This is a genomic window from Saccharopolyspora rhizosphaerae, from assembly GCF_003931915.1.
Classification (GTDB): Bacteria; Actinomycetota; Actinomycetes; order Mycobacteriales; family Pseudonocardiaceae; genus Saccharopolyspora; species Saccharopolyspora rhizosphaerae.
In genome coordinates, this window is sequence record NZ_RSAA01000006.1 from 168,746 (window position 1) to 226,285 (window position 57,540).

The 57,540-nt window shown below is 71.3% G+C and carries 50 protein-coding genes (2 of these 50 only partly in view); 16 read left to right on the top strand and 34 right to left on the bottom strand.

What is annotated here, in order from left to right:
- A protein-coding gene (locus EIL87_RS06355; protein WP_125089229.1) for an SAM-dependent methyltransferase crosses the window boundary here: on the bottom strand, positions 1-617 show its 5' portion. Its footprint begins 277 nt before the window's first position; 617 of the gene's 894 nt are visible here — the first part of the coding sequence; its start codon is at positions 615-617; its stop codon lies beyond the left edge, outside the window.
- 103 nt (positions 618-720) lie between these two features.
- A complete protein-coding gene (locus EIL87_RS06360; RefSeq protein WP_125089293.1) occupies positions 721-2,826 on the bottom strand; it encodes an MMPL family transporter in 2,106 nt (701 codons plus the stop codon).
- Between the two features lie 120 nt (positions 2,827-2,946).
- Here EIL87_RS06360 and EIL87_RS06365 point away from each other — a divergent pair, with 120 nt between their 5' ends.
- Together EIL87_RS06365 and EIL87_RS06370 are read left to right on the top strand one after the other, a co-directional pair.
- Positions 2,947-3,468, top strand: a complete 522-nt coding sequence (locus tag EIL87_RS06365; RefSeq protein ID WP_125089230.1) for a MarR family winged helix-turn-helix transcriptional regulator — start codon at positions 2,947-2,949, stop codon at positions 3,466-3,468.
- Positions 3,469-3,662: 194 nt separating this feature from the next.
- Positions 3,663-5,171, top strand: coding sequence for a UxaA family hydrolase (locus EIL87_RS06370; RefSeq protein WP_233576066.1), 1,509 nt, complete (start codon positions 3,663-3,665; stop codon positions 5,169-5,171).
- An 88-nt stretch (positions 5,172-5,259) separates the two neighbouring features.
- Here the strand turns inward: EIL87_RS06370 and EIL87_RS06375 are convergent, their stop codons facing one another.
- On the bottom strand, positions 5,260-6,585 hold the full coding sequence (locus EIL87_RS06375; RefSeq protein ID WP_125089232.1) for an MFS transporter: 1,326 nt from the start codon (positions 6,583-6,585) through the stop codon (positions 5,260-5,262).
- Positions 6,586-6,839: 254 nt separating this feature from the next.
- Between EIL87_RS06375 and EIL87_RS06380 the strand changes: the two genes are divergently transcribed.
- A complete protein-coding gene (locus tag EIL87_RS06380) occupies positions 6,840-8,942 on the top strand; it encodes an acetate--CoA ligase family protein (RefSeq protein WP_125089233.1) in 2,103 nt (700 codons plus the stop codon).
- A gap of 222 nt (positions 8,943-9,164) precedes the next feature.
- On the opposite strand, the gene EIL87_RS06385 is transcribed toward EIL87_RS06380, so the two are convergent.
- On the bottom strand, positions 9,165-10,307 hold the full coding sequence (locus tag EIL87_RS06385; RefSeq protein WP_125089234.1) for a CaiB/BaiF CoA transferase family protein: 1,143 nt from the start codon (positions 10,305-10,307) through the stop codon (positions 9,165-9,167).
- Between the two features lie 133 nt (positions 10,308-10,440).
- Between EIL87_RS06385 and EIL87_RS06390 the strand changes: the two genes are divergently transcribed.
- The 4 genes from EIL87_RS06390 (at position 10,441) to EIL87_RS06405 (ending at position 14,992) form a co-directional block, all read left to right on the top strand.
- On the top strand, positions 10,441-11,163 hold the full coding sequence (locus EIL87_RS06390; protein ID WP_125089235.1) for a GntR family transcriptional regulator: 723 nt from the start codon (positions 10,441-10,443) through the stop codon (positions 11,161-11,163).
- A gap of 83 nt (positions 11,164-11,246) precedes the next feature.
- Positions 11,247-12,374 (top strand): N-methyl-L-tryptophan oxidase, encoded by a 1,128-nt coding sequence (gene solA, locus EIL87_RS06395; protein WP_267898830.1) that lies wholly within the window; start codon positions 11,247-11,249, stop codon positions 12,372-12,374.
- An 18-nt stretch (positions 12,375-12,392) separates the two neighbouring features.
- Positions 12,393-13,826 carry a sodium:solute symporter family protein gene (locus EIL87_RS06400; RefSeq protein WP_125089236.1) on the top strand — a complete coding sequence of 478 codons (1,434 nt, stop codon included), beginning with the start codon at positions 12,393-12,395 and terminating at the stop codon, positions 13,824-13,826.
- Complete coding sequence (locus EIL87_RS06405) at positions 13,823-14,992, top strand: NAD(P)/FAD-dependent oxidoreductase (protein WP_125089237.1); 1,170 nt, start codon at positions 13,823-13,825, stop codon at positions 14,990-14,992. Before EIL87_RS06400 ends, EIL87_RS06405 begins: the two co-directional genes overlap by 4 nt.
- A gap of 57 nt (positions 14,993-15,049) precedes the next feature.
- Here EIL87_RS06405 and EIL87_RS06410 read toward each other — a convergent pair whose 3' ends face one another.
- From EIL87_RS06410 to EIL87_RS06430, 6 genes are all read right to left on the bottom strand, one after another.
- The gene (locus EIL87_RS06410; RefSeq protein WP_125089238.1) at positions 15,050-15,733 is read right to left on the bottom strand and encodes a dienelactone hydrolase family protein; all 684 of its coding nucleotides are present in this window, start codon (positions 15,731-15,733) and stop codon (positions 15,050-15,052) included.
- A gap of 86 nt (positions 15,734-15,819) precedes the next feature.
- On the bottom strand, positions 15,820-16,212 hold the full coding sequence (locus tag EIL87_RS06415) for a VOC family protein (protein ID WP_125089239.1): 393 nt from the start codon (positions 16,210-16,212) through the stop codon (positions 15,820-15,822).
- Positions 16,213-16,230: 18 nt separating this feature from the next.
- Positions 16,231-16,635: a DoxX family protein gene (locus EIL87_RS06420; RefSeq protein WP_125089240.1), complete on the bottom strand. Its 405-nt coding sequence runs from the start codon at positions 16,633-16,635 to the stop codon at positions 16,231-16,233.
- 96 nt (positions 16,636-16,731) lie between these two features.
- Positions 16,732-17,832: a J domain-containing protein gene (locus EIL87_RS06425; protein WP_125089241.1), complete on the bottom strand. Its 1,101-nt coding sequence runs from the start codon at positions 17,830-17,832 to the stop codon at positions 16,732-16,734.
- A 190-nt stretch (positions 17,833-18,022) separates the two neighbouring features.
- Positions 18,023-18,154 carry a putative transporter small subunit gene (locus EIL87_RS27360; protein WP_233576067.1) on the bottom strand — a complete coding sequence of 44 codons (132 nt, stop codon included), beginning with the start codon at positions 18,152-18,154 and terminating at the stop codon, positions 18,023-18,025.
- Positions 18,155-18,186: 32 nt separating this feature from the next.
- Positions 18,187-19,779: a sodium:solute symporter family protein gene (locus EIL87_RS06430; RefSeq protein WP_233576068.1), complete on the bottom strand. Its 1,593-nt coding sequence runs from the start codon at positions 19,777-19,779 to the stop codon at positions 18,187-18,189.
- A 969-nt stretch (positions 19,780-20,748) separates the two neighbouring features.
- On the opposite strand from EIL87_RS06430, the gene EIL87_RS06435 reads away from it, so the two are divergent.
- The gene (locus tag EIL87_RS06435; protein ID WP_125089243.1) at positions 20,749-21,645 is read left to right on the top strand and encodes a dihydrodipicolinate synthase family protein; all 897 of its coding nucleotides are present in this window, start codon (positions 20,749-20,751) and stop codon (positions 21,643-21,645) included.
- Positions 21,645-22,418 (top strand): SDR family oxidoreductase, encoded by a 774-nt coding sequence (locus EIL87_RS06440; RefSeq protein WP_125089244.1) that lies wholly within the window; start codon positions 21,645-21,647, stop codon positions 22,416-22,418. The genes EIL87_RS06435 and EIL87_RS06440 overlap by 1 nt, the downstream gene beginning before the upstream one ends.
- A gap of 94 nt (positions 22,419-22,512) precedes the next feature.
- Here the strand turns inward: EIL87_RS06440 and EIL87_RS06445 are convergent, their stop codons facing one another.
- Positions 22,513-23,334, bottom strand: coding sequence for an SGNH/GDSL hydrolase family protein (locus tag EIL87_RS06445; RefSeq protein WP_125089245.1), 822 nt, complete (start codon positions 23,332-23,334; stop codon positions 22,513-22,515).
- A 320-nt stretch (positions 23,335-23,654) separates the two neighbouring features.
- Here EIL87_RS06445 and EIL87_RS06450 point away from each other — a divergent pair, with 320 nt between their 5' ends.
- Complete coding sequence (locus EIL87_RS06450; protein WP_125089246.1) at positions 23,655-25,214, top strand: aldehyde dehydrogenase family protein; 1,560 nt, start codon at positions 23,655-23,657, stop codon at positions 25,212-25,214.
- 57 nt (positions 25,215-25,271) lie between these two features.
- Here EIL87_RS06450 and EIL87_RS06455 read toward each other — a convergent pair whose 3' ends face one another.
- Together EIL87_RS06455 and EIL87_RS06460 are read right to left on the bottom strand one after the other, a co-directional pair.
- Positions 25,272-25,811 carry a GNAT family N-acetyltransferase gene (locus EIL87_RS06455; RefSeq protein WP_125089247.1) on the bottom strand — a complete coding sequence of 180 codons (540 nt, stop codon included), beginning with the start codon at positions 25,809-25,811 and terminating at the stop codon, positions 25,272-25,274.
- 355 nt (positions 25,812-26,166) lie between these two features.
- On the bottom strand, positions 26,167-27,156 hold the full coding sequence (locus EIL87_RS06460) for a M28 family metallopeptidase (protein ID WP_125089248.1): 990 nt from the start codon (positions 27,154-27,156) through the stop codon (positions 26,167-26,169).
- A 348-nt stretch (positions 27,157-27,504) separates the two neighbouring features.
- On the opposite strand from EIL87_RS06460, the gene idi reads away from it, so the two are divergent.
- Positions 27,505-28,083, top strand: coding sequence for an isopentenyl-diphosphate Delta-isomerase (gene idi / locus EIL87_RS06465; protein WP_125089249.1), 579 nt, complete (start codon positions 27,505-27,507; stop codon positions 28,081-28,083).
- A gap of 42 nt (positions 28,084-28,125) precedes the next feature.
- Here idi and EIL87_RS06470 read toward each other — a convergent pair whose 3' ends face one another.
- The 7 genes from EIL87_RS06470 to EIL87_RS06500 all read right to left on the bottom strand — a co-directional run bounded on the left by EIL87_RS06470 (position 28,126) and on the right by EIL87_RS06500 (position 35,989).
- Entirely contained in the window at positions 28,126-29,436 is a 1,311-nt protein-coding gene (locus EIL87_RS06470) for a GNAT family N-acetyltransferase (RefSeq protein WP_125089250.1), read from the bottom strand.
- A gap of 450 nt (positions 29,437-29,886) precedes the next feature.
- Positions 29,887-30,534, bottom strand: coding sequence for a class II aldolase/adducin family protein (locus EIL87_RS06475; protein ID WP_125089251.1), 648 nt, complete (start codon positions 30,532-30,534; stop codon positions 29,887-29,889).
- Between the two features lie 10 nt (positions 30,535-30,544).
- A complete protein-coding gene (locus EIL87_RS06480) occupies positions 30,545-31,021 on the bottom strand; it encodes a ribose-5-phosphate isomerase (protein WP_125089252.1) in 477 nt (158 codons plus the stop codon).
- Complete coding sequence (locus EIL87_RS06485; protein WP_125089253.1) at positions 31,018-32,748, bottom strand: dihydroxyacetone kinase family protein; 1,731 nt, start codon at positions 32,746-32,748, stop codon at positions 31,018-31,020. Before EIL87_RS06485 ends, EIL87_RS06480 begins: the two co-directional genes overlap by 4 nt.
- A gap of 1 nt (position 32,749) precedes the next feature.
- Positions 32,750-34,210: an FGGY-family carbohydrate kinase gene (locus tag EIL87_RS06490; protein WP_125089254.1), complete on the bottom strand. Its 1,461-nt coding sequence runs from the start codon at positions 34,208-34,210 to the stop codon at positions 32,750-32,752.
- Positions 34,207-35,262 (bottom strand): 2-hydroxyacid dehydrogenase, encoded by a 1,056-nt coding sequence (locus EIL87_RS06495; RefSeq protein WP_125089255.1) that lies wholly within the window; start codon positions 35,260-35,262, stop codon positions 34,207-34,209. The genes EIL87_RS06490 and EIL87_RS06495 overlap by 4 nt, the downstream gene beginning before the upstream one ends.
- Before the next feature lie 34 nt (positions 35,263-35,296).
- Positions 35,297-35,989, bottom strand: a complete 693-nt coding sequence (locus EIL87_RS06500; protein ID WP_125089256.1) for an HAD family hydrolase — start codon at positions 35,987-35,989, stop codon at positions 35,297-35,299.
- Positions 35,990-36,111: 122 nt separating this feature from the next.
- On the opposite strand from EIL87_RS06500, the gene EIL87_RS06505 reads away from it, so the two are divergent.
- The gene (locus EIL87_RS06505; RefSeq protein WP_125089257.1) at positions 36,112-36,900 is read left to right on the top strand and encodes a DeoR/GlpR family DNA-binding transcription regulator; all 789 of its coding nucleotides are present in this window, start codon (positions 36,112-36,114) and stop codon (positions 36,898-36,900) included.
- 244 nt (positions 36,901-37,144) lie between these two features.
- The gene (locus EIL87_RS06510) at positions 37,145-38,497 is read left to right on the top strand and encodes an MFS transporter (RefSeq protein WP_125089258.1); all 1,353 of its coding nucleotides are present in this window, start codon (positions 37,145-37,147) and stop codon (positions 38,495-38,497) included.
- On the opposite strand, the gene EIL87_RS06515 is transcribed toward EIL87_RS06510, so the two are convergent.
- The 3 genes from EIL87_RS06515 to EIL87_RS06525 are packed head-to-tail and all read right to left on the bottom strand — an operon-like array spanning position 38,494 to position 43,519.
- Complete coding sequence (locus EIL87_RS06515) at positions 38,494-40,152, bottom strand: PIG-L family deacetylase (RefSeq protein WP_125089259.1); 1,659 nt, start codon at positions 40,150-40,152, stop codon at positions 38,494-38,496. The two genes, EIL87_RS06510 and EIL87_RS06515, sit on opposite strands and share 4 nt — an antisense overlap.
- Positions 40,149-42,578, bottom strand: coding sequence for a GtrA family protein (locus EIL87_RS06520; protein WP_125089295.1), 2,430 nt, complete (start codon positions 42,576-42,578; stop codon positions 40,149-40,151). The genes EIL87_RS06515 and EIL87_RS06520 overlap by 4 nt, the downstream gene beginning before the upstream one ends.
- A complete protein-coding gene (locus tag EIL87_RS06525; protein WP_125089260.1) occupies positions 42,578-43,519 on the bottom strand; it encodes a glycosyltransferase family 2 protein in 942 nt (313 codons plus the stop codon). Before EIL87_RS06525 ends, EIL87_RS06520 begins: the two co-directional genes overlap by 1 nt.
- 294 nt (positions 43,520-43,813) lie before the next feature.
- Between EIL87_RS06525 and EIL87_RS06530 the strand changes: the two genes are divergently transcribed.
- Positions 43,814-45,892 (top strand): S9 family peptidase, encoded by a 2,079-nt coding sequence (locus EIL87_RS06530; RefSeq protein ID WP_125089261.1) that lies wholly within the window; start codon positions 43,814-43,816, stop codon positions 45,890-45,892.
- Between the two features lie 325 nt (positions 45,893-46,217).
- On the opposite strand, the gene EIL87_RS06535 is transcribed toward EIL87_RS06530, so the two are convergent.
- The 5 genes from EIL87_RS06535 to cmk all read right to left on the bottom strand — a co-directional run bounded on the left by EIL87_RS06535 (position 46,218) and on the right by cmk (position 50,849).
- A complete protein-coding gene (locus tag EIL87_RS06535) occupies positions 46,218-47,303 on the bottom strand; it encodes a sensor histidine kinase (protein WP_125089262.1) in 1,086 nt (361 codons plus the stop codon).
- Entirely contained in the window at positions 47,300-47,977 is a 678-nt protein-coding gene (locus EIL87_RS06540) for a response regulator (RefSeq protein ID WP_125089263.1), read from the bottom strand. The genes EIL87_RS06535 and EIL87_RS06540 overlap by 4 nt, the downstream gene beginning before the upstream one ends.
- Before the next feature lie 90 nt (positions 47,978-48,067).
- Complete coding sequence (der, locus tag EIL87_RS06545) at positions 48,068-49,480, bottom strand: ribosome biogenesis GTPase Der (protein WP_199740290.1); 1,413 nt, start codon at positions 49,478-49,480, stop codon at positions 48,068-48,070.
- An 11-nt stretch (positions 49,481-49,491) separates the two neighbouring features.
- Positions 49,492-50,163: a lysophospholipid acyltransferase family protein gene (locus EIL87_RS06550; protein WP_125089265.1), complete on the bottom strand. Its 672-nt coding sequence runs from the start codon at positions 50,161-50,163 to the stop codon at positions 49,492-49,494.
- Entirely contained in the window at positions 50,160-50,849 is a 690-nt protein-coding gene (gene cmk, locus EIL87_RS06555) for a (d)CMP kinase (RefSeq protein ID WP_199740284.1), read from the bottom strand. Before cmk ends, EIL87_RS06550 begins: the two co-directional genes overlap by 4 nt.
- 207 nt (positions 50,850-51,056) lie before the next feature.
- On the opposite strand from cmk, the gene EIL87_RS06560 reads away from it, so the two are divergent.
- Together EIL87_RS06560 and EIL87_RS06565 are read left to right on the top strand one after the other, a co-directional pair.
- Entirely contained in the window at positions 51,057-51,539 is a 483-nt protein-coding gene (locus EIL87_RS06560) for a cation:proton antiporter regulatory subunit (protein WP_125089267.1), read from the top strand.
- A gap of 86 nt (positions 51,540-51,625) precedes the next feature.
- Positions 51,626-52,801, top strand: coding sequence for a cation:proton antiporter (locus tag EIL87_RS06565; protein WP_125089268.1), 1,176 nt, complete (start codon positions 51,626-51,628; stop codon positions 52,799-52,801).
- Between the two features lie 383 nt (positions 52,802-53,184).
- On the opposite strand, the gene EIL87_RS06570 is transcribed toward EIL87_RS06565, so the two are convergent.
- From EIL87_RS06570 to xerD, 6 genes are all read right to left on the bottom strand, one after another.
- Positions 53,185-53,958: a pseudouridine synthase gene (locus EIL87_RS06570; RefSeq protein WP_125089269.1), complete on the bottom strand. Its 774-nt coding sequence runs from the start codon at positions 53,956-53,958 to the stop codon at positions 53,185-53,187.
- Complete coding sequence (gene scpB, locus EIL87_RS27920) at positions 53,948-54,934, bottom strand: SMC-Scp complex subunit ScpB (RefSeq protein WP_407690517.1); 987 nt, start codon at positions 54,932-54,934, stop codon at positions 53,948-53,950. The genes EIL87_RS06570 and scpB overlap by 11 nt, the downstream gene beginning before the upstream one ends.
- On the bottom strand, positions 54,934-55,839 hold the full coding sequence (locus EIL87_RS06580; RefSeq protein ID WP_233576069.1) for a segregation and condensation protein A: 906 nt from the start codon (positions 55,837-55,839) through the stop codon (positions 54,934-54,936). Before EIL87_RS06580 ends, scpB begins: the two co-directional genes overlap by 1 nt.
- Positions 55,836-56,192: a hypothetical protein gene (locus EIL87_RS27925; RefSeq protein WP_125089271.1), complete on the bottom strand. Its 357-nt coding sequence runs from the start codon at positions 56,190-56,192 to the stop codon at positions 55,836-55,838. The genes EIL87_RS06580 and EIL87_RS27925 overlap by 4 nt, the downstream gene beginning before the upstream one ends.
- The gene (locus tag EIL87_RS06590; protein ID WP_125089272.1) at positions 56,189-57,130 is read right to left on the bottom strand and encodes a ParA family protein; all 942 of its coding nucleotides are present in this window, start codon (positions 57,128-57,130) and stop codon (positions 56,189-56,191) included. The genes EIL87_RS27925 and EIL87_RS06590 overlap by 4 nt, the downstream gene beginning before the upstream one ends.
- Positions 57,131-57,304: 174 nt before the next feature.
- On the bottom strand, positions 57,305-57,540 hold the 3' portion of the coding sequence (gene xerD, locus EIL87_RS06595; RefSeq protein WP_125089273.1) for a site-specific tyrosine recombinase XerD. 712 nt of this gene lie beyond the right edge of the window; only the last 236 of its 948 coding nucleotides appear in the window; the start codon falls outside the window, past its right edge; it ends in the stop codon at positions 57,305-57,307.

Sequence of the window (57,540 nt, forward strand, 5' to 3'; positions counted from 1 at the left end):
CTCCCGGGCGCCGAGAGCCGGGTGATGACCTGGAAGAGCTCCTCCTCGGCCTCCGCTGGCAGGTACGGCAGGAGACCTTCGACCAGCCACGCGGTCGGCTTCTGCGGGTCGAAACCCGCCGCGAGCAGGGCCGACGCCCAGTCGTCGCGCAGGTCGGCCCGGACGGCGACGTGCTCGCAGCGCAGGTGGGCACCTTCCCCGGCGAGCGCGCGGCGCTTGAAGTCGAGGACCTCGGGCTGGTCGATCTCGAAGAGCGTGAAGTCCTGCGGCCACTCCAGCCGCCAGGCCCGGGAATCCAGCCCGGCGGCCAGGATCACGGCTTGCTCCACCTCACCGCTGCTGGTCGCGGTGCGGAAGTACTCGTCGAAGAACCGCGTGCGGATCCCCAGGTGCAGGGCCATCACCTGCCAGAGCTGGCGGGTGGTCTCGTCCTCGGGTTGGGCGTCGAGCACCGACGTGAGCGCACCCGTCGGCTGCGCGGCGCGGGCGAGCACCTCGGCGTGCGGGTCGTCGATGAGCCCGGACTCGGAGCGCGTCTCCAGAGCGCGGGCCACGGCCACCCACAAGGCCGTCCGCCCGACTCCCGAGACCACGTCCCACTTCTCGTGCTCTGCCATCGTTCCTCCTGTTCTCGCGGTGCGGTGCTCCGCCGGTGGGGCACCGCACGGACTGACACCGGGCCCGCCGCGGGGACGGGCCCGGTGCGCGCGGCCCACCGGCTCAGCGACGCCCCAGCCGAGCGGGCCACCACAGGGACCGCCCGAGTTCCAGGGACAACGCCGGGACCAGCAACGAACGCACGATCAGCGTGTCCAGCAGCACTCCGAACGCCACGATGAAGGCCAGCTGGACCAGGAAGAGGATCGGCAGCACCGCGAGCGCGGCGAACGTCGCCGCGAGGACGACGCCGGCGGAGGTGATCACGCCGCCGGTGACCGTCAGGCCCCGCAGCACGCCGTCCCGGTTGCCCCGGTGCGTGGCTTCCTCCCGCACCCGGGTCATCAAGAAGATGTTGTAGTCGATGCCGAGCGCGACCAGGAACACGAATCCGTACAGCGGCACGACGGGGTCCGCTCCCGGCATGTCGAAGACGTGGTTGAACACGAGCGCCGACACGCCCATCGTCGCGGCGAAGGAGAGCACCACGGTCGCGATCAGCATGAGCGGCGCCACCAGGGAACGCAGCAGCAGGACCAGGACCGCGAAGACGACCGCGAGCACGATCGGGATGATCACCGAGCGGTCGTGCTCGGCGGCCAGCTGGGTGTCGAGCTGGGTCGCCGTCGGGCCGCCGACCAGGGCGTCGGCTCCCTCGACGCCGCGCACCGAGTCGCGGATCCGCTGCACGGAGGCGATGGCCTCCTCCGAGTCGGCGGGCTCGCTGAGCACGGCCTCGATCTGGACGCGGCCGTTGACCACCCGGGGCCCGCCCGGTCCTGCCTGGGCGGGAGCGACGTTCGCGACACCGTCCACCTGGGACGCTCGCACGACCTCGTCGGCGTGGTCGGCGTTGGCGATGATCGTGGTCGGCGTGCCCGATCCCGCCGGGAAGTGCCGGGTGAGCAACTCCTGCCCCGCCACGGACTCGACCGGGTTGATGAACACCTCGGACTGCGCGGTGCCGCTCGCCTTGAGCTGCGGCAGGCCGAGCGCGCCGAGGACGAGGACCAGCGTGGTCACCACCCAGATCGTGCGTGGCGCCCTGGCGACCCAGGAGCTGATCCGCTCCCACAGCCCGGCACGGCCGGATCCCTGCTGCTCCGAGCCCCCCGGGACCACCGCGGGCGCGAAGGGCCAGAAGGCCGCGCGGCCGAGAAGCGCCAAGACCGCTGGCAGGAAGGTCAGCGAGGCGACCAGCGCGGCCACGATGCCGATGGCCGCGACGGGGCCGAGGCTCTTGTTCGAGTTCAGGTCGCTGAACAGCAGGCAGAGAACGCCGAGGGTCACGGTCCCGGCGGAGGCGACGATCGGTTCCCACGTCGAGCGCACGGAGCGGCGGATCGCGAGGAACCTGTCGCGCGTCGAGCGCAGCTCCTCGCGGAACCGGGCCACGAACAGCAAGGCGTAGTCCGTGGCGGCGCCGATCACGAGGATCGACAGGATGCCTTGGCTCTGCCCGTTGAGCACCAGGACGTCGGCGTCGGCCAGGAAGTACACGGCCACCGCGGCCGCCCCGAGCGCGAACGAGGCCGACAGCAGCACCAGGACCGGCAGCACCGGGCTGCGGTAGACCGCGACGAGGATCAGGAACACCACCGCCCCGGTGACGAGCAACAGCATGCCGTCGACGCCGCTGAACGCCTCGCGCAGATCGGCTGCTTGGGCGGCGGGTCCGCTGACCAGGGCCTCGAGCCCGGCAGGCGACTGGTCCAGAACGGCTCGCACCGCCGCCACGGTCTCCGAGGGGTCGTCGTTGGCGTCGATGGCCACGACCACGTGCGCGGCCGAGCCGTCCTGGGACGGGATCGGAGGCGAGACCTGGTCCACTCCGCGGACTTCCCGGATCCGCTGGGCGGAGTCGTCCAGGTACTGGCGATCGGCTGCGGTGATCCCATCAGGGCGCTCCGCCACGACGAACGCCGGGATCGCGCGACCGTCGGTGAACTCCCGCTGCAGCTCGCCGACCTTGGTGGCCTCGGCCGATGCGGGCAGGAACGTCGAGCTGTCGTTCGTGGAGACCTCGCCCAGCTTCCCGGTGAAGGGTCCGCCCACGCCGCCCAGGGCCAACCAGGCGATCACCACGAGCGCCGGTAACACCCACCGCCAGCGGCGACGTGCCCCTTCCGGACGCGCTTCGACAGAGGTGGGTGGGGATGTCAGGACCATCGAGCGGGCTTCTTCCTCGTGGAGCTCCTCGGCGGTTGCCGAGGCCACAGTACGACGGCAGTATATTTCGATTATCGAAGTATATGGCAGGCCGAGGGGCCGCGCACGACGGGTGACGCGATGAGCGATGCTGGTGAGGTGGACAACCAGGGAGGAAGTGACCAGTCCGGCGGCGCGCCCGCGGCGACCGGTGACGTGGCGCTGGGCGAGCTGCTGCGGGCGCTCAACGTCGAGCTCGACCGCTTCAGCGTCCTGTTCGGCAACGCCCACGGGCTGTACCGGACCGACCTCAACGCCATCGTGGCGATCCTCGACGCCGCCAACCGCGGTGACCCGATGACGCCGAGCCGGCTGGCCGCGGCCCTCGACCTGAGCGCGTCGGCGACCACGACCCTCCTGGAGCGCCTGGAGTCGCTCGGTCACCTCACGCGGGAGCACAGCAAGACCGACCGGCGCCGGGTCGACCTGGACATCCACGACACCGCCCGGCAGATCGGCAACGAGTTCCACCAACCGCTGATGCGCGAGCTCGGCCAGGTCTGGGAGCGCTTCAGCGAGGACCAGCGGCGGACCATCAGCGAGTTCCTCACCGCGACGATCGAGGCCACCGCCCGCGCGCGGGAGACGATCGAACCGCGGTGACCGGCCCCTCGGCCGAGGTGGCCGGCGACCCGCTCGGACCTGTCATCGGCCTGTTCGGGGCGTGACAATCACCTCGACGCGTCCAGCGGTGACACCGGGCGTTCGCACGTTTAGCATCCGGGTTCACCACGACGAAGTGACTTCACATCCCTGAAGCGAGGTTGATCCGGTTGTCGTCCCCGAGCTTGGACCAGTTGGGCTTTCGCCTGCACCCCGAGGACTCCGTCCTCATCGCCCGGCAGGACATCGAGCCCGGCACCTACTCCGGTCTCACGATCACGAACACGGTCCCGCGCGGGCACAAGGTCGCCACGGCCGACATCGCCGAAGGCACGGCGGTGCGCAAGTACGGGCAGATCATCGGCTTCGCCTCCCGCGACATCGCAGCCGGCGAGCACGTGCACACCCACAACGTCACGTACCAGGAGTTCCAGCGGGAACACGCCTTCGGCGCCGACGCCACGCCCACCGACTTCGTGCCCGAGGACCAGCGCGCCACCTTCCAGGGCTTCGTGCGGCCGGACGGCCGGGTCGGCACTCGCAACTACCTCGCGGTCTTGACCTCGGTGAACTGCTCGGCGACGGCGGCCAAGATGATCGCCCGGCGGGTCGAGGCCTCCGGCATCCTCGACGACTACCCCAACGTCGACGGCATCTGCCCGCTGACCCACACCCTCGGCTGCGGCCACAGCGGCAGCGGCAACGAGGGCTTCGAGGTGCTGCGCCGGTCGCTGCAGGGCTACGCCGGCCACCCCAACATCGCCGGCCTGCTGGTCCTGGGGCTGGGCTGCGAGGTCAACCAGGTCAAGTCGCTGACCGAGGACCTCAAGCTCCCGGAGGGAACTCCGGTGCACGCCATGACGATCCAGGAGTTCGGCGGCACCAAGAAGACCGTGGCCGAAGGCGTCCGCCGCATCGAGGAGATGCTCCCGCAGGCCAACGCCCACGAGCGGCAGACCGTCGGCGCGGACAAGCTGGTGCTCGCCATGGAGTGCGGTGGCTCCGACGCCTACTCCGGCATCACGGCCAACCCGGCCCTGGGCGCGGCGGCCGACCTGCTGATCCGCCACGGCGGCACGGCGGTGTTCGGCGAGACCACCGAGATCTACGGCGCCGAGCACCTGCTCACCCGCCGCGCGGTCAGCCGCGAGGTCGGCGAGAAGCTCGTCGACCGGATCGCCTGGTGGGAGAAGCACGTCCAGGCCGACGGGAGCTCGATCAACAACAACCCCTCGCCTGGCAACAAGGCGGGCGGCCTGACCACGATCCTGGAGAAGTCGCTGGGCGCCGCGGCCAAGGGCGGCACCACCAACCTCGTGGACGTGCTGCAGTACGCCGAGCCGATCACCGACCGCGGGCTGATGTTCATGGACACGCCCGGTTACGACCCGGTCAACGCGACCGGCCTGATCGCGGGCGGAGCGCAGCTGCTGTGCTTCACCACGGGACGGGGTTCGGCCTTCGGCTGCAAGCCCGCGCCGAGCATCAAGCTGGCCACGAACACGCCGCTGTACGAGCGGATGACCGACGACATGGACATCAACTGCGGTGTCATCGCCGACGGCGAGATGACGGTCGCCGAGATGGGCGAGCAGATCTTCCAGCACATCCTGCGCGTGGCCTCCGGCGAGGAGACCAAGAGCGAGGAGCTCGGCTACGGGGAGGAGGAGTTCGTCCCGTGGCACCTGTCCACCGTGCTGTGAGCCGGACGCGAGCGGCTCGCTGAGGAAGCGCGTGGAGGGCGGTGCCGCCGGCCCCAGGCCAGCGAACCGCCCTCCTGCTCCCCCTCGATCAGGCTGCGACGGGCTCGCGGCGCGGGGCCTCGAGGTCCCAGCGGTGGCGGTGCAGCAGCACCGGCACCTGCTCACCCCGCTGCGCGGCGGCGAAGACCTCCGCGCGGGCGCGGCGCCACCACACCCAGGTGCGCGAGGCACCGAAGAGCAGCATCGCGACCAGCGCCAGCATGGCCACCCGGTACTCCGAACCGCCGGGCATCCACTCGACGAGGTCGAGCACCACGCCCACGCCCAGCACGCCCAGCGCGGTGGCCGAGTGGCCGCCCGCGTTGGCCACCCCGGTGGCGGTGCCGACCTGGCGCAGCGAGTTGTAGTCGCGCACCAGGGCGAAGGCCACCGAGGACACCGGACCGCCGAAGGCGAAGACCAGGAACGCCACGGCGATCACCGCGAGCGGCGGACGACCCTGCGGCCAGGTCAGCAGCGCCACCCACGACAGCGCGTTCAGGCCCAGGTAACCCATGACGAGCCACATCCGGCACTCCGGGCGCTTGCCGATCAGCGCGCCCACGACCGGACCACCCACGACCTGGCCGATGATCAGCAGGCTCAGCACGACGCTCGCGGTGGAGGCGGCCACGCCCAGCCCATGGACCAGGTACGGGAAGCCCCACAGCAGGGTCAGCGCACCGGAGACGAACATCGTGCAGAAGTGCGTCCAGAACGCCAGCCGCGTTCCCGGCACCGACCACGCCGCGCGCACCTGCGCCAGGACCGCACCACCGCTCTGGGGCGAGGACGCCTTCGGGGTGGTGTCGCGCACCACCGAGACCGTCATCGCCGCGTAGACCATCGTCAACCCGCCGACCAGCAGGAACGTCCCCGTCCAGCCGATCGTGCGGAGCGCCGCGGCCAGCGGGAACGTGGCCGCGACACCACCCAGCGCCCCCAGCGCGCTGGAAACGGTGGCCACCAGCGCGTAGCGGCGGGCGGAGAAGTACGCCGCCACCAGTCGCAGGATGCTCACCCACATCAACGCATCGCCCAGGCCCAGCACGCCGCGCGCGGCCAGCCCCATCGCGTACGTGTCGGCAAGCGCGAACAGCACCTGGCCCGTCCCCAGCAACAACACCGCCGTGGTGATCACCCGGCGTGCGCCGTAGCGGTCCACCAGCAAACCGGTGGGAACCTGCATGCCCGCGTAGATGCCGACCTGCAACACCGTGAACGCGCTGAGCGCGGCTGGTCCGACGTCGAACCGCTCCAGCGCTTGCGTTCCGGCAACCCCCAAGCTGCCCCTGTGAAACACCGCGGCGAGGTAGGCGACCACCGCCACGCTCCAGATCCACCACGCCCGACGCTCCGGTCGGTCGGCAGCCACGAATACCCTCCCAAGTCCTCTGAGTCAACAACACCCGGCTCACACTTGCTCAACTGTTAGTTCGCTCCGCGAAGCGATCGGGTTAGCCGATCTGCGAGTGGACTGCACCACATGCTCCACTGTGGACATCCGCAGAACCGAGTCTTGGCCCCAGCGCGACGCTCGCTTAGCCTCAACCCGGCGCCCGCAACGCGGTGGGCGTCGACGCACCGAAAACACCCTCGTGCCAAGGCACCAGGTGGGGATGGAGCGCGATGGACGGCAACACGGCCCCGCATCCGGCGATCCACCGCATGCTGCACCCGAGGTCGATCGCCGTCCTCGGTGCCTCGAACAACCCGGTCAAGCTCTCCGGCCGCGCGATCGCGCTGATGAAGCGCTTCGGCTACGTCGGCAGGCTGCTGCCGATCAACCCCGTGCGCGCGCAGGTCCAGGGCCTGCCCGCCTACCCGTCGCTGGCCCACGTCGAGGGCGACATCGACCTCGCGATGGTCATGCTGCCCGCCGACCAGGTCGTCGACGCGGTCCGCGACTGCGCCGAACGGGGGATCCCGGCCGCGATCGTGGGCGCGGCCGGCTTCGCCGAGCTCGACGAGGAAGGCGCGCGGCTGCAGCAGCAGCTCCGCGACGTCGTCGCCGACACCGGGATCCGACTGCTCGGACCGAACTGCCTGGGCATGTTCAGCCTCAAGGACCGGGCCATGCCCACCTTCACCTCGGCGATGGACGGTGACTTCCAGCCGCGCGAGGGCGCGCTGGCGTTCGTCAGCCAGAGCGGCGCGTTCGGCACCTTCATCTTCTCGGCCGCGCAGCACGCCGGGATCGGCATCTCGCACTTCCTCAACACCGGCAACGAGGCGGACCTGTCGGTCGGTGAGCTGCTGGGCGGATTGGTCGAGCTCGACGAGGTCCGGGTGCTCATGGCCTACTTGGAAGGCGTGCACGACGGCGGTGAGCTGCTGACCGTCGCCCGCAAGGCCCACGAGCTGGACAAGCCGGTCCTGGCGGTCAAGGTCGGCCGTTCGGCGGCGGGTGCCCGCGCCGCGGCCTCGCACACCGCGTCGCTGGCCGGCGAAGACGCGGTCTTCGACGGGGTCGTCGGGCAGTTCGGCGTCGTCCGGGTCGACGGGATGGAGGAGCTGCTCGACGCCGCGGTGATCTTCGCCGACGGACGGCGGGCCCGGGGCAGGAAGCTGACCACGCTGTCGCTGTCCGGCGGCGCGGGCGTCCTGATGGCCGACGCCGCCGCCCGCCACGGTCTCGACGTCGCCCCGTGGGAACCCGAGTGGCAGAGCCGGATGGCCGAGGTCCTCCCCGCGTTCGGCTCCCCGCGCAACCCGGTGGACCTCACCGCCAACCTGATCAGCGACCCGGCGATGCTGCGACGCGCGCTGGAGATCGCGGTCGAGCACCCGGGGTCGGACATGATCGCGGTCCTGCTCGGCAACGCCGACCACGCGGCGGAGGAGCTCATCGGCGCTGTCGAGCACGCCTACCGCTCCACCGACCGTCCGCTCGTGGTGGTGTGGACCGGCGGCAGCGGCCGTCCCCGGGAGCGGCTGCGGGAGCTGGGGATCCCGTGCTTCACCGATCCCGGGCGCGCGGCCGCCGCGCTGGGCGCGCTGGCCGGCTACAGCCTGCGCCCGTCCCCGCCGGCCCCGCAGCGGCCGGGCGACATCGATCTGCGGGCGGTGCGCGCGATCCTGTGCGAAGCCCGCGACCACGGGCGCACGCAGCTCGACGAGCACGAGTCGAGCAGGCTCATCGCCGCCTACGGAGTTCCCTGCGCGGGCGCTTTCCCGGCCAAGGACCCGCAGGGAGCGGTCGCCGCCGCGCACGAGCTGGGCACACCGGTGGCGGTGAAGCTCCTCTCCCGGACCGTCGGGCACAAGTCCGACATCGGCGGGGTGCGGCTGAACCTCTCCACCGACGCCGAGGTGCAGGAGGCCGCCGAAGAACTGCTGCGCCTGGACCCGGCGGCGAAGCTGCTGGTGCAGCGCATGTCCTCCGGCACCGAGCTGATCGTGGGCATCAAACGGGACCCCGCGTTCGGTCCGGTCGTGGTGGTCGGGCTCGGCGGCGTGCTGGTCGAGGTCCTCGCCGACAGCCAGGTCGGCACCGCTCCCCTGGACACCGCCTCGGCGAAGCGGCTCCTGCTCTCCCTGCGCGCGAGTCGGATCTTCGCGGGCGTCCGAGGACAGCCGGCCCGAGACCTCGACGCGGCGGCGGACGCGATCGCCCGCTTGTCGTGGCTTGCGCACGACCTCGCCGACGACGTCGCAGAGCTCGACGTCAACCCCCTGCTCGTCGACGAGAACGGCGCGGTAGCAGTCGACTGCCTAGCGCTGCTGACGTAGGAGCGGGCGCGCGATCAGCCCCGCTCAGCCGCACCGGGCAGCGAAACCTGACCGGCTCCGGGACTCCGCGCGCCCCTCCTGGTGCACACCCGAGTCACCCGAACGGGCGGTGGGCTGGCATTTCGCACTAAATGTCAGCCCACCGCCCGTTCGGGTGAGGAGCGGCGGTGCGGGCTGGCGCTCCCACCTGGGAGAACGGCTCTGGCGTGTTCCTGGGGCGCCTCAGTCGCGTGGGGGTTCGTCGAGTTCTTCGAGGATCTTGTTGGTGTGGCTGCCGACTTCCGGGATCGGGTCCATGCGGGGTTCGCGGCCGGCGACCGTGATCGGAGGCAGCAGGGCGCGCAGCGGGCCGGCCGGCGAATCGACCTCGCGCCAGCGGTCCCTCGCCGCGAGCTGCGGGTGGTCGGCGAACTCGGCCACCGTGCGCATGCGCGCGTTGGCGATGCCGACCTCCTCCAAGCGCTGTTCGATGTCCTCGGCGCTCATGACGGCGAAGACCGACTCGATGACCTCCTGCAGTGCGGCGAGGTTCTCGACGCGCGTGGGGTTGTCGCCGAAGCGCGGGTCGGTGGCCAGCTCGGGACGTTGCAGGACCTGTTCGCAGAACGTGACCCACTCGCGCTCGTTCTGCACCCCCAGGAAGACCTGCGTCCCGTCGCCGGCGGCGAACGGCCCGTACGGGGCGATGGCGGCGTGGCGGGCGCCCGAGCGGCGCGGTGGCCGCCCACCGTAGTGGGCGTAGTAGTACGGGAAACCCATCCACTCGCCGAGCGCGTCGAACAGCGACACCTCGAAAGCGCTGCCCTCGCCGGTGCGTTCGCGTTCGTAGAGCGCGCTGAGCACGCCGCTGAAGGCGTACATGCCGCCGGCGATGTCGGCCGTGGAGATCCCGGTCTTGGCCGGTTCCTCACCCCCGGTGATCGACACCAGCCCGGTCTCGCACTGCACGAGCAGGTCGTAGGCCTTCTTGTTGCGGTAGGGGCCGGAACTGCCGTAGCCGGACAGGTCGCAGACGATCAGACGCGGGTCCCGCTCCCGCAGCCGCTCGGCACCGAGGCCCAGCCGGGCGGCAGCGCCCGGGGCGAGGTTCTGCACGAACACGTCGGCCTTGGCCAGCAGCTTGTCCATCACGCGCCGGTCGGCCTCGGCCTTGAGGTCCAGCGCGATGCTCTCCTTGCTGCGGTTGATCCACACGAAGTGGCTCGACAACCCGTTCACAGCGGTGTCGTAACCGCGCGCGAAGTCACCCGCGGGGCGCTCGACCTTGATCACCCGCGCACCGAGGTCGGCGAGCTGCCGCGTCGCGAACGGGGCTGCGACGGCCTGCTCCAACGACACGACGGTCACGCCTTCCAACGGCAGCATGCGCCCACCTTCATCTCGCCCGGCCACAGCCGTAGGCTCACCGCTCGGCCAACCCCTGTCAACGCGAAGTCGCTGCTTTTCACCGTGCGAATCATCTATTGACCGGTCAATTGCGCAAGGCTAGATTTCGTGCATGGCAACACCGGCGTACCTGCGCATCCGCACCGAACTGGAGCAGCGGATCCGCTCGGGTGCGCTGCCGCCCGGCAGCAAGCTGCCGACCGAGGCGGAGCTGCGCGAGCAGCACTCGGTCAGCCGTGCCACCGCGCAGCGGGTGCTGACCGAACTGGCCCACGCCGGGCTGGTGGAGCGACACCGGCGCCGCGGCACGTTCGTCGCCGGAGGCGCGCGGCAGGAGAACCTGCTGCGACTGGTCAACCCCGCGCTGCGCGGTCCGGAGATCCCCGGTCGGCACGCGGTGGACTCCGCAGCGGTCATCCCGGCGCGCGACGCCGACGTCGAGATGCCCGGGGTGGACGACGACGCGCCCGTCACGCAGTTGCGCCGGCTCAAGTTCGACATCGACGACAACCCCATCGCCGTCGAACTCTCCGCGGTCCCGTTCTTGCTGGCACCACGACTGCTCGACGAGGACCTGGCCCACCTGACCGTCCACGACTACTTCGCCCGCAATGACGTCCCCGCTGCCACCTCCCGCGTTTACATCGACCCGGTGTCGCTCGACGACGACACCGCTGCCCGGCTCCGGCTCACCACCGGACAGGCAGTGCTTCGGCTGCGCCGCCTGACCTGGTTGACCGACGGCAAGCTCGCCGAAGCGATGTGGCACATCATCCGGCCCGACCTCGTCGAGCTCTTCATCGAGCAGAGCGTTCTGTCCGCTCCGGACAGCTGACCAGTTCCTCCCCTGCAGCGAACGGTTCCGTGGTGGAACCGAGAGTTCGTCCTGCCCGGAAAACCCTCTTGGAGGAGTTCGCATTGACTCGCGTCGCGGTGATCGGCACCGGTGTCATCGGTGCCATGACGACCTGGCGGCTCGCGCTCCGCGGAGCCGACGTGCTGGCCTTCGACACCCACGGCCCCGGCCACGACCGGGGCTCCTCGGCCGGTGAATCCCGAATCTTCCGCACCGCCTACAAGGAAGGAGCCGGCTACGTCCCGCTCCTGCAGCGCGCCGGGGCGCTGTGGCGCGAGCTGGAAGACCGCTCCGGCTCGACCCTGCTGACGATGTGCGGCGGGCTGACCATCGGCGCACCGGACCACCCCGACATCCTCGCCGTGCGGCGCTGCGCCGAGGAGGCCGGGCTCGACCACGAAGTCCTGAGCACCGACCAGGCGCGGAAGCGGTTCCCGCAGCACGAGATCGACGATGGCGAAGTCATGGTGCTCGACCCGGGCGCCGGTGTGCTGCGACCCGAGCCGTGCGTGCAGGCCGCGCTGCGCTGCGCCGAGAACTCCGGAGCGCGGTTGCTGCCCCACCACCCGGTCACCGACGTCACCGAAACCGACACAGGATGGCGGATCACCAGCAACGGCACCGAGTTCGACGCCGACCACGTGGTCTTCGCACCCGGCCCGTGGGCACGGCAGCTGGCACCGCTGCGTGATCTGCCGGTGGCAGCCCGCCTGATCACCGCCTACTGGTTCGCCGCTCGCGACGTCGCCGCGCACTCGCCGCAAGCCTTGCCCATCGCCATTCGCAGGCACCCCGAAGCCGGGTTCTCCTGCTTCCCCGCCCTCGACGGGGTGGCGATCAAGATCGTGCCGCACCACCTCGGGTGGCCCGACCTCGACGGACCCGACGACCTCCCACGCAGCTCACCTCCCGACCACGCCCGCGCCGCTTCGGCCGCCGCAGCCCGACTGCTCCCCGGGGTGGTGCCGCACCCCATTCGCATCGGCACCTTCGCCGAAGGGTTCACCCCCGACGACCACGCCCTGCTCGGGCCGCTCCCCGGACACCACCGGGCCACGGTCATGACCGGGTTCTCCGGCCACGGCTTCAAGCTCGCCCCCGCCTTCGGCGAGATCGGCGCGGACCTCGCGCTCGACGGCGGAACGTCCCACGACATCGCACCGCTCGACCCGAACCGCTTACTGCCGTGAGCCCACTGGAGGCCAACCATGCTCACCGGTTCCACCGGCCAGATCGCCGGAATCATCATCGCAAGCTTGCTGGTCATCGGCTTCGGCATCGGCATGTCAGTCTACTTCGGACGCAGGGCGAAGAGCTCCGCGGACTGGCTGTCCGCGGGTGAGTCGCTGCCACTGGTCGTCGTCATCGTCACCCAGTTCGCCACCGCCACGGGCGGCGGTGTGCTCATCGCGCACGTCGGCATCGGCTACCGCTCCGGCTGGTCGGTGTTCCTCTACGAGGGGTGCGTGCTGGCCGGTTTCCTCGTCCTGATGTTGATCGCGAAGTGGCTGCGCGAGCAGCGTTTCACCACCGTCCCCGACATCATCACCACGCTGTTCGGCCGCAACCGGCTGGCCATCGCCATCGCCGCGCTGGCCGCGCTGGTCGTGCCCTTCGGCTGGCTGGCGACCCAGTTCGTCGCGTTCGCCCAGCTCTTCGGGCAGCTCACGGGCGTGTCACCGACCGTGCTGATCCTGGTGATCATGGTTGCCTCGTTGCTGTTCGTGCTGCCCGGCGGCTTGACCTCGGTGGCCTGGACAGACTTCGTGTTCGGCCTGTTCATGATCGCCATGTCGCTCGGGGTGGCCGGCTACGCCGTCCACCTCGCGGGCGGCTGGGAGCGCATCACCACCACGGTTCCGCAGCAGCTGTGGGGCTGGGAGGGCCTGACAGCGGCCGGCTGGGACCAGATCTGGCTGTGGATCGCGGCGATCTTGCCGGGCACGCTCACCAACCAGCTCTACTACCAGCGTGTGTTCGCGACCAAGAAGGTTTCCGACGCTCGCCGCGGGCTGGGCCTGTCGGGGTTGATGATGCTCTTAGGTGGCGTCTACGCGGGGTGCATCGGCCTCGCGGTGCATTCGATGAACCCGGGCCTGACCAACGAGGAGGACGCCGCAGGGTGGCTGCTCACGCAGCTTCCGGGCTGGCTGGTGATCGTCTTCGGCGCGTTCCTGGTCTCCACGATCATCTCCACCACCGGCGCGGCGCTGCAGTCCGTGGTCGCCAACCTGACCCGCGACGTCTACCAGAACATCGCGGGCAAGCAGGCCGGTGACCGGCAGACCGTCACGTTGTCGCGCTTGATCACCGTCGGCGTCTCCGCCCTCGCCGCCGTGCTGGCGATCCTCTTCCCGAAGGCGTTGACCTGGCTGGTCGCCACCTACGCCTACTCCGCGGCAGCGCTGGCCGCGCCGATCTTCCTCGGCTACCTGCTGCACCGGCGCCGTCGGCTCACCCCGACCGCTGCGATCACGGGCATGGTCGCCGGCATCCTCGGCTGCGCCATCGCACAACTGCTCGACACCACTGTGCCCTACGCCGTCTACGGCATCGCGGTTTCAGTCGTGGCAGTGTTGGCCACCGCCGTGTTCACCCCCACCCGTCCCATCGTCGAGAGCGGAACGGAAGTCGAAGCATGAAGATCGCAGTGATCGGACTGGGCGTGCTGGGCGCGGCGACCGCGCGTTCCCTGGCGCTGGCGGGAGCGCACGTCACCGTCTTCGAGCGGACCGCTCCGCTGGCGGGGACCACGAGCACCTCGTTCGCCTGGGTGAACTCGCACGCCAAGAACCCGCTCCCCTACCACGAGCTCAACGTGGCGGGCATGGACGAGCACAGGGCTCTGGCGTCCACGCCGAGTCCGTGCGCGCCGTGGCTGACGCTCGGCGGGAACTTCGAGTGGGCCGAGGACGCGGCCGGCGCCGAACGGCTGGCCGCGGCGGTGCGCGAGCTGGAGGCCCGGGACTACCCGGTGCGGTGGATCAGCGCCTCCCGCGCGCGGGAGCTGGTGCCCGACCTGCTCCTCCCCCAGGGCCTCCGGGACATCGCGCACTACCCCACCGAAGGGCACCTGGTCCCGGCGTTGCTGGTGGCACGTCTGTGGGGCGAGGCGCGGGAGAACGGTGCTCGGCTGCGCTGCCCGGTCGAGGTGGTGTCGGTGTCGGAAACGGCCGCCGGAGTGCGGATCTCCTCCTCGGACGGGGAGGTCGTGACCGCCGACGCGGTCGTGTTCGCGACCGGCCGGTGGACCGAGGCGCTGACCGCGACCACCGGCCACAGGGTGGCGATGGCCGACCCGGAGGTGGCGGGATCGGCGACCGTGGGCCTGCTGGGCTGGACGGCCGCGTTGCCCACCCGGCTGAACTCGGTGCTGACCACGCCCTCGCTGAACGTGCGGCCCGACGGCGGCGGACGGTTCGTGCTGCAGGGTCTGGACCTCGACGCGGACGCCGACCCAGCCAACCCTCCCGCGGTGGACGGGGTCCACGCCCGCGAGCTGTGCCGGCGGCTGGAAGCCCTGCTGGCGGGGACCTCGGGCGCGGTGCTGGAGTCGATGCGGGTGGGCCAGCGGTCCATGCCCGGCGACGGCCTGACGGTGGCCGGGTTCCTCGGCGGGAGCGAGCGGATGTACGTGCTGGCCACGCACAGCGGCATCACCCTGGGACCGCTGCTGGGCAGGCTCGCCGCCGACGAGGTCGTCCACGGCCGGGACGCCTCGCCCTTGCGGGACTTCCGCCCGGACCGGTTGGTCGGACGGGACTCGTTGCCCCCTCTGAAGAAGGCGCGACTCGCCGGACAGCAGTGATCACGCCTCGCGTTCCGGGGCACCGGGAGACCGGCACCCCGGACGTGCGCGACGGGTTCAGCCGAGGTGGCGGCGCAGGAAGTCCACGGTGCGCGGCCAAGCGATGCGAGCCGACTCCTCGTGGTACGAGGCGGGGTTCTGGTCGTTGAAGAAGGCGTGCCCCGCCGCGTACACGTGGATCTGCGGGTGGACGTCGGTCTGCTTCTTGATCTTGTCCGCGACCTCGCCGACCGCGTCCACGGTGACACCTCGGTCGTACTCCCCGAAGTGGCCGAGCATCGGAGCCGTCATCGCGGAGAAGTCCGTCTCCACCGGCGGGATCCCGTAGAAGGGCACGACCGCCCCGATCCGGTCACCCTGCTGGGCAGCCAGCACGAGCGCGAACTTGCCACCCATGCAGAAGCCGACCGTGCCGACCGACGAGCCGGTCACCACGTCGTGCTCCAACAGGTAGTCGACGGCCCCGGCCAGGTCGCGGGCTGCTCGGTCGACCGGCAGCTCCCGCATCATCCGGGACGCTTCCTCGGCGTCGTGCGTGGTGTGCCCGCCGTAGAGGTCGGGCGCCAAGGCCACGAACCCTTCGGCGGCGAAGCGGTTCGCGACGTCGGCGACGTGATCGGTCAGGCCCCACCACTCCTGGATCACCACCACCCCCGGACCCGGCCGCTCCGGCGTCGCGAGGTAGCCGTGAGCGGTCCGTCCGTTGCTGGTGAAGCTGACGTTCTGGTGCGGGTTCGTCACGCTCCTGCTCCTTCGTCCGGTGTGACCGTGCGCCGGGCCGTCGAGCCCGCACCATGATCCCGCCGCGAACCGCTGAACGCAGCCCCTCAGTCGACGGGCATGTGGACGACCTCCCAGATGTGCCCGTCGGGGTCTTCGAAGCTGCGGCTGTACATCGGGCCCTCCTCCACCACGTCGCCGATGCGCGGCGAACCCGCCTGCCGCGCCTTCTCCACGAGTTCGTCGACCTGCTCGCGCGAGTCGGCGCTGAGCGCGGTGATGACCTCGGTGACCTTGGTGGCGTCCGCGACGTCCTTGGGCGTGAAGGACTTGAAGAACGGTTTCACCAGCAGCATCACGTAGGCGTCGCCGCTGATCACCATGCAGGTGGCGTTCTGGTCGGTGAAGTTCTGGTCGAAGCTGAAACCGAGTGCGGTGAAGAACTCCACCGAGCGGTTCAAGTCCTCGACGGGCAGGTTCAGGTAGGTCTGCATCGCCATGGCGATCACTCCGCCGGGTCAGGAACGGGCGAGGACGGGCACGGTGTCGCGCCGCGCCCAAGCGAGGAACAGGAACAGCAGGCACAGCGCGAGCGGCGGCAGGGCCAGCGCAGGGGCGCCGAGCGGGAAGAGCTCCGCCAGCGCCGCGCCGACCATGACCAACGCCAAGCCGAACGCGGCCAGGCCGCACAGCCGCGGGATCAGCAAGCCGATCGCACCGGCCAGCTCCACGGCTCCGGTGAAGTGGCGGAACCACTGCCCGAAACCGATCTGGTCGAACATCTGGACCGCGAGCGGGTCGCCGAGGAGCTTCGGCGCTGCGGCGAAGACGAAGAACGCGGCCAGCAGCACCTGCAGCACCCACAGACCGACGTTGACCGCCCGTCGCGGTGAGGTGGTGGTTCCGTTCGCACTGGTAGTCATCCGAGGCACCCTTCCCGTGCGCTGTCGAGGTCCGGTCGCAGGTACGGACCCGACCCGCCGCGGAAACTCATCGGTCGCGGCGCGAGGAAGGGGTTCTCAGCCCACCAGCTGCTCGAGCACAGCGCTGAAGACGTCGCGGTCCACCGTGGCGGGGTCCTGCGCGAGCCAGTGCCCGATGTCCTTGACGAACTGCGCCGGCGTCATCGGAGCCACCGGTTCGTCGGGTTGCTCGACGGTGGTGACCTCACCGGCCCTGCTCGGGTAGATCAGCACGGCTCCGCGCACCTCGACCTCCGGCAGCAGCTCCTGGAAGGTGGCCACACCTTCGTCCAGGCGGGTCACCCCGCCGCGGAACGGGTGCCCGTTGCGCCACAGCGCACCGTTCTCGTCGGTGGTGTAGTGCCCGGGCAACCAGCTCTTGGACTCCACGAGCACCAGCCGGCGGCCGCACAGCACCGCGTGGTGGACGTCCTCGAAGACCGAGTCGGGCCAGGACAGGCCGTGGAAGACCCGGGCCCCGGGCAGCCGGATGAGGTACCGGGCGCAGAGCTCGGCGGTGAGCAGCTGGGCGCGTTCGTGCTGGAGGTCGGGCAGCCCGAAGATCCGCTGGCCGCCGAACTCGGCGGTGAACGCCCGGTGCTCGCGGTAGGCGGCGATGTGCCTGCGCAGCAGGAAGACGACGACCACGCCGAAGGCGATGAGCAGCCCCAGCCACGTCGCCCGCAACGCGACGTTGAGCTCCACCGCCACCCCGGCGAGCATCAGCAGCGACCACGCACCGACCAGTGCCATCGTCGGCACCCGGTCAGGACCGAGGACCGGCAGGTACTGCACCCGCGCCTGCGGGTCGACGCTGTCCCACCAGGGGATGTCGTCGAGCCGGACCCGCGGCGTCTTCGGCACGAAATCGGGGTCCTCACCGAAGTCGCGGCCAGGCCGCCGCGTCCCACCCGGTCGACGGGGTCGCTGCGCGGCCGTGCCGGTGCTGACCGGGCGGCTCCGCGAGCTGTCGTAGGTGGCGCGGCGCACCGGGTCGTTGAGGGTCTCGTAGGCCTCCTGCAGGAGGCGGAACGCGCCGTCGCTGCCGCCGACGTCGGGGTGCATGGCGCGGGCGAGCGTCCGGTACGCCGACTTGATCTCGACCGGTGTCGCGTCGCTCCCCACGCCGAGGAGTTCGTAGTAGTCGACCCCGCGCAACTACCCTCCCCGCCTCCCGGTCCGCGCGGCAACAACGAGCTGCGATCGTGAACGCCCGCTCATGATAGGACGCCGGCGGAGATCAAGATCAACCGGATGTCGGGATGTCACCCGATGACCGCTCGATCGCGTCACGAACGCGGGTCGCTCCACCTCCCCGCGTGGGGGAGGTGGAGCGACCGGGCGAGCGTCAGACGACGCTGCGGTTGTCCTTCTTGGCTGCGCGGTAGTCCTTGACCACCGCCGAGCACATGACGGCCAGCACGACCGCGGTCAGCGCGGGCCAGACCAGGATGTACGCGGCCAGGACGAGGGTGCTCATGGCGTCCTCCGTTGTTCGTCGCGGAAGGGCGGTCAGCGGGCGGCTTCCACGGGTTCCGGCGGCGTGCCGGCCTCCCGCATCTGGAACTCGGTGACCCGCTGGTCGATGACTGAGAAGTCGAACCGCTCCTGCGCGGCCATGCTGATCGCGACGCACACGACGGTGCTGACGCCGTAGGACACCAGCGAGCCGAGCAGGGTCGGGTAGTCGCGCAGGAAGCCCAGGATGAGCGGCAGCAGCGCCACCCCGGCCACCGCACCGACCGAGAAGCCGACGCGCTTGCCGAAGAGGCCGAAGGCCATGAAGCCGAACACCACGGCGGCACCGATCGCCGCGGCGATCTCCATCACCAGGGCCACGACTCCGGTCAGCGGCAGCAGTTCGAACCGCGCCACCAGGAAGAACACCAGCGCGACCAGCACCGAGGCGGTGAAGGCGCGGTTGGTGATGCGGTCCCAGTAGAAGCTGGCGATCACCGGGAACACCAGCGCACCCCACAACGCGCCCACGAACACGAGCAGGTCGAGGATGTTGAAGTTCGACACCGCGAACATGACGCCGAGCGCGGTGGCCGCGACCATGGTGATCCGCCCGATGTGCAGCATGGTCCGCGGGTTGACCTTCCCGCGCGCGAGGTTCTTGCCGTAGATGTCGGTCATGACCAGCGACGACAGCGCCGCGAGGTCGGAGTCCGCGGTCGACGACAGCGAACCGATCACCATGATGAACAGCAGGCCGACCATCACCGGGGACAGGTACTCCGACGCCATCTGCGGGATGATGTTGTTCATGTCGCCGTTCAGCGGCTGCAGGCCGACCATCACGGCGAGCAGGCCGAGCATGCCCAGGCCGATCACGGTGCCCGCGTAGCCGAGGGTCGCGGTGATGAAGGTGCTCTTGATGCGGTCCTGGCGCACCGCGAACAGCCGCTGGGCGATGGTCTGGTTGCCGATGGCGTAGGCGAGCACCGCGGCCAGGTACGGGCCGCCCTGCTCCAGGAACGCCTCACCCGAGAAGAAGTTCGCCTGCTCGGTGGTCAGCGTGGCCACGCCCTGGTCCAGCGCACCGATCCCGCCGGTCGCGAAGAACACCATCGGGACGATGAGCGCTGCGGCCACCATCATCGCGACGAGCTGGGCGAAGTCGGTCAGCACCGAAGCCCGGAAACCGGACCACAGGGTGTAGCAGAGCACGCCCACGGCCGCGATCAGGACGCCGTGCAGGAACGAGAGCGGGGTCAGGATCTCGACCAGGGCCCCGGCGGCGGTGAAGTTGGCCGTCAAGCTGATGACGCTGCCGACGATGTTGGAGACCGCCAGGATGAGCTGGCTGGAACGGCCGTGGCGCGCGTGCATCACCTCGGCCAGAGTGTGGGCCTTGGGCGCCACCCGGCGGAAGTGCCGACCGAACGGGTAGATGCACAGGATCATCAGCGCACCCCACAACCCGTAGTGGATCGGCCCCGAAACGCCGTAGGTGTAGCCCGAGCTGGCCGCTGCGTACAGCGATGCGGCCCACACCCAGGTCGCGGTCATGCTCGCGGCGGAGATGCCGAAGCCCACCGCGCCGTTCGAGACCATGAACCCGTCCACGTTCTCCTTCTTCTCCCGGATGGAGAGGGTCATCAAGAACGTGAACCCGTAGAAAGCGAGCAATAACAGAGCGGTCGTGACCGCACTGAGCTGGAACACTACTCCTCCGAACTGTTCATCTGGTTCGCCCGCAATTCTGGTCCGGACACACGTGGGTCCGGACCAGAATTGCGAGCCGCCCAGAACGAATACATCGGATTCGCACCTTTTTGAACCTTGAAGTAACTTCCCCCACAGCAGAACTCGTCAGAACTTCCGCATCTTGAGAATTGAGCCGTCCCGGCCCCGAGAAGTCGCGCACTGCGATCACCCCTCGCGCACGCAGGATTCCCCGAGGTGATGTCGGCGCCCGTCGAGGCCTGCGGCCGTTCTGCGCTGAACCGGTCGGGTGGTCCGGCCCGGAGCTCCGACCCCCGGCGGACCGGCGGAGCTCCTCCTCCGCTGAGCGAACGGCTCCCACGGCCCGGCCGGGGCGGGACCAGGCCGCTGGTCAGCGGGAACCCGGGCACGAAAAAACCCGCTGGCTGCTGTGGCCAGCGGGCTCTTCCACGCGGATGACCGAGACGACGTTCCGCCGTCCCTCCCTTTTGGTCACCCGGGAGCCGGGCTCGGTCCCTCATGGCGCCTGGGACCGGCTCGGCTTGCTGTGCGGTGCACTACTGCGCAAGTACTGATCAGCGCCCGGCGGGACCGGGGTCCGCCCAGCGCTGGCGTCCACCATAGCCGATCGTGGCGCGCTTGTGGGGTTGAAGAGCTCCGGCGTGGCGCCACCGCACCGACCCCTACCGCGGGTGATCGTCCTGGTCACCGCCGGTGCGGAGTGACGTCGCCGCCGACACCGGCGTGTCGGGTGCCCGGCGTGTCCGAGCGCGGTGCGCGCCGGGCACGCGCGGTGCTCGTTCGACTGCGCACCGTGGCCCGGCCGGCGCTGGGCGAGCTTGACGCGATCAGATTCGACGTGCATAGGATCGCCGGTCGAACCGCTGGGTGGGAAGGGTGCACATGGCTGCGGAACCGCTCGCGCCCGGCGTCTGGGGCGTGGTCGCCACCCCGTTCACCGGATCCACACAGGACGTCGACGCGGCGTCGCTGGCGAAGCTGGTCGACCACTACAGCAGGATCGGCGTCACCGGGCTGACGGTGCTGGGCGTCTTCGGCGAAGCGGTGCGCTTGTCGGCCGCGGAGAAGCGCGCGGTGCTGGAGGTCGTGGTCGACTCCGCGGACCTGCCGATCGTGGTGGGTGCGTCCAGCACCTCCACAGCACCCGTGATCGACGAGGTCGCGCTGGCCACCGAGGTGGTCGGCGACCGGTTGGCGGGCGCGATGGTCCAGGTCAACACTCCCGACCCGGAGCTGCTGGCACGCCAGCTCGACGCGGTCCACGCCGCGACCGGAGCCGGTCTGGTGGTCCAGGACTACCCGTTGGTCACCGGCGTGGCGATCAGCGCGGCGGACCTGGCCGCGGCGGTCGAGCGCGTCGAGTCCGTGGTGGCCGTCAAGGCCGAGGCACCCCCCACTCCCCCGGCGATCGCCACGCTGACCGCGCGCACCGGCGTGCCGGTGTTCGGCGGGCTCGGTGGCGTCGGCCTGCTCGACGAGCTGGCCGCGGGGTCGGCGGGCGCGATGACCGGCTTCTCCTTCCCCGAAGGCCTCAAGGCCTGCGTGGACGCGTGGTGGCGGGGCGGGTACCAGGCCGCGCTCGAGGCCTACCTCGGCTACCTGCCGCTGGTGAACTTCGAGGCGCAGGCCCGCATCGGACTGGCGGTCCGCAAGGAGGCCCTGCGTCGGCGGGGCCTCATCAGCGGCTCCGGAGTCCGAGCACCCGCGTCGGGGATGCCGGAAACCCTTGCAGAACAACTGGATCGGCACTTGGCCGCCGTGGAGAACGTGGAGAACTGATGGATCTGGGAATCGCCGGCCGCAACGCGCTGGTGTGCGCCTCGACGGGTGGACTGGGCGAGGCGACGGCGCGTGCGCTGGCCGCCGAGGGCGCCAACGTGGTGGTGTCGGGCCGCCGCGGTGAGCGGGCGAAGGCCATCGCCGCCGAGCTGCCCGGCGCCACCGGCGTCGAGGTGGACCTGACGGCACCGGGCGGTGCCGAGCAACTGCTGTCGGCGGCGCAGGACGCGCTGGGCGACATCGACGTCCTGGTGCTCAACGGTCCGGGTCCGCGCCCGGCCAGCGCCTCCGAGGTCGGACCGGAGGACACCGCGGAAGCGGTGCAGAACCTGCTGCTGGTGCACCAGAAGCTGGTCGGCGGGGTGCTGCCGGGGATGCGGGAGCGCCGGTGGGGCCGGCTGCTGGCGATCGCCTCCAGCGGCGTCGAGGCACCGATCCCGAACCTGGCGTTGTCCAACATCGGCCGCAGCGCGCTGGCCGCGTACTTGAAGAGCCTGTCGATCGACGTGGCCGACGAGGGCATCACCGCGAACCTCCTGCTACCCGGGAGGATCGCCACTGACCGGTTGTCGTCGCTGGACAACGCCACGGCCGAGCAGGAAGACCTGCCGGTCGAGGAGGTCCGCGCCCGCGGCGAGTCGCTCATCCCCGCCAAGCGCTACGGCGAGCCCGCCGAATTCGGCGCCACGGCGGCGTTCCTGTGCAGCGCTCACGCCTCCTACATCACCGGCACCGCGATCCGCTGCGACGGTGGTCTGGTCCCCACGCTGTGACGTTCCCGGCGGTGGACAGCTGACGAGGAAGACGAGGCGTGTCGCGCGGAACGACGGGAATCCGCGCGACACGCCTCTCCCGTCCCCGGTGTTGTCAGCCGGTGACGGAGTTCAGGGTCGGCAGGTACGCGTTGGCGTGCCCGTCGACGTCGGGGTGGAAGGACTCCTGGATGGGGTTGCTGGGCCCGTTGATCCACTCGTCGGAGGCGCACACGCCGTGGCCGGAGAAGGCGTCGCGGGCGTCGGCGAAGGAGAAGCCGGCCGCCGAGGCGCGTTCGGAGATCACCGAGGCGAGCTCGTCAGCGCCCTCGTTGATCCGCTGGCGCTTGTACTCCGAGTAGAAGGGGATCCCGCAGTCGCCCATCTCGTTGATGCGGGGGTAGCCGAGCACGACGACGTCTGCGTTGGGCGCGGCGGCTCGGATGTTGGCGTAGGTGGTGTCGAGCTTGTCGGGCAGCTCGTTCTGGGCTTTTCCGGTGGCGTCCTTGACCGCGTTGTCGCACCCCTCGTCGGTCCCGGCGACGCAGCTGGTGATGACGTCGACGAAACCGACGTCGTTGCCACCGATGGAGATGGTGACCAGGGTGGTGTCCTCGCTGAGCGAGCCGAGCTGCGAGGAGTTGACGTCGTCGGTGACCGCGCCCGAGCACGCGGCGAACTCGAAGCTGGCGACGTCGTGCGAGTCCGCCCACAGCTGCGGATAGGCTCGGGGACTGCGCAGGCAGTCCCCGCTGTCCTCGAAGTAGTCCCGAGTACCGGTTCCCGAGGCGTAGGAATCGCCCAGTGCGACGTAGTTCTCTGCGGCGGAGTTTTCGGCGGCGGAGTCGGAATCAGCTGCGAAGGCCGGAGCGGTGGCCATGCCGGAGACGACCGAGCACGCGGTCACCGCACCGATGAGGTACCTTGCGTGGCGCATGTTTTCCTCCGTTCGGAGCGCGAAAAGCTCCTTCATTGAAAGAAGTCCGCGCCCATTTCCGGAGGAATTGGCGAACACCCGCCAGCAACCGGGAATCGGGGCACACCGAACACGGCAGCGCCATACGCCATCAGAAGAATCGCGGGGTTCGATTTCGCCGGTTTTCCCGGTCATCGCGCTACGCGGAGGCGCTGAAGAGGTTCACAAGACGCACGTACGTCTTGTTCGAATTCGCACGATTGCAGCAGGCGTGCGGCGCTCCGGCGTGAGATAGTTCTACACCTCCCGGCACCCCGTCCCAATGTTTTTGAGGAGGGCGTATGACACTCCGGGTTCCCGATCACCAGACCGCTTCGGCGGTGCTGTCCCGGGCCGTGGCCGCGGCACCGGAGGCGTTCGACGACGACGTGCCCCGCAACCTCATCGACCGCCGCTGGCGGGCCGTCGGCGAACCCGCGCCGCAGGTCACGCCGGTGGACGGCACGGTCTTCTCGCAGCTTCCCAAGGTCGACGCCGCGGTCGCGCAGGACGCGGTGCACGCCGCCGCACGGGCGCACGAGTCCTGGTCGCAGACCCCCTACGACAAGCGCCGCGAGGCGGTGCTCAGCGCCGTCGAGGCGATGACGCAGGTCCGCGACGACCTCGCGCTGCTGCTGGCCTGGGAGATCGGCAAGCCGTGGAAGCTCGCCTGCGCCGACGTCGACCGCTGCCTCAGCGGCGCCCGCTGGTACGCCGACCACACCGAGCAGATGCTCAACCAGGACGTGGAGGGCGCCCCCTACAAGCGCCAACCGCTTCCCGGCCCGGTCAGCAACATCGCGAGCTGGAACTACCCGATGAGCGTGCTGGTGCACGCCGAGCTCGTGCAGCTGCTCGCGGGCAACGCCGTGATCGCCAAGACGCCCACGCAGGGCGGCGCGGTGACGCTGACCCTCGCGCACGCGCTGATGACGCGTGCGGGGCTGCCCGCCACCCTGCTGTCCGGCGACGGGTCAGCCCTGTCGGACCCGCTGGTCCGCTCCCCCGAGGTCGGTGCCCTCGCCTTCGTCGGCGGACGCTCCAACGGCGGCAAGATCGCCGCCCAGCTGGTCGACACCGGCAAGCGGCACATGCTGGAGCAGGAAGGCCTCAACACCTGGGGCCTGTGGGAGTTCTCCGACTGGGAGGGCCTGAGCGCCCACCTGCGCAAGGGCTTCGAGTACGCCAAGCAGCGCTGCACCGCCTACCCGCGGTTCGTCGTGCAGCGCAAGCTGGTGGACAAGTTCCTGGCGACCTACCTCCCGGTGGTCCAGTCGGTGCGCTTCGGCCACCCGCTGGCCACCGAGGACGGCGAGCCGCCTGCGCTGGACTTCGGGCCGCTGATCTCGGCGACCAAGGCCACCGAGCTGGAGGGCCGCGTCGCCGAGGCGCTGCGCCACGGCGCCGTCCCGCTGCACCACGGCGACCCCTCCCAGGGCCACTTCCTGGAGGACCAGGACATCTCGGCCTACGCGGCCCCGGTGGCGCTGCTGGCACCTCCCGGGGCGAGCAGGCTCATGCACGAAGAGCCGTTCGGTCCGGTGGACACGATCGTCGTGGTCGACACCGAGGCCGAGCTGCTGGCCCAGATGAACGCCTCCAACGGCGCCCTGGTCGCCACCATCTCCTGCGACGACGAGGCCTTCGCGGCCGAGCTCTCCGAGCACGTCCAGGCGTTCAAGGTCGGCACCAACAAGCCGCGCTCGCGCGGTGACCGGGACGAGCCGTTCGGCGGCCGGGGCGCGTCCTGGAAGGGCGCGTTCGTCGGCGGCCAGCACCTCGTGCACGCCGTCACCCAGGGGCCGCCCGGTGAACAGCTCTACGGCAACTTCCCGGGCTACCACCGCTACCCGCAGACCTGATTCGCGGCAGGACCGGACGGGGCATCCCTTTGCGCGGGGTGCCCCGTTCGCGTCGGCTCACCAGGCTTCGCCGGGACGAGGCTCGCAGATCAACGTCCCGGTCAGGTCCAGGTGCGCCGTGACCGGGTAGTAGAAGATCCAGCCGTCCGCCTCCGGGGTCGGGCGGACGCCCGTGCTGGTGAGCACCCCGGTCGGGGCGGGCCAGAGCTTCCACCCGCGGGCGGCGTAGAAGGGACGACCCACCTCGCTGGCACCGAGGGCTCCCAGGTCGTAGGCCGCGCGGACCACGCGTTCGACCTCGGCCATGAGCGCGCCGCCCACGCCCTGGCCCTGGCGGTCGCGGCTGACGGCGACGCCCTCGACGTAACCGGTGCGCAGGGCGCGGTCCCCGAGCAGCAGGCGGCGCATCACCAGCGCTGCGTGCCCGACCAGCCGGTCACCTTCCCAGGCGAGGACGTGCAGACCTCCGAGGCAATGCTCCCAGTCCTCCTCGGTCATGGGGTCCTCCTCGGCGAAGACGTCCCACAGCAGGCTGCGCGCCGCTCGCCGGCACGCTTCGTCGAGGTCCGCCGTGTGGACGCTCCGCAGTTCGGCCATACCGCCCATGGTGGCAGGGATCGGATGGTCGGCAGCGCCTGAGCGGTCCTCCGCGTGGGAGCGTCCGTGGTCCCCTCGTCAAGGACCCGAACCGATGCGGTGGAACAGGGCGTCACACCCGCCCAGCAGGGCGTCGCAGAACGCCGGGTCCGGACCGCGGTGCGCGACCGACCGTGCGTCCACAACGGACTACGAATGTACCCCGACGAGCGGGGTTCTCGACACCGAACCCGTCTCCCGCATCGGTCCACCGGCGTGGGCGTGGGGCTGAAGCAGCCGTCCCCGGCAACCACCGCCTGCGCTGCAGCGGTTGCCGGGGACGGCTTTTCCCTCTCCCGATGGCTCGAACCCGGTGCTAGGGCTGGGGGAACTGCGCCGCGTAGGCCTTCACGGCGTTGGTGATGGCGGCGAAGTTGCGCTCGAGGGCCTGGGTGTCGACGTTGTCGAGGGTGTCGCAGGACTGGTGGTAGCAGGGGTCGAACGCCTCACCGGCCTGACCGCCCCACTTCTCGGCCTGTTCGGGCGTCTTGCTCTGCTCGGCACCGGTGAACGTCCCGCCCGCCGGGATCCCGACCTCGATGAAGGGGCCGTAGTCGGAGCGGCCGTCGAAGTCGGTCCCCTCCGCCGGCGCCCCGGCCGCGCTCAGCGAGTCGTTGAGCAACTGCTCGATCTGCGCCGATCCCTCCGGACCGGGCCCCGCGCCGACCCCGTCGGAGTCGTCGCCGTCGTAGGTGAAGTAGCCGGCGTTGGGCGAGCCGACCATGTCGAAGTTCAGGTAAGCGGCGATCTTCCCCCGCTCGGCCTCCGTGAGCGACTCCACGTAGTGCGTGGAGCCCACGAGCCCCTCTTCCTCGGCACCCCAGAAGGCGAAGCGCACCTTGTTGGTCGGGGTCTCGCCGCCGGCCGCGTAGTCCAGGGCGGCCTGCAGGATCGCGGCCGATCCGGTGCCGTTGTCGTTGATGCCCGGCCCGTCGCCAACGCTGTCGAGGTGGGCGCCGAACATGACGACCTGGTTGGCGTCCCCGCCGGGCGTTTCGGCGACCAGGTTCTTGCCGGTCCCGCCCAGGGACGGGAATTCCTGGACGGTGGTGGTGAAGCCGGCCTGGTCGAGCTGGCCCTTGATGTAGTCCAGCGAGGCCTGGTACCCGGGAGTGCCCGAAGCGCGGTTCCCGCCGTGGGACTCGGCGATGTTCTGCAGCTCCTGCAAGTGGTCCTGCACGGCCAGGGTACCGGCGCGCAGGCCCTCGGTGCCCGTGCTGCTCTCGGCGACGGCCGCGGTGGGCAGCACCAGCGCCGTGGCCGCTGCCAGCGCCGCAGCGGTGGCGAGCGTCGGTCGGTTCGGCATCCCGCGATCCCCTTCGTCGATGTCTCTCGATCGATCTCGTCCTCGCCGGGCGAACGTATCGGCGAGGGGCACGACCGGGACCGCTTTGACGAGAAGTCGCCGAGCAGCGCGTTTTTGCCGTGTTTCCCGGCCGGACCCCACCGCGCTGGTCAGGGGCGGTGTCCGGGGGCGGGAGGGGCAGGATCAGCTCGCGTTGTTCTTCCGGCCGGGCTGAGGCAAGCTGGACCAACACGTCGTCACGGCGCTGCGGGCACCGGCCTGGGTCGTACGGCAGGCGAGTCCAGGGCTCGACGAGGCCCCGGTTCCAGCTGAAGATCGTTCCCACACCAACCCAGGGAGGTACCGCACGTGGAACAGGTGGTCCTGCTCGACGAGGCCGGCCAGGCGATAGGCGTCGAGGACAAGGCGACCGTGCACCACCGGGAAACGCCGCTGCACCTGGCGTTCTCCTGCTACGTGTTCAACGACCACGGCGAACTCCTGCTCACCCAGCGGGCCCACCACAAGCGGACCTTCCCGAGCGTGTGGACCAACACCTGCTGCGGCCACCCCGCTCCGGAGGAGGAGATGAAAGCGGCGATCACCCGCCGCCTCAACGAGGAGCTGGGCCTGACGGTGCGGGGCATCGAACTCGCGCTGCCCGCGTTCCGCTACCGCGCGACGATGGACAACGGCGTCGCGGAGAACGAGATGTGCCCGGTGTTCGTGGCTTTCGCCGACGACGTACCGGAACCCAACCCCGACGAGGTCGCCGGGACCCGGTGGGTGCAGTGGAAGGAGTTCAGCACCGGTGTGCTCGCCGGTGACGTCGAGGTCTCGCCGTGGTGCGCGTTGCAGGTCCGCGAGCTCACCGAGCTGGGGCCAGAACCCGCGCAGTGGCCGATCGGTGCCCCGACCTACCTGCCACCCGCCGCCCGCGTGGCGTGACGACGGCCCCGAACTCACGAGTTCAAGGCCGTTCTGCGTCTGCTACCGGACCACCGCGGTCGGGCTGAGCTCGCGCGCCCAGCGCCACTCGCCGGGCTCGGGTGCGCCGACGAGCTTCATGCCCGCTGCCCGCAGGGTGCGCGCGATCGCGGTGTTGTCGATGTGCGTGCTCGCGGTGAGCGTCGTGATGCCCAGGTCCGCGGCCTGCTCGGCGATCTGCCCGGCGAGGGCGGTGCCGACGCCTCGGCGCTGCCAGTCGTCGCGCACCAGCAGGGCGAGCTCACCGGTGTCACCGTCGTACATCAGGTTGCCCATGCCGACGACCTGCCCGTCCGGCCTGAGCGCCAGCAAGGTGCGGCCGAGGGCCGGGGTCAGCAACCTGCGCAGACCGCGTCCTCCGGGGGCCGGGCCAGGGCTGGAGTAGCGGCGGAACCGCGTGCTGCTCGAGCAGCGCTCGTGGAACTCGGCGACCAGCTCGACGTCCTCGCGGTCAGCCGGGCGCACGACCAGCTCGGCGCCGCTGCGCGTGACCGCGGTCCGCTCCACCGGGCGGACCCGGGCGCGGCAGCTGGCGGCCAGGTCGACCAGGGCACGCGCGCGGGCGTACTCCGCCGGCGTGAACGCCCCGCCCGGACGGGTCAGCACGAGCACTCCGCCGCCGGGTTCGACCAGGCACATCGCGGTCTCGGTGAAGACACCGACCTCCATCGGCGGCTCGGCCTCCTCCTGCCACCGCACGTCGACGTGACCGAGCAGCGAACGCAGCCCGCGCACGAGGTCGGTGCGGCCGTTGACCAGGTCGTTCGCGAGCGTGGCGGTGCGCGTGGGCACGTCGTCGAGCTCGCGGACGTCGGCCCGCGAGGCCGTCACGCCGTACCCTCCGGCGGCCTCCACCGCCGCGACCAGCTCGGCGCGGCGGACCTCGGTGGGCACGTGCAGCAGCACCTCGTCCACGGCGCCGTCGGCCACCGGGTGCACCTGCATGGTCCGGATGTCACCGCCGAGCGCCGCCAGCGCCCCGGCGAGCGTGGCCAGCCGCCCGGGCGTGTCGGTCACGCGGGCTCGGATCCGCCACAGGTCCTGCGGCACGTGCACCGGATCCGCACCGAGCGCACCGGGCGAGAGCGCTGCGGTGGCGCGATCGGCCGCGCGCCTGCGGCGCGACCACCACCGCACCGCCGCCCCCGCCGGCACCAGCGCGGCGCCGGTGCACAGCAGCGCCAGCGCCGCTCCGGCGTGGCCCGGCACCCCGAGGAAGAGGTTCGCCGTCCCCGCGACCAGGAACAGCACGGCAAGCTCGATGATCTCGCGGGACCAGTCCCCGGGTGCTCGGCGGTGCTCGCTGGAAGTCATGCCCCCATGCTTCCCGCACCGTGTTTCACCAGCGCGAACCGCGATGACACCCGTGTGAACAGCGCTCGGAACCGCTCACCCGACCGCTCCGCCCGGAGGCGCCACCAGCGACCCCTGCGGCTCTCCCCCGTCGAGTCCCCCCGTCGGACTTCGCGCGAAGTTCGACGGGGAACGGCGGCCGCCGAACTTCGCGAGAAGTTCGAGGGGGAAGTTCAGCCCTCGAACTTCGCGCGAAAGGTGAACGCCCTCGCGCAGCGCCAGGCGGGAATCGCCCGAACCGAAAGACTCTCACGTCGAGGCTGCTCGATCCCACGGGCTCGACCCCCACAGGCGCGGCGCCCCACAGGCTCGGCACCCCCGCGCGGCACCCGCAGGCGCGGCACCCGCCGGCGCAGCACCCGCCGGCGCGGCGCCCCACGGGCGCGGCGGCCCGGGGCTGTTCCTGGGGCTTCAGCGGGGGGTTTGGCCGTAGCCCGCGAAGAGGGTGGCGCAGTGCTCGAGCTCGGCGTCCGAGAGGAGGGCGGGGTCGCCGAGCTTGGCCGCGGTGAGCCACAGCTCGCAGAGCCACTCGAGCTGGCGCGCCCGGTTGTAGGCCTTGGTGAGCGTGCCACCGATGGTGACCGTGCCGTGGTTGCGCAAGATGCAGCCGTTCCGGTCGCGCAGCGCCTTCGACATCGACTTCGCCAGCGCCGGGGTGCCGAAGGTCGCGTAGTCGGCGACGCGCACCGCACCGCCGTAGTCGGCCAGCTGGTAGTGCACCGCGGGCACCTCGTCGCGCAGCAGCGACAGCGCCGTGGCCTGCAGCGAGTGGGTGTGCACCACCGCCCCCGCCCCGTGCTCGGTGTAGGCGGTGAGGTGCATCGGCAGCTCGGAGGTCGGTGCGAGCTCGCCCTCGACGACCTCGCCGCTGAGGTCCACCAGCGGGATGTCGGCGGTCCGCAGCTGGTCGTACTCCACGCCCGAGGGCGTGACCGCCACCAGGTCACCGGCGCGCACCGACACGTTGCCGGAGGTCCCCACCACCAGCCGGTCGGACGTCATCCGCCGGGCGATGTCGATGACCTCGTCGCGCTCCTCGGCCAGACGCACTGCGCTCATCCCTCCCCGTTCAACAGGCCACTCCGGTGCCCTCGTACCCGTCGATCGCCGCGACCTTGTCGGCCGAGGCCGAACTCGTGTCGAAACGGTAGTCGAGCCACTCGCCGGCGAGCTTGCGGGCCAGTTCGAGCCCGACCACGCGCTGGCCGAAGCACAGCACCTGCGCGTTGTTGCTCAGCACCGAGCGCTCGACCGAGTAGCTGTCGTGCGCGGTGACGGCCCGGACGCCGGACACCTTGTTGGCGCTGATGGCCACGCCCAGCCCGGTGCCGCACACCAGCAGAGCCCGGTCGGCCTCGCCCTCGGCGACCAGCCGGGCCGCCTGGACCGCCACGTGCGGGTAGGCGGTGTGCTCGTCGTCGCCGACTCCGACGTCGACCACGGAGGCGACCCGGGAGTCGCCCTCCAGGTCCGCCTTGAGCGCGTTCTTGTACTCCAAGCCCGCGTCGTCGGAACCGACGACGATGCGCAGTGCCTGCTCGCTCACTGGTCCTGTCCCCCTCCGGAATCCTGTCCGATCAGTTCTCCGACCCGCGTCAGCACGAGCGCCAGCGACGTCGCGCCCGGGTCCGGTGTCCCCACGCTGCGCTCGGCGAGCGGTCTGGCCCGCCCGGTCCGCGGGCGCAGTTCCGCGGTGGCGGCGGCCGCCTTGGTCGCCACCGCCGCCGCGCGCCGCCACGCCACGGCGCCCCCGCTGCCCTCGTCGACCGCGCCGCGGAGGTCTTCCGCGAACGGCACCAAGGCGTCGACCAGGGTCTTGTCACCGAGCTCGGCCCGGCCGAGCCGCTGCACCGAGGCGAGCGCGGCCTCAGCACCCGCGGCCAGGTCGGCAGCGGTGGCCGCGCGGTGGTCGGGCAGCAGGTCGCCGAAGGACCGCAACGCGGCTCCCCACAGCACGCCCGAGGTGCCGCCGGCCTTGGACGCCCACGCGTCACCGGCGGCGACCAGCACCGCCGACGGGCCCACGCCCTGCGCGGCGGCGGATTCGGCCGCCTCGACCGCAGCGACGCTGCCCCGGGTCATGCCTCGTCCGTGGTCGCCGTCGCCGGCGATCGCGTCGAGCCTGCCGAGCTCGTCCTCGTTGTCCCGCAACAGGTCCGCGACCGCGCGCAACGCGCCGACCACCTCGGCGGCGGTCGCCTGCCCCACCTGCGGGGCGACCACGACTTCCGGCTCGACCAAGACCGGGTCCTCGACCTCGACGTCCGATGTGGACGATTCGGTAGAACCCCTGCGGTAGGCGGGGGTGTCGGCGGGGGCGAGCCAGAGCCGTTCCAGCTCGTCGTCCAGCCAGGTCACGGTCAGCGAGCACCCGGCCATGTCCAGGCTGGTCACCAGCTCGCCCACCTCCGGTGCGACGACCTCGACACCGGCCTCGGCCAGCAGCCGCGACACCGTGCCCCACACCACGAAGAGCTCCTCGTACTTGGTGGCGCCCAGCCCGTTGAGGATCGCGGTCACCCGGCCGCTTTCGACCGGTGCTTCCGCCAGCAGTCCGTCGACCAGCGTCTTCGCCAGCTCCGACGCCGAGGGCATCGGCGTCTCGGACACCCCGGGCTCGCCGTGGATGCCCAGCCCCAGACCCATCCGGCCCTCGGGGACCTCGAACAGCGGGTGGTCCTGACCGGGCAGGGTGCAGCCGTCGAAGGCGACACCGAGGCTGCGGGTGCGGGCGTTGGCGTGCTCGGCGACGCGCACCACCTCGTCGAAGTCGTAGCCCTCCTCGGCGGCCGCGGAAGCGACCTTGAAGACCACGAAATCGCCCACCACGCCGCGACGTTTGGCCTGCTCCTCGGCGGGCGCGCTGGCCACGTCGTCGGTGACGACCACGTTGTGCGCGCGGATGCCCTCGCGTTGCAGGCGTTCCACTGCCAGGCCGAAGTTCATGTTGTCGCCGGCGTAGTTGCCGAAGGAGAACACCACTCCCGCGCCCCGGTCGGCCGCGCGGGCCACCGAGTAGGCGTCGGCGGCGGAGGGCGAGGTGAAGATGTTGCCGATCACCGCACCGTCGGCGAAACCCGGGCCGACGACACCGCAGAACGCCGGGTAGTGCCCGGAGCCACCGCCGGTGACCACGGCGACCTTGCCGGGACGGGCCGGGCGGGAGCGCACCACCCCGCCCGGCACGCGCCGGACGTGGTCGGGGTGCGCGGCCACGAACCCCGTGACCATGTCCTCGGTGAAAGTGGCCGGGTCGTCGTACAAACGCGTCACGTCAGGCCTCCTCGACGGGCGCCCAGTGCGGCCGGGCGCGTTCGATGGCGGTCAGGTAGTCGCGGTAGCCGCGGTCGTAGAACTCCACGTTCTTCGGATCGGGTCGCACCACGCGCCGGTCCGCGGCCCAGCGCTCGCGGTCGACGGGCTCGCCCAGCGAGTCCCACGCGGTCATCGCCGCGCCGCGCGCGCCGACGCCCTCCTCGTGCGGGACGTGCAGCGAACGGCCCAGCACGTCGGCGAAGATCTGGCTCCACGCTTGGGAACGCGCCCCGCCGCCGCAGGCCGCGACCTCGCCGCTGAGACCCGCGCTCTCCAGGTTGTGCCGCGCGGCGTAGGCGACGGCCTCGCACATCGAGCGCACCAGGTCGGCGGGCGTGGTCTCCAGCGACAGCCCGGTGAACTGCCCACGCGCCCGCGAGTCGACGAACGGCGCGCGCTCACCGGAGGACGACAGGAACGACAGCGCCGACACACCGCCGGCGCCCGGCCGGCTCTGCGCGAGCAGGGACTCCAGCTGGTCGACGCTGGAGCCGGTCATCGCCAGCACCCAGTCGAGGTTCGCGGTGCCGACCATCGCCGGCATCACCCGCAGGTAGCGCTGCGGGAGCGGCGTGGCCAGCCACATCCCGGCGGGCTCGCCCTGCGGGTCGATGACGACGTCGTCGCGCAGCACCTGGCACCCCAGGGTCGTGCCGATGACGAGGCTGCCGTCGCCGACCGCGCCGACGCCGGAGCCGAAGGCGCAGGCCGGCAGGTCGAACGGACCGGCCGAGACCGGCAAGCCCGACGGGAGCCCGAGGTCGGTCGCCGCGTCCGCGGAGAGCGCGAAGAGCTTGCCGACCGGGGTGGTTTCGGCCAGCAACCGGCGGTGCTCAGCGATGCCGCAGGCGCGCAGCGCCTCGGTGGAGTACTCGCGCGCGGGCACGTCCAGGAACGGCATCGAGGCGTCGGAGGCGTCCACGGTGATCTCACCGGTGAAGCGCTGCACGATCGCGTCCACGCAGTACCCGGCGACGGCCGCGCGCTCCAGGCGGTCGGGCTCGTGCTCGGCGAGGTGGGCCAGCAGCGGCCCGGCCGAGCCCGGGAACATGCCGGAGCCGGTGAGCCCGTGCACCTCCCGCTGCACGCCGTCGGTCTCCCACCGGCGCAGCACGTCGGCCGCGCGGGCGTCCAGCCACGAGATGGCCCGCCCGACGCTGCGCCCGCTCTCGTCGCGCAACCACAGCCCGTCGCCCTGCCCGGTGATGGCCAGCGCCTGGACGGGCTCGGTGGCCGCGGCCGCGACCTCGCGGACGACCTGGACGACCGAATCGACGACCTCGTCGAGGTCCTGCTCCACCAGGCCCGGCGCGGGCCGGTGCAGGGTGGAGCGCACGCTGCGGGTCAGCTTCGCCGTCCCGTCGCGGCCGAGCAGCGAGGCCTTGGTCACCGAGGTGCCGACGTCGACTCCGATGATCATGGCTGCAGGTCCTCGAACTGGGCCAGCACGTCCGGGTTGGCCACGAAGCGGGGCCGGCGTCCGTCGAGGAAGCGCGCGACCTCACCGGCCACGATCTCGGCGGCCCGGTGCGCGGTCTGCCTGGTCGCACCGGCCAGGTGCGGCGTGGTGATCACGTTCGGCGCGTCGAACAGCGGCCAGTCGCGGGGCGGCGGCTCGATGTCGTAGACGTCAACGGCCAGCGCGCCGAGCTTGCCGGCCCGCAGCAGGTCGGGCAGCGGCGCGTAGTCCAGCAGGCCGCCGCGAGCGGAGTTGACCAGCACCGCGCCTTTGGGCAGCAGCTTGAGGTTGTCGGCGTTGAGCAGGTGCTGGGTCTCCGGGGTCAGCCGGGCGTGCAGGCTGACCACCGAGCTGCGCCGCAGCAGGTCCTCCAGCTCGACGAGCTCCACGCCCTCGTCGGCGACGTCGGCCGCGCTCACGAACGGGTCCGCGACCAGCACCTTCGCACCGAAGGCGCGCAACACGCGGGCCACGATGCGCCCGATCGCGCCGTAGCCGACGAGCCCGGCGGTGGAGCCTTCGAGCTCGATGCCGGCGTTCTCGTAGGCGTAGTAGTCACCGCGCCAGTTGCCGTCCTTGAGCTCGGCGTCCGAACCGGGGATCCGGCGCAGCGCGGCGAGCATCAGGCCCACCGCGAACTCCGCGGCGGCAGCGGCGTTGCGACCGGGGGCGTAGCTGACGATGACGCCGTTGTCGGTGGCCGCCTGGAGGTCGACGTTGACCGGGCCGCCCCGGCAGACGCCGACGAACTTGAGGTTCTCGGCGGCGTTGAGGACGTCGCCGGTGAACGGTGCCATCTGGGTGGCGACGATCTCGTGTGCGCCGAGCGCGTCGAGCAGCCGCTGCTCCGTACCGCTGGCCTCCTGCACGTTGCCGACCGGGCCGAACGGCTCCACCGGCCACGGCAGCTTCAGCGTGTCGAAGTGCAGGTCGCGCTCGGTGGCGCGGCGCAGTGCGTCGACGAACACCTCGGGGTGCACGAAGTGGTCGCCGGCGGCCAGAACGTTGGTCATCTCCTGGACTCCCTTGTCGCGAGGTGCGTGCGGCTCAGCGTGCCTGCGGCAGCGACCCCACCAGGCGCAGCCGCACGTCGTCGAGGTCGGTGGCGATGTGGGTGGCTCCGGCGAGCGCGTCCTCGGCCGGCGGGTAGTCCCCGTTCGGGATCGCCACCACCGTCATGCCCGCGCGGGCGGCCGCGCGCAACCCGTTGCTGGAGTCCTCGACGGCCAGGCAGTCCGCCGGTTCGTGGCCGAGCTTGTCGGCCGCGGCCAGGTAGACGTCGGGGCTGGGCTTGCCGCGCGGCACTTCGGCGCTGGACACGGTCGCGGAGAAGTGCGGGGTCAGCGCGTGCCGGTCGAGGACGGCGTCGATGAGGCGTCGCGGTGCCGAGGAGGCCAGCGCGATGGGTGCGCGGGCGGCGACGTCGGTGACCATCTTCTCCGCGCCGGGCAGGAGCTCGATCTCACCGCCGTCGAGCGCGGCGATCATGTCGTCGACCACGATGCGCTCGGTCTCGGCGGCGGACTCGGTCGCCTGGCTGAACTCGGCGAGGAACGCAGCCCACTCCGGTGCGCTCATGCCCTGGACCTGCCGGGTCTCCTGCCCGGTCCAGGTGCGGCCGCGAGCCGCGGCGAAGCGGGACCACATCCGCTCCCACAGGTGCTCGCTCTCGACCAGGACGCCATCCATGTCGAACACGACCGCGCGATGAGCGCCGTTCGGTCGATCCGGCTGGGTCATACGTACCTCCCGCCAATCACTGGTGGCATCAAATTAACAGTCAAACCGTTAACTGTCACTACCCCAGTGATACTTCGGCAGGCCTGCGCCGGACGACGCGCTCGGCGAGGCAAGATGAGCGCATGGCGTCCGCACCGAAGAAGCAGTCACCGCGCCTCCAACGGCAGCAGAAGATCGTCGACCACGTGCTCGCGCAGGGGTTCGCGAGCGCCGCGGAGCTGTCCCAGCTGACCGGGGTCAGCCTGATGACAGTGCACCGCGACCTCGACGACCTGGCGACGCGAGGACTGCTGCGCAAGTACCACGGCGGGGTCTCGGCGCAGCCGTCGACGGTGTTCGAGTCCAGTTCGGACTTCCGGCTGCACACCCACACCGCGGAGAAGGAGGCGCTGGCCGCCGAAGCCCTGCGGTTCATCACACCGGGCACGTCGGTGATGCTCGACGACTCCACCACGGCGCTCGCGCTGGCCAGACTGCTCCCGGACGTCGGCCCGCTCACCGTGGTCAGCAACTACCGGCAGGTGCAGGAGGCGCTGCGCGACGTGCCCGACATCCGGCTGATCGGCCTGGGCGGCGAGTACTCGCGGACGCACGACTCCTACCTGGGACTGCCGTGCCAGGAGATGATCTCGACCTTCTCGGTGGACCTCGTCTTCCTGTCCACATCGGCCATGAACGCCCGCCTCACCTACCACCAGGAGCAGGAGATCGTCCTGGTCAAGCGGGCGATGATGAGCAGCGCCACCACGAAGGTGCTGATGATGGACGCCAGCAAGGTGGCCCGCTCGGCGCTGCACCAGCTGGCCCCGGTCAGCGCCTTCGACCACGTCCTGCTCGCCGGGAAGCTCGACGACGCCCTGGTCGAGGAGATGCGCGAGCAGACCGAGGTGCGCCTGGCGCCGGTGGGCTGATCAGGGCGAGCAGTGCTCCCACCCCACCCCGTCGTGGAGCGCGCACCCGCCGTGCCGCTGTGTGGGACGCCGCGTGCGGTGTCCGCGGAGCCGCTCCGGTCCTGCCACCCGCATCGCCGAGCGAAAGGATCCTCGAAGTCGTTTTAACATCTTGTGCGTTAACTTCAACAGGGTGCATGATGGCCGACATTCGTTGGCTCGGTGCGCGGGAGCGCACCGGAACATCCGACCTGTGGAGACAGTGATGTCCCAAACGTCCGCAGCCGAGTCCCCTGGACCGGCCGGCTTCCTCGACCGCATCGGGATCCCGCGGCAGCTCTTCTGGGGCTTCGTCGCCGTCCTGATCTTCATGATCGGCGACGGCGTGGAAACCACGTTCCTGTCCGACTACCTGCAGCGACCCGAGGGCGGGGCGCTGCCGGGGGCGGTCGCCTCGTTCGCCACGGTCACCCTCTACGGCGTCGCGGCCATGATCGCGGCGTGGTTCTCCGGAACGCTCTCGGCGATCTGGGGTCCGCGCCGGGTGATGTGGCTGGGCGGCGCCTGGTGGGTCGGCTTCGAGTGCGTGTTCCTGTTCGCGGCACTGCCCTCGCACAACGCGGTCTTCATCGTGGCCACCTACGGCATCCGCGGCCTGGCGTACCCGCTGTTCGCGTTCTCGTTCCTGGCCTGGGCGCAGGTGGCCAGCCCCACCAAGATGCGCGGTTCGGTGGCCGGCTGGTTCTGGTTCGCCTTCACCGGCGGGCTGCCCACGCTGGGTGCTGCGGTCGCAGCGGTGTCGATGGGCGTGCTCGGCCTGGACGACTACGAAACCCTGGTGCTGTCGCTGGTCGTGGTGACCACCGGTGTCCTGATCGGTTCCTTCGCGGTGCGCGAGGAGCACGGGCTCAAGCCGATCGCCGACGAGACGGTGGAGAACCCGCGCAGCCTCAAACGCCTGGCCGAGGGCGTGGACATCCTCTGGCGGGACCGGCGAGTGCTGGCCGGTGGTCTGATCCGCATCGTCAACACCGCGCCGCAGTACGGGTTCTTCGCCATGTTCCCGTTCACCTTCGGGCCCGCGGCTCCGGACGGCGGCTTCCTGACCGCGGCGCAGGTCGCGTCGCTGGCCTCCATCGCCTACGGCGCGAACATCGTGGCGAACCTGTTCTTCGGCGTCTTCGGCGACCGGTTCGGCTGGCGCCGCACGGTGACCTGGTTCGGCTGCGTGGGCTGCGCGATCGCCACGCCGCTCTGGTACTTCAGTTCGATGGCCTCGCAGAGCTTCGCCGTCGCGGCGACGTTCGGCGTGGTCTACGGCCTGGTGCTGGCCGGTTTCGTGCCGCTGTCGGCCCTGATGCCGTCGATGGTCGCCGCCAAGGACAAGGGTTCGGCGCTGGCGGTGCTGAACTTCGGCGCCGGTGGCGCGGCGTTCGTCGGACCGGTCGTGGTCACGGTGCTGTACCCGCTGGTCGGTGGCGGTGGCGCGACGATCGTGTTCTGCCTGATGTACCTGGGCGTGGGCCTGCTGTCGCTGCGAATGAAGGACGACAGCGACCCGGGCGAGCACCGCGCCTCGCGCACCGGTGCTCCGGCCGCCGCCGGAGCGTCGGCCTAGGGCACTGGGAAAGTCCTGATCAGGCCGTCGCCCGTCAGGGCGGCGGCCTGATCTCCGTCCGGGGACAGCGCGGGCCGGCCCTCGACCGGCCCTAGCACCGCCCTCGCTCCCGGCCGGTGGACCTCGAGGAGGCCGTCGGCGTTGCGGAAGGCCAGCACCGGTCCCGGGGCGATCGCCGGATCGGTGATCGCGTCAGCGTCGAGGGTGCGCACTCGCTTCCAGCCCGCCTCCTCGGCCAGCACGACCACCTCTCCGGTGGCGTTCCGAAAAGCGACGTGTCCGCCGGCCGCGGCGATGCCGCCGACCGGGTGCTCGTCCGAGGGCACGAGTTCGCCGCAGCCCGGCTCGGTGAGCCGCCAGTGCAGCATCCCCGCCCGCGAGGCCGCGAGCACGTGGGCCTCACCGGCCGAGGTGACCACTGTGGACACCTCGTCGCCGATGTCGGTCCCGCCGAGCCGGCACCAGCCCCGGCCGTCGCGGACGCTCACACCACCGCCCGCGTCCCGGACCGCGACCACCACGCGTCCGCGCACCGACGCGGCCGACGGAGGCCCGAGGTCGACGCCCGGGTGCCGCGGCGGTGGAGCACCCAGCGGGAACCACGGCCGGTCGTGCTCCTTCAGCCACACCGCGCCGGTTTCGCGGTCCTGGACCACCATTCGGCCGGGATCGACGAACGCCACCGAACCCTCGCGCGGCGTGAAGCCAGGTGTGTCCACAACGGACTCCTCCCCCGGTTCCGCGAGCACCAACCGCTTTCCGCGCACGTGCGCGTGACGACCGGTCGTCACCCACCTCGTCCCCCACGGGCGCCGCAGCCGCATCGCGGAAAGCCAGGCGGCGTAGGGTTCGCCAAGGCCGACCAGCGGGTCGTGCGCGGCGTAGCGGGCGAAGACGGCGCGCTTGTCCGCCACGACCCGCTGCGGGAGGTTCGGCGGCGCGTCGGCGGTGTTGTAGTCGCGGTAGTGCAGCAGCGGCACGACGGTGCCGCGCAGCGCGGCTTCGGCGAACCGAGCGGTGGCGAGGTGGTCCGGGTGGTCGTGCGCTCCGCCCCAGTGCTGCTGGTAGCGCGGGTCGGGACGCGGGTCCTGGGTGCGGACCAGCGTCGGGGCGAACTCCTCGCGGACCCGGACCAGCGCAGCGATCACCGACGTGCGGTCGTGGCTGCTCGCGGGCGCGACCGACCCGGTCGCGAGCACGGTCCGCACGCGGTGCGCGGGGTCGCGCCACAGCCTGCTCAGCGCGTGCCGGGAGGCCGGGTCGTTGTCGTCGGGCAGACCGAGGAACACCAGGCTCACGCCCGGACGCCGCCGGAGCTGCTGGACCTCGGCCCACCGACCGCCCGGCAGCGCCAGCGCCGTCCGGCTCCACTCGTCGGCGACGCCGGCCATCGCGGCGAACGCGGCGCGCGCACCGGCCTGGCGGTCGGCCGCGTAGCCGGCGGGTGGCTGCACGTCGCTCTCGCCCGCCGTGAGGAACACCGTCGCGACGCGGGCGCCCGAGCGGATCGCCAGCGGCACGTCCGGGCTCATGAACAGCATGTCGTCGTCCGGGTGGGCGACGAGCTGCAAGTGCGACGGCCTCGGCGACGCGGAAGTCGTTCCCGAGCCGATCAGGAGCACCGCGACCGCGACCAGCACCGCCGCGGCCCTCACCGCGCCCACCTCGGCGGACGCACCCACGCCACCAGCGCCCCGAGCCCGACCAGCAGCAGACCCACCTCGACCCCCGGAGGCACCCACGTCAGGGTCACCGCACCGCCGGTGACACCCGGTGGAACCCGCACGGTCAGCAAGCCGGCCCCTGTCGCGGAGGTCGGCACCGGAGTGCCGTTCACGGCGGCCCGGTAACCCGGCCACGACAACCTCGCGAACACCAGCTCCCCGCTCCCGGTGAAGCGGACGACCTCGGTGCGGGCGCCGCGCTGCACGTCCTCGACCACCCGAACCCCGCGTGCCACGCTCACCCGCCCCTCCGGCCACGGAACCGGGCCCACGCGGCTGAGCACCGCGACCTCCGCGCTGCGGTGCGCGACGCGCCACCCCGGTGGTGCTGCGGTGATCTCGCGCAGCCGTCGCTGCACCACGACGTGCACGGCCTTGAGCTGGTCGGCGAGCCGGTCCGGGCCCCACAGGCGGTCGTAGGCGTGCGAGCAGGTGGCGCCGAAGTAGTTGAGGCACAACGTCGTGTGCATCGCGTCGTGCCCGATCCCGGTGTAGGACACCAGGCTCGGCACCCCGGCTGCGACGGGCATGTTGCCGAGCAGCAGCTCCGACCACGCGCTGCGGTCGGCGATCCGCTCGGGCGGGATGAGCTCCCGGGAGGCCACCTGCACCACCGTTCCGCCGCGCAGGTGCGCGTGGTCCCGGCGCAGGGCGGCGACGTCCGTCGGGAAGCGGTAGTCGGCGATGTCGCGGTTGAGGGGGAACCACAGCAGTTGCACGGCGAGCACCACCGCGGTGCCCAGGTGCAGCACCACGAACAGCCTCGTGCGCAGCGCGCACACCACCAACCCGGTGACCAGCACAAGCCCGATCAGGTGCTTGGGCGCCTGCGCCGGCCACGCGGCGACCGCGAGGTAACCCCCGCCCAGCACCAACAGCGCCGACGTGACGGCCCGTGCCCGCACTCGGTCCCGGCGCAGCCCAGCGGTCAACGCCACGGCCAGCAGCACCGCCACCGCGAGGTGCAGGAGCGCGATGTGCCGCAGCGGCCAGCGGAACATCCACACGTTCGACGGCCCCAGGCACAGCAGGGCGGCACACCCCGCGACGACGAGCACCGCCGCACACCGCCGCCACGGCATCCGCCGCCAGTCCAGCCACGGCAGCAACGGCACGGCGAACCAGGCCAGGAACACAGCGGGAACGGTCATCCGGTAGTCGCCGAAGGAGATGATCTGCGGCAGGAACCCCGGCGTGCTCGCGTTGAGCAGATCTCCGATGCCCGGCACCAGCAGACCCGAGTTGAACAGCTCCCGCCCGGAACGCCAGCCGACCGCCGAGGTCTCCAGCACCGGCCAGAACACCAGCGGCAGGCACGACGCGGCCGCAGCGCCGATCAGCAGCAGCCGGCGTGGCCCGAACTCGACCGCGAGCCCGCAGAACACCAGGCACAACCCGAGCACCCCGTACGGATCACCCGCCGAGATGCACAGGAAGCAGAACACGAAGGGCAGCACGCCGCTCGCGCGCTGCTCGAGGTGCCTGCGCAGCGCCCACCACGCCCACGGCAGCCACGCGAACCCCATCAGCCCACCGGCCCAGCTCGCGGCCTGGTAGTGCAGCACGAAGCCCGAGACCGGTAGCGCGACCGACAACGCCGCTGCCGCAGCGGGTCCCGCCCCGCACGCGCGGCACAGCAGGTGGGTCCCGACCGCCAACAAGACCAGGGACTGGATCTTGACCACGGCCGCCGCGACCGCCAGGTCCCCGATCAGCGCGACCAGGACGAAGTCCAGCAGGTGCACCGGGTTCCAGATCCCGAACAGCGACTCGGCCGCGAGGTTGCCGCCCATCCACGCGTCCGGTTCCAGACCGAACGCCCACCGGCCGGTCAGCAACCGTTCACCGAGCCGGTGCCACATCGGCAAGAACTGCGCCGCGCTGTCGTCGGCGAAGTAGAACGAGGGGTTCACCAGCAGCGGCATCGCGGCGAGACCGGCCGCCGCCAGCGCCACGGCCGCGGCAGCGCGCCACTCACCTCCCGGCCGGCGGGTCAGGGCGGCGCGGCTGGTCACGAAGGTGACCGGCACGAGCGCGATCCCCACGACCGGCGCCAGCACCGGATCGACGCCGAAGACGGTGACCGCCAAGGCCACGGCCGCGGTGCTCGCACCCAGCAGCACCAGGCTCGCCAGCGGGAACAGCAGCAGCGACCGACCCGACGGCGGTACCCGGAAGGTGAACCGGCAGTTCAACGCGTAGGAGCACAGCGTCGCGACGGCGGTGGCCAGCACGTGCGCCAGCAGGTAGGGCAGCACCAGCCACAGCGCGAGGTACACCGCCCAGTGAACCGAGGTGTTCGCGCCACCGACCAGGGCGAAGCGGCCGAACTGCGAGCCGGTGATCCGCCGCCACATCACGACACCAGCTCCGCGGCGCGCAACCGCTGCTCGACCGCGCGCGGCGGTCCCGGTACAGGGCTGGACTCCTTGACCACGTAGTGCGGCCTGCGCCGCGCCTCGGCGCAGGCTCGACCGACGTACTCCCCCAGCACGCCGAGCAGGAAGACCTGCACACCGCCGAGCCCGAACAACCCGGCCGCCCAGCGGTTCCGACCGCGCACCACGGCACCGGCCACGCAGCCGAGACCGGTGGTGAGGAGGCCGAGGACCAACGCCGGGCGCAGCGGTGCGTCGTTGAACGAGACCAGCCCGTCGATGCCGTGGTCGACCAGCGCTGACAGCCGCCACCGCGACTCGCCGGTCTGCCGGGGCACGTTGCGGTAGGTCACGTAGCCGGTGTCGAAGCCGATCCAGGCGAACAGGCCCTTGGAGAAGCGGTGGTGTTCCGGCAGCGACAGCAGCGCGTCCACCGCGCGCCGCGAGAGCACCCGGAAATCCCCCGCGCCGTCCCGCAAGGACACGTCCAACCACCGCCTCGCGAGCCGGTAGTAGGTGCGGGACAAGGCGGTCCGCCACGCGGTGTCGCCGGAGCGGCTGCGGCGGGCGACGACCTGGTCGTAGCCGGTGTCGAGCAGCACCAGCATCCTCGGCAGCAGACGCGGCGGGTGCTGCAGGTCGGCGTCGAGCAGCGCCACCCGGTTGCCGCGCGCGTGCCGCAGGCCGCACAGCACCGCGGACTCCTTGCCGAAGTTGCGACTCAGCGACACGTACCGGAAACGCGGGTCGTGCTCGCTGAGCCGCCGCGCCTCGCACAGCGTGCGGTCGGTGCTGCCGTCGTCGACCAGGATCACCTCGTAGTCCCGGACCTCACCGGCCAGCGCCTCCACCAGCGCGTCGTAGAGCCGTTGCACGCCGTGCTCCTCGTTGAAGCACGGCACCACCATCGACAGGTACATGGGGAGTCTCATCCGTTCCGGAGCCGATGCCCGCGCACCGGATCACCCGGATCCGCAGCGGGCTTTGCGCGATCACCCGGAACCCTGCCCGCCAGCCCCTGCCGGCCCCCCTCCCAACTCACCGGCGGATCCCCCGGACCGGTCGCGGGAACCGCTCGCGGCCCCCGGGGTGACACCGGTTCCGGTCGACGGGACGGCAGCCGGGCGCGAGCAGGTCAACGCTGGTCCCGGAGCTGGAGGTGAGCGGCGGACCTGGTGCGGCACCGGGGCGTCCGTGATGGCAGGGTGGTTCGCATGTCGTCCGCAACGTTTCCTCGCCGGAGCGCACGCACGCAGGGCTTCAGCCTGGGCGCGCCCCGCAACTTCACCGTCGTCGGAGACGGTGCGCGCGTCTTGTTCTTGCGCTCGACCAGCGGCACCGACCGCACCACCGCCCTGTGGGTGCTCGACACCGCCACCGGGACCGAACGGTTGCTGGTCGACCCGGCGACGCTGCAGGCGGGCGAGCAGGTCAGCGCCGAGGAGCAGGCCCGCCGGGAACGCGCCCGCGAGCGGGCCACCGGCATCACCGGCTACAGCACCGACCGTGCCGGCGACCTGGTCGTGTTCACCCTGTCCGGCCGGTTGTTCGCGGTGGACGTCACTACCGGCGAAGCACGCGAGCTGCCGGTGCAGCAGCCGGTCGCCGACCCGCGTCCCTCCCCGGACGGAGCCCGGATCGCTTACCTGTCCGGCCGCGCGCTGCGGGTGATCGAAGCGGACGGTTCCGGCGACCGCGCCTTGGTCGAGCCGGAGGGCGAGACGATCACCTGGGGTGTTGCCGAGTTCATCGCGGCCGAGGAGATGGACCGGCACCGCGGTCACTGGTGGTCCCCGGACGGCGAGGCACTGCTGGTCGCCCGCGTGGACGAGGCTCCGGTAGGGCACTGGTACCTGGGTGATCCCGCCCATCCCGACCGGGTCCCGGTCGCCACCCGCTACCCCGCCGCGGGCACCGACAACGCCGAGGTCTCGCTCGCCGCGATCGACCTGAACGGCGATCGCGTCGCGATCGAGTGGGACCGCGCCACCTACCCGTACCTGGTCACCGCGCACTGGTCGCGCCACGGCAGCCCGCTGATCGCGGTGCAGACCCGCGACCAGCGCACCCAGCTGGTGCTCGCCGTCGACACCGGGACCGGGAAGACCAGCGAGGTGCACCGGGACACCGACCCGCAGTGGATCGACATCAAGCAGGGTTGGCCCTCGTGGACGCCCCGCGGCGAGCTCGTGCGCATCGACGCCGCCGACGGCGCCTACCGCCTCGTCGTCGGCGACGAACCGTGGACCGAGGCGCCGTTGCAGGTGCGCGGCATCCTCGACGTCGGCGCGGACGACGTGCTGGTCTCCGCTTCCGGGGACGACCCGGCTGAAGTGCACCTCCACCGGGTCACCGCGCACGGCCACGAGCGCCTGACCGACGGGTTCGGCGTGCACACCGGCACGCGTGGCGGTGACGTCCTGGTCGTGGCCAGCAGCTCCCTCGACGACCCGCGCGCCCGCGTGGTGGTGCGTCGCGGCACCGAGGTGATCACCGAGATCGCCAACCACGCCGAGGAGCACGGCCTGGACCTCAACGTCCAGCTGCTGCGGCTCGGCGAGCGGCGGCTGCGCAGCGCCCTGGTGCTGCCCAGCGGCCACACCCCCGGCGACGGCCCGCTACCGGTCCTCGTCGACCCCTACGGCGGTCCGCACGCCCAGCGGGTGCTGGCCCGCCAGCAGGGCTACCTGACCTCGCAGTGGTTCGCCGACCAGGGCTTCGCGGTGCTCATCACCGACGGTCGAGGGATGGCCGGGCGCGGGCCGGACTGGGACCGCGCCATCGCCGGCGACCTGGCCGGTCCGCCGCTGCAGGACCAGGTCGACGCGCTGCACGCGGCCGCAGCCGAGCACCCCGACCTCGACCTCGACCGCGTCGCGATCCGCGGCTGGTCGTTCGGCGGCTACCTCGCCGGGCTGGCGGTGCTGCGCCGCCCGGACGTCTTCCACGCCGCGATCGTCGGCGCCGGAGTCGTGGACTGGCGGCTCTACGACACCCACTACACCGAGCGCTACCTCGGCAACCCGAACACCTCGCCGGAGGTCTACGAGGCGAACTCGCTGCTGCGCGACGCCGCGAAGCTGGAACGGCCGATGCTGATCGTGCACGGCACGGTCGACGACAACGTCGTGTTCGCCCACGCCCTGCGCCTGTCGGAGGCGCTGACGGCCGCGGCCCGCCCGCACTCGGTCGTGCCGCTGGCCGGGGTCAGCCACATGCCCACCGACGAGACCACCACCGAGAACCTGCTGGTCATGCAGGTCGACTTCCTCCGCAAGTCCCTGGCCCGCTAGGCCCTGTCCACGAGCGGCGGCGGACCAGCTCCACTGTCCCAGGCCCCCGCGCCGCCGTGTCGCCGTGCCAGCGTTCGACGTTCGCGCGAATGTCGAACGCTGAAGTTCCCCGTCGACGTTCTCGCGAAGTTCGACGGTGGGACGCGGTCCGGGCGACGGCGCAGGTTCGTCCGCGGCTTCGACGGCGAGGAGGTCGTGTCGCCGGGCACCGGTGTTCCTCAGGGACGACGGGCGCGGAGTTCACGGCTGCTGCGCTCGTTGTCAGGTGGTCTCCGCTTCCTCCGGGCCTGCTTCCGGCGAAGGCGGAGCGGTGGTCGGCGAGAGCTCACGGTTTCTGCGGGAGCACGGCGACGAGGCGGAAGCCGCCGTCCTCGGAGGGTCCGGCGTCCAGCTCGCCGCCGGCCATCCGGACGCGCTCGGACAGGCCTTCCAGGCCCGCGCCGCCCGCGAGGTCGGCGATCGGCTCGTGGTCAGAGCCCGGGGCGTCGTTGGTGACGACGATCTGCACGGCGTCGGACCCGGTGTGCAGGCCCACCCGGATCACGGCTCCGGGCGCGTGCTTGGAGGCGTTCGTGAGCGCTTCCTGCACCACGCGGTAGGCCGCGCGCTCGACCGCGCCCGGCACCGCGTGCTGGTCCAAGTCGCCTGTCAGCTCCACGTCGACCCCGGATCCCCTGGCCTGCTCGACCAGGTCGGAGATGGTCCGAGCCGCCCCCGCGGCGCCGGACTCCCCCAGGCCGAGGGTCGAGCGCATCTCGGCCAAGGCCTGCTTGGCCAGACCGCGCACCCGGGTCGCGGCGCCGCGCACCTCAGGGTCGTCGGTGGTGGCGCCCAAGGCGGCGGTCTCGACCGCGATCAGGGTGACGTGGTGGCCGACGGCGTCGTGGATCTCCCGCGCGATGCGGGCCCGCTCCTCGGCGCGCGCCACCTCGGCCTTGGCCTGCGCGGCGACCTCACCAGCGGCGACCAACCGCTGCAGGCTCGCCGCCAGCTGCTCGCGCAGCGCCACCAGCATCCCGAGCGCCGCGGGCGCACCGGCCGACAGCAGCACGAACCCCAGGGTCAGCAGGATCGAGCCGGCCGGGAGCGACTGCGTGATCAGCACCGGGGAGACGGCGACCACGCACGTCAGCAGCACCCACCCGACCAGTTCGCGCGGGTGGGGACGCACTCGGCCGAGCCGGAACATCGTCACCAGGGTCCCCGCCCAGCCCAGGCCGCCGGCCAGAGCGGGCAGGCACAGCAGCACCGAGACCCGGGGCCACCAGTGCCGCAGCGGCAGCAGCAGCGCGGCGACCAGCGCGGCCACGACCGGGTAGCCGAACGGGTCGGGCACGGCGAGCACCGCGGCGACCGGAAGACCGACGGCCAGGACCTCCAGGCCCCAGAACCGCCAGTGCGCACTGCTCACCGCTCACCGCCGACACCGGAGACGCGCTGCGCGATGAGGGCGGCCTGCACCCGGTTCTGCGCGCCCAGCTTGGTCAACACCGTCGAGACGTAGCTCTTCACCGTGGCTTCGGTCAATCCCAGCCGAGCCCCGATGTCGGCGTTGGACCGCCCGTCGGCCAGCAGCTGCAACACCTGCCGCTCGCGCGCGGACAAGGCCCTGACCAGGTCCGCCTCACGGGCGTTGTCGCTGCTGGTGCGCAACCGGGGCAGCAGCCGCGCGGTGATCCGCGGGTCGAGCACGGCGCCCCCGGCGGCCAGGTCCTGCACCGCGCGCACCAGCACCTCGGGTTCTGCGTCCTTGAGCAGGAACCCCTGGGCCCCGAAGCGCAGCGCCTCGGTGACGTAGTCGTCGAGGTCGAAGGTCGTCAGCATCGCCGACACCGGCGGTTCGGGCAGCCGGGCCAGGTCCTGGAGCGCCGAGAGGCCGTCCTGGCCCGGCATCTGGACGTCGATGAGGGCCACCTGCGGCCGGTGCGCGCGCACCTCGGACAGCAGGCCGCCACCGTCGCCGGCCTCGCCGACCACCTCGATGGTGCCGCCGCTCTCCAGCAGGACCGTGAGCCCGCGTCGCAGCATCGGCTCGTCGTCGGCCAGCACGACCCGGATCGGCCCCGCACCGTCGGTTGTCGCCACCTCCCGGTTCACCTCCGCCGTTTCCCGAGGTTCGCCAGCAGACTAACCGGAACGGGTACCCGCAGCGCCCGGACCACCCGCGCGGGCGGGTTACCGCTTGCCCTTGGCCTTGCGCTCGCGGACCCGCACCGAGATGCGGACCGGGCTGCCCACGAAGCCGAACGTCTCGCGGAACTTGCGCTCCAGGAAGCGCCGGTAACCGGCTTCCAGGAAGCCGGTGGTGAACAGCACGATCGTCGGCGGCCGGGTCTGCGCCTGGGTGGCGAAGAGGATCTTCGGCTGGCGACCGCTGCGCACCGGCGGTGGCTGGGCGGCGACCAGCTCGTTGAGCCAGCCGTTGAGGCGGCCGGTGGGCACGCGGGTGTCCCAGGAGTCCAGCGCGGTCCGCAGCGTCGGCGCCAGCTTGGCGACCGAACGGCCGGTCAGCGCGGAGACGTTGACCCGCTCCGCCCAGCGCACCCGCACCAGCTCGCGGTCGATCTCCTTCTCCAGCTGGCGGCGGCGGTCGTCGTCGACCAGGTCCCACTTGTTGTAGGCCAGCACCAGCGCACGGCCCGACTCGACCACCATGGTGATCACCCGCAGGTCCTGCTCGGTGAGCGGTTCCGAACCGTCCACCAGCACGATCGCGACCTCGGCTGCTTCGATGGCGGCCTTGGTGCGCAGCGAGGCGTAGTACTCGGTGCCGCTGGCCGTTTTGACGCGCTTGCGCAGTCCAGCGGTGTCGACGAAGCGCCACACCTGCCCGTCGAGCTCCACCAGCGAGTCGACCGGGTCGACGGTGGTGCCGGCGACGTCGTGCACGACGGAGCGGTCTTCGCCGGTGAGCTTGTTGAGCAGGCTGGACTTGCCGACGTTGGGCTTGCCGACCAGCGCCACCCGGCGGGGACCGCCGGTGGCGCCGAAGACCTCACGCGGCGTTTCCGGCAGGGCCTCGAGCACCTTGTCCAGCAGGTCGCCCGAGCCGCGCCCGTGCAGACCGCTGACCGGCATCGGCTCACCCAGGCCCAGCGACCACAGCGCGTGGACGTCGGCGACACTGCGCTCGTCGTCGATCTTGTTGGCCACCACGATCACCGGCCGCTTCGAGCGGCGCAGCACGCGCGCCACGGCTTCCTCGGTGGCGGTGGCACCGACCTTGCCGTCGACGACCAGCACGATCGCGTCGGCGGTGTGCATGGCCAGTTCGGCCTGCGCGGCCACCGAGCTCTGCAGGCCCTTGGCGTCGGGCTCCCAGCCACCGGTGTCGACCACCGTGAAGCGGCGGCCGTTCCACAGCGCGTCGTAGGCGACGCGGTCCCGGGTCACGCCCGGGGTGTCCTGCACGACGGCCTCGCGACGTCCCAAAAGTCGGTTGACCAGCGTGGACTTGCCCACGTTGGGGCGTCCGACCACGGCCAGCACCGGTTGCGGCTTCGGCGGGGCCTCATCGCCTTCTGCGGCGGCCCCGTCGAATTCCGCCCACTCGGACTCGTCGGACCACGTGCCGTCCAGGTCTTCCAGCGACTCGTCGGTCACGCTCGTTTACCTCTCACATCGTCAATGGTCTGGTCGGCGACCAGCCGGTCCAGTTCGGCGATCAGCTCGACCAGTTCGGTGCGCACGGTTTCGGTCGCGGCCACCAGCCCGGCGCGGCCCTTGCCGCCCGCCGGGGTGATCGGTTCCCCGAACAACACGTCGATCCTGGGTAACAGCCTACGGCCCGCCCCTTCGGGACGGCGCGTGCCCCGGCACGCCACCGGCAGGATCTGCGCGCCCGAGGCGCGCGCCAGCCACGCGGCCCCGTGCTGGGCGTTGTCGACGTCACCCGTGCCTCGGGTGCCCTCGGGGAACACACCGACGAGCCCGCCGCCCTTGAGCACGCGCACCGCGGTCAGCAGCGGGGTGCGGTCGGGTTCCCCGCGCCGGACGCCGATCTGCCCGATGCGGGTCAGGAACCAGCCCAGCGCACCCCGGAACATCTCCTGCTTGATCAGGAACACCGCCGGGCGCGGCACCACCCCCAGCAGCAGAGGTCCGTCCAGCAACGAGCTGTGGTTGGCCACCAGCACGACCGGCCCGCCCCGCGGGACGCGCTCCCGGCCGTGCACCCGCACCCGGAACGGCACCCGCAGCGGCCGGCGGGAGATCCACTGGGCGATCCGGTGCAGCCACGCCCACGCCCCGTCGGGGAGGTGCGCGCTCATTCCGCGCCCACCAGCAGCCCGCGGGATTCGACGAGCTTGGTGAGCTGCTCGAGCACGCCCGCGATGTCCAGTTCGGTGCTGTCGAGCTCCACGGCGTCGTCGGCCTGGCGCAGCGGTGCGACCGTGCGGCCGGAGTCCAGGGCGTCGCGGCGCTGCACGTCCGCGTGGGTGCTCCGCAGGTCGCTGACCCGTCCGTCGGAGACGTCCTGGGCGGTGCGGCGCGCGGCGCGGGCATCGGCCGAGGCCGTCAGGTACACCTTCAGGCCCGCGTCGGGGACCACGACCGTGCCGATGTCACGGCCTTCGACGACCATGCCGCCGGGATCGGTCCTCGCCTGGGCGATGAGCTCGCGCTGCAGGGCGACCAGCAGCTCGCGCACCTCGGGGACCGCGGAGACGGCCGACACCGCGCTGGTGACCTCCGGGCCGCGGATCTCGGCCTCGACCTCGGCACCCTCGAGCAGCACGGTCGGCGCCAGCGGATCGGTGCCCATGCTCAGCTCGGCGGCGCGGGCCACGCGGACCACCTCGGCGGTGTCGGCGGGGTCGACCCCGGCACGCAGCACCGCGAGCGTCACCGCCCGGTACATCGCACCGGTGTCGAGGTAGGTCGCGCCGAGCGCCGCCGCCAACTTCTTCGACACCGTGGACTTGCCGGTGCCCGACGGTCCGTCGAGAGCCACCACTCCACGAAGCCTGGCCTGCGCCACGTCGCCGTTCCTCCCCGCTTCAGCTCGCCGTCCCGACGGGGCCGCCGGAACCAACCAACCATTCTGCCTGGCCGCCACCGGTGAATCCCAATCGCATCCCGTTGCGGATCGGAACCGGACCGAGACCACATCGCGTCCCGGGGGGATCAAGGAATAGTCGGCGACACCCTTAAGGTTGCAAGGGTGGACGTAACTGTGACTCCGCTGCCGGGGCTCGGCACGCGCCAGGACTTCACCACTGGATCCGGTCACCGCGTCGGGGTGATCACCTATCGGGACGGCCGCTTCGAGCTGATCGTCTCGGACCACGAGGACCCGGACAAGGTCGCCGCCTCGGTCGAGCTGACCAGCACCGAGACCAGCACGCTGGCAGGTCTGCTGGGGGCTCCGCAGCTGGTGGCGAAGCTCTCCGAGCAGCAGCGGGAGGTCGCCGGGGTCACCACCTGGCAGCTGCCGGTGCCCGCCGGTTCGCCCTACGCGGGCCGCGAGCTGGCGGACACCGAGATGCGCACCCGCACCTCGGTGTCGATCGTCGCGGTGGTGCGCGACGGCGTGGTCCACCCGTCGCCTCGACCGGACTTCGTCTTCGCCGCGGGCGACCTGGTGGTCGTCGTCGGCACGGCCGACGGCCTGCGCGCGGCTGAGGAGATCCTCACCCGGGGCTGAGCGGACGAGCAGCGAACGAGCAGCGGAGGTCGACGCCGACCGACCGTCACAACTCCATACGCAGGGAACACGCGAGAGGAAACACGGTGCACGACACGGCGATCTCCCTTATCGAGCTGGGAGCGGTTTTCTTCGGTCTCGGCATCCTGGGGAGGCTCGCGTGGAAGATCGGCATATCACCGATCCCGCTGTACCTGCTGGGTGGAGTTGCGTTCGGCACCGGCGGTTTCGTGCCGCTGCACGGCATCCAACCGTTCACCCACATCGCCTCCGAGATCGGCGTGGTGCTCCTGCTGCTCTTACTCGGGCTGGAGTACTCGGCCGGCGAACTGGTCACCGGGCTGCGCCGGTCGTGGGTGGCGGGGCTGGTCGACATCGTGCTCAACGCCGCGCCTGGCGCGATCGTCGCGCTGGCGCTCGGCTGGGGGCCGATCGGCGCGCTGGCGATGGCCGGCGTCACCTACATCTCCTCGTCCGGCATCGTCGCCAAGGTGCTGGGCGACCTCGGCAGGCTCGGTAACCGCGAAACACCGGTGATCCTGTCGATCCTGGTCTTCGAAGACCTCGCGATGGCCGTCTACCTGCCGATCTTGACCGCGCTGCTGGCCGGCGTGAGCTTCGTGGGCGGGATGACCGCGGTGGGCATCTCGCTGCTGGTGATCACGGTGGTGCTGGTGATCGCGCTGCGCTTCGGCAAGTACGTCTCCGCGCTGGTCGACAGCCCCGACCCCGAGGTCTTCCTGCTGCGGCTGCTCGGCGCCGCGCTGCTGGTGGCGGGCCTGGCCTCGGAGCTGCAGGTGTCGGCGGCGGTCGGCGCCTTCCTGCTCGGCATCGCGATCTCCGGGTCCACCGCGCAGAACGCGACCCGCATGCTCGAGCCGCTGCGCGACCTGTTCGCCGCGGTGTTCTTCGTCGTCTTCGGCCTCAACACCGACCCGGTGCAGATCCCGCCGGTGCTGCCGGTCGCGCTGGGCCTGGCCGTGCTGACCTGCTTCACGAAGGTGCTCACCGGCTGGTTCGCGGCCCGCATGCAGGGCGTGGCCCGGATGGGTCGGCTGCGCGCAGGTGCGGCACTCGTGGCGCGCGGCGAGTTCTCCATCGTCATCGCGGGCCTGGCGGTCGCCTCCGGCGCCGTGGACAGCAAGCTCGCAGCCCTGGCCACGGCCTACGTCCTGCTCATGGCCATCATCGGCCCGGTCGCCGCGCGCGTCGTCGAACCGCTCGGCCGCGCCTTCTTCACCCGCAAACCCCAAACCGTCTGAGCACCGGGTCAGCCACCAGCTCGCCGCCCTCGGGCCCAGACCGGCGCGCAGCGTCCCCGGCTCGGGACTCGGACCACTCCGGCGATCCGGGCAAGGCACCGCGAGATCAAGCACGGCGGTGGTGATCGGGCGGGGCGAGCTGGGAGGGAACCCCTCGCCCTCTCCTGACCGACACCGGGTCGGGCCCGGGGCTGCGGTGTCGGGCGAAACCGAGGTGTGGGGGTCAGCCGTCATCGCCGCAGGTTCTGAGCTGCTTCGTGGCGAGCCACCAGGACGCTCAGGCCGTCACCCGCACCGCCACGCACAAGTCGAGCGATCGACAGGCCTTGCAGCGCAGGAGAGCCGCGGCAGGAGTTCCTGCCGCGGCTCTGCGCTTCACCAGCTCACATGCCGACGATCTTGTAGAGCGAGGCGACTTCCTGGCGGTTCAGCGGGCGGATGGCACCCGGGCGCTCGGAGGTCAGCTGAACGTCGCCGATGCGGGTGCGCACCAGGCGTTGCACCGGGTGGCCGACGTGCTTGAGCAACCGGCGCACGATGCGCTTGCGGCCCTCGTGCAGCACGACCTCCACCAGCGCGCGGTTCTGGTTCTGGTCGACCAGCTTGAAGCGGTCCACCTTCACCGGGCCGTCCTCCAGCTCCACACCCGCGCGGAGCCGCTTGCCGAGGTCCTTCGGGATCGGCCCGATCACCTCGGCCATGTAGGTCTTGCGCACCTTGTAGGACGGGTGCATCAGCCGGTTGGCGAGCTCGCCGTCGTTGGTGATCAGAAGGAGACCCTCGGTGTCTTGGTCCAGCCGACCGACGTGGAACAGCTTGCCATGCCGTTCGCTCAGGTAGTCACCGATGCACGGGCGGCCCTGGTCGTCGGACATGGTGCACAGGATGCCGGTGGGCTTGTTGAGCAGCAGGTGCGTCAGGTTGTTGTTGGTCATCACGCGGCTGCCGTCGACGTGGATGACCGCGGTCTCGGGGTCGACGCGGCGGCCCAGCTCCACGACCACCTCTCCGTCGACCTCGATGCGCCCTTCGAGGATCATCTCCTCGGCAGCCCGCCGAGACGCGACACCCGCCTGCGACAGCACCTTCTGCAAGCGCACCCCTTCTTCGCTGGGGTGCTTCGCGGCACTGGACGGGGAACGGCGTTCAGACGTCATCGATCGATTCCACTTCGGGCAACAGGGGTGCGAGCGGCGGCAGGTCCTTGAGCGACGACAGCCCCAGCCGTTCCAGGAACAGCTCCGTCGTGCAGTACAGGATGCCGCCCGTCTCCGGGTCGGTGCCGGCCTCTGCGATCAGGCCGCGCCCCACCAGGGTACGGACAACGCCGTCGACGTTCACACCCCGTACCGCGGCGACGCGGGAACGCGTCACCGGCTGCCGGTAGGCGATGACCGCCAGCGTCTCCAGCGCGGCCCGGGTCAGCTTGGTGCGCTGCCCGTCGAGCAGGTAGCGCTCGACGTAGGGCGCGTACTTCTCGCGGGAGTAGAACCGCCAGCCGTCGCCGACGTAGCGGAGGTCGATCCCGCGCTCGTTCTCGGCGTAGCCCTCGGACAGCCGCCGCAGCGCCGAGCGGACCCGCGCCACGGGCTGCTCCAGCGTCTCCGCGAGCAGCTCCTCCCCCGCCGGCACGTCGACGACCAGCAGCAACGCCTCCAGCGCGGCGTCGAGCGCGGAGTCCTCGGTCAGGTCCGGAGCCCCAGGCGTCTCCACGCCCTCACCAGCACCGTCCTCCTCCGACTCCGAGCCGGGGGAGTCCTCGGCCTCGTCGCCGGAACTGCGCTCAGCAGCCGGAGGGGAGGTCGCAGTGGACGCCTCCCCACTCGACTCAGGAGCGGAAGCTCCCGTGGGGACCTCGCCGTCCGCGGATCCCGCGACCTCGGGAGCAGAATTCCCAGCCGAAACCTCCCCACCCGGATCAGAGGCGGAAGCTCCCGTCGGAACGTCGACGTCCTCGGATCCCGCGCTCTCGCCCGTTTCCTGAGGGACGGAGGCTTCAGCCGGAACCTCCTCGCCCCGCTCGGGAGCCGGAGTTCCGTCCGCAGCGTTGGCGGCCTCCGACGACGTCGAGGCTTCCTCCGGGTCGTGGGGGACGGCGGTTCCGGTGGGGAACTCGGATTCCTCGGCAGGCATCAGCCGTACTCCTCTTCTTCCTGACTGGCGCGCTGCGCCTCGGCCGCGGCCTGCGCCTCGGCGAGGGAGCCGCCGATCCAGGTCACCTGCAACTCGCCGAGCGGGCTCTCCTGCTCGAACTGCAGCACCTTCTCCCGGTACAGCTCCAGCAGCGCCAGGAACCGCGCCACCACCTCGATGGTGTGGCCGCAGTCCGACACCAGGTCGGTGAAGGTCAGCGTGCCCTTCTCGGCCAGCCGCACCCGCATCAGCGCCGCGTGCTCGCGCACCGAGACGCCGTGCTGGTGGAGGTGGTCCAGCGACACGGTGGGCGGTGGCTTGGGCCGGAAGACCGAGGCGGCGATCTCGGCGAACCGCTGCGGGTTCACGCCGATCACCACTTCGGGCAGCAGGTTCTCGTAGCGCTCCTCCACCGACACCGAGCGCGGGTAGCGGCGCAGCGCACCGGCTTCCAACTCGCCGAACAGCGCTGCCACCTGCTTGTAGGCGCGGTACTGCAGCAGCCGCGCGAACAGCAGGTCGCGAGCTTCCAGCAGCGCCAGGTCGGCTTCGTCCTCGACCTCGGCGGCCGGCAACAGCCGGGCGGCCTTGAGGTCCAGCAGGGTCGCGGCGACCACCAGGAACTCGGTGGTCTCGTCCAAGTCCCACGACTCGCCGAGCGCGCGCGTGTAGGCGATGAACTCGTCGGTGACCTTGTGCAACGCCACCTCGGTGACGTCGAGTTCGTGCGCGGAGATCAGCTGCAGCAGCAGGTCGAAGGGCCCCTCGAAGTTCTCCAGCCGCACGGTGAACCGGCCGTCACCGGACTGCGCTTCAGCCTCCGCTGACGACGATTCCTGCGGTGCTGCTTCGGCCCCGGCGTCGGACGGTGCGCGTTCGGCGTCGGGGTGCGGGGCATCGATCACTCGCCGGACTCCCGCAGGTGCCGGACCAGGACCGAGTCCGCACCGTGCTCGGTGAAGTCGGTCAGCAGCACGGCGATCGCCTCGCGCACGACGCGGCCGCGGTCCACGGCGATGCCGTGGTCCGCCCGCAACGCGAGCCGCGCCTGCTCCAAGCCCAACAACTCCTCGTCGGACACGTACACGGTGATCTTCGCATCGTGCTTGCGCCGCCCCGAACCCGACCGAGCCCGCTTCCGCTCCGCGGGAGGGCCCACCGGTTTCGGATCGTCCTGCGGCGCCGGGGCCTGATCCGTGCGAGGAACAGTAGTACGGAAGAGTTCAGCCGCGCCGGGCAGGGCGACCCGACGCGTCATCGAGCGATCACCTCGCGGGCCAACGCCCGGTAGGCCTGAGCGCCGGCCGACCGCGGCGCCCACCTGGTGATCGGTTCCCCGGCCACGGTGGTCTCCGGGAAGCGGACGGTCCGGTTGATCACCGAGTCGTACACCACGTCGCCGAAGGCCTCCACCACGCGCTGCATGACCTCGCGGGAGTGCAGCGTGCGCGGGTCGAACATCGTCGCCAGGATGCCGCTGATCTCCAGCTTCGGGTTGAGCCGCTCGCGCACCTTCTCGATGGTGTCGATCAGCAGCGCCACCCCGCGCAGGCTGAAGAACTCGCACTCCAGCGGGATGATCACGCCGTCCGCGGCGGCCAGCGCGTTGACGGTGAGCAGCCCGAGCGAGGGTTGGCAGTCGACCAGGACGTAGTCGTACTCCTCGATCGACTGGCGCAGCACCCGGTGCAGCGTCTGCTCCCGGCCCACCTCGGTGACCAGCTGGACCTCGGCGGCGGAGAGGTCGATGTTGCTGGGCAGCAGGTCCATGCCCTCCACGGTCGTGCGGCGCACCACGTCCTCGACGGTGACACCGCGCTCCATGATGACGTTGTAGATGGTCTGCTCCAGCTGGTGCGGCTGAACGCCCAAGCCGACCGAAAGCGCGCCCTGCGGGTCGAAATCCACCAACAGCACCCGACGCCCGTGTTCGGCCAGCGCGGCACCGAGGTTGATCGTCGACGTGGTCTTGCCGACTCCGCCTTTCTGGTTGCACATGGCCAGCACCGACGCGGGACCGTGGTGGTCCAGCAGCGGCGGCTCGGGGATGTGCCGGAGCGGGCGACCGGTGGGTCCGAGACCGCTGGCGTCCTGGGGCTGATCGGCGCTGACCTCAGGGTCCGTGGTCTCGGGGGCGATGCTCAGGTCGACCGCTCCTCGAGGCCGCCGCGAGGCGGAAGGATGCGGCAACGACATGGCGATCTGACTCCTTCGGTACCGGTGGCGATCGATCGCAGCCTAAGTCGCTTCAACGACCTGCGGCAACGTGCCTCGCCGTGGTGTCGGCAATTGGATCGGCGGAAGTTCGTGATCCCGCTGTGATCAAGATCTACCGCGTGGTTCGATCACGCGCATGCGCACGTGGTGATCTCACCCCGAAAGATGGGCGCGCGGGTGCGCGGTGGCGTAGACCTCCCGGAGCGTGTTGACCGTGACCAGCGTGTAGACCTGCGTGGTCGTCACCGAGGCGTGCCCGAGGAGTTCCTGCACGACGCGGACGTCGGCACCCCCTTCCACCAGGTGCGTGGCGAAGGAGTGGCGCAGCACGTGCGGCGAGACCGGTTCGGCGATCCCGGCCCGCTCCGCGGCCGCTTTCAACGCGTTCC

Bases quoted from the DNA above. Each gene is read 5' to 3' on its own strand.
- EIL87_RS06490 (WP_125089254.1), bottom strand. From the start codon at position 34,210: ATGATCATCGGAGTCGACGTCGGCACCTCGGTGACCAAGGCCTCGCTG.
- EIL87_RS06430 (WP_233576068.1), bottom strand. From the start codon at position 19,779: ATGACCCTCTCCATCCGGGAGAAGAAGGAGAACGTGGACGGGTTCATG.
- EIL87_RS06530 (WP_125089261.1), top strand. From the start codon at position 43,814: ATGTCGTCCGCAACGTTTCCTCGCCGGAGCGCACGCACGCAGGGCTTC.
- EIL87_RS06470 (WP_125089250.1), bottom strand. From the start codon at position 29,436: ATGACTTCCAGCGAGCACCGCCGAGCACCCGGGGACTGGTCCCGCGAG.
- EIL87_RS06500 (WP_125089256.1), bottom strand. From the start codon at position 35,989: ATGACCCAGCCGGATCGACCGAACGGCGCTCATCGCGCGGTCGTGTTC.
- EIL87_RS27360 (WP_233576067.1), bottom strand. From the start codon at position 18,154: ATGAGCACCCTCGTCCTGGCCGCGTACATCCTGGTCTGGCCCGCGCTG.
- EIL87_RS06550 (WP_125089265.1), bottom strand. From the start codon at position 50,163: ATGAGCGCGCACCTCCCCGACGGGGCGTGGGCGTGGCTGCACCGGATC.
- EIL87_RS06495 (WP_125089255.1), bottom strand. From the start codon at position 35,262: ATGACCAACGTTCTGGCCGCCGGCGACCACTTCGTGCACCCCGAGGTG.
- EIL87_RS06365 (WP_125089230.1), top strand. From the start codon at position 2,947: ATGAGCGATGCTGGTGAGGTGGACAACCAGGGAGGAAGTGACCAGTCC.
- scpB (WP_407690517.1), bottom strand. From the start codon at position 54,934: ATGCCTGCCGAGGAATCCGAGTTCCCCACCGGAACCGCCGTCCCCCAC.
- EIL87_RS06440 (WP_125089244.1), top strand. From the start codon at position 21,645: ATGGATCTGGGAATCGCCGGCCGCAACGCGCTGGTGTGCGCCTCGACG.
- EIL87_RS06475 (WP_125089251.1), bottom strand. From the start codon at position 30,534: ATGAGCGCAGTGCGTCTGGCCGAGGAGCGCGACGAGGTCATCGACATC.
- EIL87_RS06380 (WP_125089233.1), top strand. From the start codon at position 6,840: ATGGACGGCAACACGGCCCCGCATCCGGCGATCCACCGCATGCTGCAC.
- EIL87_RS06460 (WP_125089248.1), bottom strand. From the start codon at position 27,156: ATGCCGAACCGACCGACGCTCGCCACCGCTGCGGCGCTGGCAGCGGCC.
- EIL87_RS06525 (WP_125089260.1), bottom strand. From the start codon at position 43,519: ATGTACCTGTCGATGGTGGTGCCGTGCTTCAACGAGGAGCACGGCGTG.
- EIL87_RS06415 (WP_125089239.1), bottom strand. From the start codon at position 16,212: ATGGCGATGCAGACCTACCTGAACCTGCCCGTCGAGGACTTGAACCGC.
- EIL87_RS06435 (WP_125089243.1), top strand. From the start codon at position 20,749: ATGGCTGCGGAACCGCTCGCGCCCGGCGTCTGGGGCGTGGTCGCCACC.
- EIL87_RS06520 (WP_125089295.1), bottom strand. From the start codon at position 42,578: ATGTGGCGGCGGATCACCGGCTCGCAGTTCGGCCGCTTCGCCCTGGTC.
- EIL87_RS06505 (WP_125089257.1), top strand. From the start codon at position 36,112: ATGGCGTCCGCACCGAAGAAGCAGTCACCGCGCCTCCAACGGCAGCAG.
- EIL87_RS06385 (WP_125089234.1), bottom strand. From the start codon at position 10,307: ATGCTGCCGTTGGAAGGCGTGACCGTCGTGTCGTTGGAGCAGGCCGTC.
- EIL87_RS06570 (WP_125089269.1), bottom strand. From the start codon at position 53,958: ATGACGTCTGAACGCCGTTCCCCGTCCAGTGCCGCGAAGCACCCCAGC.
- EIL87_RS06455 (WP_125089247.1), bottom strand. From the start codon at position 25,811: ATGGCCGAACTGCGGAGCGTCCACACGGCGGACCTCGACGAAGCGTGC.
- EIL87_RS06390 (WP_125089235.1), top strand. From the start codon at position 10,441: ATGGCAACACCGGCGTACCTGCGCATCCGCACCGAACTGGAGCAGCGG.
- EIL87_RS06590 (WP_125089272.1), bottom strand. From the start codon at position 57,130: ATGTCGTTGCCGCATCCTTCCGCCTCGCGGCGGCCTCGAGGAGCGGTC.
- EIL87_RS06420 (WP_125089240.1), bottom strand. From the start codon at position 16,635: ATGACTACCAGTGCGAACGGAACCACCACCTCACCGCGACGGGCGGTC.
- EIL87_RS06445 (WP_125089245.1), bottom strand. From the start codon at position 23,334: ATGCGCCACGCAAGGTACCTCATCGGTGCGGTGACCGCGTGCTCGGTC.
- EIL87_RS06450 (WP_125089246.1), top strand. From the start codon at position 23,655: ATGACACTCCGGGTTCCCGATCACCAGACCGCTTCGGCGGTGCTGTCC.
- EIL87_RS06360 (WP_125089293.1), bottom strand. From the start codon at position 2,826: ATGGTCCTGACATCCCCACCCACCTCTGTCGAAGCGCGTCCGGAAGGG.
- EIL87_RS27925 (WP_125089271.1), bottom strand. From the start codon at position 56,192: ATGACGCGTCGGGTCGCCCTGCCCGGCGCGGCTGAACTCTTCCGTACT.
- EIL87_RS06400 (WP_125089236.1), top strand. From the start codon at position 12,393: ATGCTCACCGGTTCCACCGGCCAGATCGCCGGAATCATCATCGCAAGC.
- EIL87_RS06405 (WP_125089237.1), top strand. From the start codon at position 13,823: ATGAAGATCGCAGTGATCGGACTGGGCGTGCTGGGCGCGGCGACCGCG.
- EIL87_RS06510 (WP_125089258.1), top strand. From the start codon at position 37,145: ATGTCCCAAACGTCCGCAGCCGAGTCCCCTGGACCGGCCGGCTTCCTC.